Source organism: Aquidulcibacter paucihalophilus (assembly GCF_002105465.1).
GTDB lineage: Bacteria > Pseudomonadota > Alphaproteobacteria > Caulobacterales > Aquidulcibacteraceae > Aquidulcibacter > Aquidulcibacter paucihalophilus.
The window spans coordinates 1-57671 of sequence record NZ_NCSQ01000058.1 but is presented as its reverse complement, the minus strand read 5'-3'; the positions used below and the strand labels follow the sequence as shown (position 1 = coordinate 57671).

Below are 57671 nucleotides of genomic sequence, written 5' to 3'. Positions count from 1 at the left end.
GTCGTGGGCAAAAACCTATCGCTTCTGCCTTAGGCAGGGTAGGCACATCAAAGGCCCCATTTGGGGGATTTGGGAATTGTGATGTCTAAGGTGCGCTCCAGAAATTCAATTTCAGAGCGTGTGATCTTGGTCTGATCGCCATAATTCTCGATTGACGCGAAAGTTTTGTTCTCTGAATTGAAGAGGAAGCGCACGGGCTTGTCTGCGCCAGTTTCATCCACCAGTGAGCCGGGAAGCAGTCTCTCGCTGCATCCCATTTGGATGAAGAGGGCGATGACGTCTGCCCAGGTCGGAAGATGGCCACTCCCAAATGGATGGGCCGCCATCTAGGCAACTTTGGCGAATGTAATATCCAAAGGAGGGGCAGTTTTGCCAATAAGCACAGGGTCCTTCGCTTGGACAGGGATTGAGGCGCGCAGCATAGCCTTGAATTTATCTGGCGCAGGCTTGATTCCGTCCAAAGGTGCGCGATCCAAGGCTGCACCGATTGCGATGGTTTTGGCCACAGCGTCTGAAAAAGCTTGCGGCAGCAGATCAAAAGAGTCTGCACGTGCGAGAATATCATATTCAACCCCTTGGGCCAGCCATACGTCTGCCTCTTGGTAGGCGATAACATGAAGTTTAATCTCGTCGCTCATGAGACGTTTCTCAAATCCTTGGCTCTGCACCAACCTCAACCGCTTTCACGCTTTTTTAGTCTGCGCTTTGCAGCCGAAAGGTCAAGGCTAATTTGATCAAACATACAAGATGCGTGGTTTTGTGGGATACATATCTTAAATAAGCATGAAATTTGTTCGTCTGTAAACCGAAAATGTACCGCACTGGTGCCGACATACCTTAATCAACAGCCTTGTGATGATGCGCTGGCCCTTGGCTAGTTGACGTGGGCGCTTCAAGCCTTAGGAAGGGCCAAAATCGGCCATTTACCGCAACTGGCCGGCGCACCTGCCGCCTTTCGGCGAGCCAAAAATTTGGGAGAAAATTATGCTCGGTTTAATGCAAAATTGGCCACTGACCGTCGATAAGATTATGGATCATGCCGCGATCAATCATGGCCGCCGTGAGGTTGTGACGCGCTCAGTCGAGGGGCCAATCGTTCGCACGACTTATGGAGAGATTAATACCCGCGCAAAAAAAGTCTCCAATGCATTGCTGGCTGAAGGGATTAAGTTGGGCGACCGGGTTGCGACTTTGGCGTGGAACTCTGGCCGCCACATGGAAATTTGGTATGGCGCCATGGGCTTGGGCGTTGTGCTGCACACTTTGAACCCACGCCTATTCCCGGAGCAATTGGTCTATATCGTCAATCACGCCGAAGATAAGATCATCTTCACCGACTTGACCTTCCTGCCCATTCTCGAGGCCCTGAAGGATAAGTTGAGCCCTGTGACGCGCTATGTCGTCCTGACCGATAAGGATCATATGCCTGCCTGCACTCTAAAGGGTGCAATCGACTATGAAACCTGGATTGAAGGCCATAGCGTGGAAGCCAAATGGGGCGGGTTTGACGAAAATACTGCTGCCGGCCTCTGCTACACTTCGGGTACGACGGGCAATCCAAAGGGCGTCCTCTATTCGCACCGCTCCAATGTATTGCACACGCTTTTAACCATGCAGAAGGACGTGATGGGCCTGGGTGCCCGCGACGTGATCTTGCCCGTGGTGCCGATGTTCCACGCCAATGCGTGGGGTGTGGCGTTGTCGGCTCCGGCTGCGGGCGCCAAGATGGTGATGCCAGGCGCTAAAATGGACGGTGCGTCCATTTATGAATTGCTGGAAACCGAAAGCGTGACTTTCTCGGCAGCCGTCCCAACCGTTTGGATGATGTTGCTGCAACATTTGGAAGCCACTAATTCCAAACTCACGACCTTAAAGAAAGTCGCCATCGGCGGTTCGGCCGTGCCAGAGCGCATCATGCGTCTGTTTGAAGAAAAATATGGTGTCGAAGTGTTGCATGCTTGGGGCATGACCGAGACCTCGCCACTCGGCACATTGGGCTCGCTCGGCCCCGATTCCGACGGTATGACCCATGATGAAAAGATCAAGACCAAGCTGAAGCAAGGCCGTCCGCCATTTGGTGTTGAAATCAAGATCATGCGTGATGGTGTTGAGGCCCCGCGCGATGGAGAGACCTTCGGCAATCTGGTGGTGCGCGGTGCTGCCATTGCGGCAGGCTATTTCAAAGGCGAGGGCGGCAATATCCTCGATCAGGATGGGTTCTTTGATACCGGCGATGTGGCCACAATTGATCAAGCGGGTTTCATGCAGATTACCGACCGCGCGAAAGACGTGATCAAGTCGGGCGGCGAATGGATCAGCTCCATCGATGTTGAAAACGTTGCCGTTGGGGCCCCTGGCGTTGCGGTTGCTGCCGTCATCGGCAAGTATCACCCCAAGTGGGATGAGCGTCCGCTTTTGATTATCGAGCCAGCCAAAGGGGCGTCCCCCAGCAAGGAAGAGGTCCTCGCCTATCTTGATGGCAAAATCGCCAAATGGTGGATGCCCGACGACGTCCAATTTGTGGAGGCCATCCCATTGGGCGCAACCGGCAAGATCAACAAATTGGCTTTGCGCGAAACCTTCGCCAATTACGATCTGCCCACCGCAAAGGCTTCCTAAGCACAGCCAGAAGGGTCAGAACCACGGGGGTTCTGGCCCTTCCTACCTTTACCTCGGATCAGGGGCACTCTAACGTGGGTGGGATAGGTCGCCGTCTCGGCGGCCCCGCTGCCTGTAGGAGGATAAAATGGCTGAGGCGCAATCCCGTTTTGCAAAAGCCCGCAACATCGTTTTGATGATTGGCGTGGCCTTGGCCATTTTCGTGCCCATCTGGTTTATGGTGGCAGCCCTTGGCACCAAATTTGGTCTCTGGCCTTGGACCATTGGCCTAGTGAAGATGATTGGCGGCATGGGCGTGCCGCTGATTGGCATTCTGATCGTCTTGACCTTTATCACCAGCCTCTTGGTTGTCTTCATTAAACCCCGTGCCGGCTTTGCCGCTTTAGGCTTTATGTGGGTGGTTGCGCTGGGTGCCGCGGGCATGGCGTTTTCTGCAATTTCTGCGGCGCGCGCCGTGCCGCCTATTCATGACATCTCAACCAACACCGCCAATCCCTTGACTTTTTCTGACAAAGTGATGGCAGCACGCGGGCCAAAATCCAATCCGATTATGGCCCCCAAGGATGCAACCGTGCCTTTCAATAAGGCCCGTCTTTCGCCTTGGTCTGGCCGGTCCTTGGATCAGATTCAGGCCGAAGCCTATCCCGCGGTCCAAACGCTTAAACTTGCCACCACCCCATCCGCAGAAGCCTATAAAAAGGCAGAGGCTGCCATGAAGGCCAAGGGTTGGACACTGGTGACACAAGATCCCGCCAAGCTCCGGCTTGAGGCAAGCGTCGAGAGCTTTTGGTTCGGCTTTAAGGATGATGTGGTTCTGGTCGTGACCCCCGATGGTGCCGGCTCTTCTATCGATATGCGCTCTGTCAGCCGGGTTGGCATTTCCGATTTAGGTGCCAATGCTAAACGCATTCAGGCTTTGTTGGCGGCCGTGAAGGGGTAATTCGGGTGCAGTTTGTCTCCAAATTACACATCGGTAATTGACTCCTTTTCCGCTTGGTGAGATCACCGAAACTATGAAACTCACTTCTGTTCTTTGTGCATCTTTGATTGCTGCGGCAGCCTGTGGCGCAGCGACAACCAGCTTTGCAGCGACAGCGAGCAAAGCGACCACTGCAGCCGCTAAGGCAGGCGAAGCATCCGAAGTACCTGTAGCGGGTGCATCTGCCAGCGCATCGGCATCAGACCGTCCCGTGGATGTCGTCGTTGTATGGGGATTTAGAGTGCGGGCGCAGAGCTTTGATGAGCGTAGCCCGCCCTTGGTCGCTGGCTATAGCGAATTAATTAAAAAGCCAGAATGCGAAACCAAGGTTTGCGGCTATGTGGTCTTCCACGACGGTGTAAAATGGCGCTATACCAACATCTTGGCGGGTGAAGAAGACCATTTGCGCGAACTTCAGGCCAATTTGGAATATGACCGCCAAACCTTGGTGATTGTCCATCCCAACGGCGAAAAGCGCACGATTCCCAATTTCTAGGCCAATCAGGCTAAATGGAAGCTGGACTCCATCGAGGGGGCACCGTCGCAGGTGACGCGGCCGATTTTGACCAAACGGCTTATATGCGCCATGACCGAGTGGCAGGCCGCTGGCCAGAGTCTTTGGTCGACTGCAGCATACATGACCGGCACCATATCTTTGACCTTGTTTTGGCCAGAAGCTAAGCAGGCCAGGATTTGATCTTCCCGATCAAGACGGTGGTCGCGATAGGCCGCGACAAATGGGCCAGGATCCGTGATTGGCGGCCCGTGCGTGGGCCAAATGGTGGCAAATTGACGTGCCGCAATTTTTTCGAGGCTCGTCAGATAGGCATCCATATCGCCATCGGGTGGGCTGATGACCGTCGTCGACCAACCCATAATATGGTCGCCAGAGAAGAGGCAATTTTCTTCAAGCAAGGCATAGCACATATGGCCTGAGGTATGCCCTGGTGTCGCAATCGCCTCAATCGTCCAGCCATCGCCTTCGATCAAGGTGCCGTCATGCAGCGCGGAATCGGGCCGGAAGCGCGTATCGTCGCCCGCCTCAAGTCGAACTTCAGACTCGGTCGGCAAGGGGACCTCCCCTGATGCCAGGACCGAACATCCTGCCCATCGTGCTAAGGGGTGAGCTAAAGGGCTGTGATCCATATGCGAATGCGTGACAAGGACATGGCTGATCGTCTCGCCTTCCAACGCTTGTTTCAATGCTTCAAAATGGTCGGCTAAATCGGGACCTGGATCAAGGACACAAACATCACCATGGCCGATGATATAAACGCCTGTCCCCGTAAACGTGAAAGGTCCCGGATTATTGGCAATCACCCGCCGGATAAGCGGGCTCACCTGTTCGACACGTCCATACTCAAATTTGAAGTCGCGGACAAAAGGAATCGCAACAGCCATTATATGCCTCCACCAGCACGCAACCGGACCTTCTCGCAGCTTAGTTTCAAGGCGGACGCCAGAATACAAGTGCTCTTTAGTTTATCTGATAGGGGTAGCGCGATTGGCGGGCCCATGTCGGTGCGATTCGCATCCACGATATAGATCAAGCCACTGGTTCGGTCGCGCAAAATGTCCAGCCCGCCCCAATCCAAGCGCAAAAGCTTACAAAAGTGCTTGATGGACGCGATCTCATCGGGTGAGAAAATCTCATCCACGCTGCGTAACCAGCACTGGCTATTGTCATTGGAGAAGCGGACCTGTTCGGGCCGGCGCTTGATATAGACCAAAGCGGGTTGGCCATTGACGGTAGGGGTCCGTAAATCCTCCATCAAGCCGTCGTCGCCGCGATTATCAATCAGCTTCTGATAGACTTTGCCGGGCTTTGGCTCGCACGGTAGCGTGACGATACGCCCATCATGAACGCCATTTGCTTCACCCTTTTCAACGGCAAATCCCTCGTGCTGGCGCGGGTCTAGCGCTAAGCTGTAGCCAAAAGCTTCTTCAAAGGCCGCCGCCACGCGTGATTTGCTTAGATCATGGGCATCGAAGTTCCAGCGCGCGACACCATCATTGGGCAAAGCGACGGGTTCGCTGTGGGTTTTGTCTTCAAAATGCATCCAGACATGAGGCGTCTCCCCGGGCTGAGCGGCCCGACCGCCTGTTAAATACAGGCTCGGCCAAATCAAATACCAGGGTCGCGCGGGATCAGGAGCAAATCCAATCAGCGGGCCGTCCTTTGGCCGCGGACTGAGCACAACGCGAACGAAATAAACACACCAGTGGAAAATCTCACTCAAATGTGCGGCATCAAATGGCACACGCGCACCAGTTTTGCGCACGGTGACGCCGGTCCAACTCCACTCAAAATCACGCAAGAGATTTGTCAAGATAAACAGGCCTTTGGCAGACAGAGACGGTGCAGAGACTGAACACGCTTCAGCCTTAAGCGATTCGACTTCATACACGTAACCATCCGCTCAAATTGTGACAGGGTCTTGGCATCAGGATACGCCCCTCTTGTTACAGCGGTTACACCGCTGTCGAATGAGGCTGCAGCTGACCTGAAAAACGTCTAGCGGGTTTGTGACAGAGATCGCAGGAGGGGCATTAAGCCCCTTAAATCATAGCCACCGCGTGCCCCGGCCTCGACGAGTTCTTCCGGCGTCCGCCCTGCACTGGCTTCCGCTAACGCCCACAGATTGGTCGAGCGCGTCCCGCTGCGACAATAGGCGAGGACGGGCCCAGAGCTAGCTGCCAAAGCTTCCCGCATCAGCGGTACGGCTTCTTCCGGGATGCCGCCGGAGATGGGGATATGGGTGAAGGATAGGCCGTGTTCTGCGCAGGCCTTTGCAATTTGGGCCGCCTCAATCTGGCCGCCATCCTCATGATCGGGCCGATTACAAATAATTGCGGTAAAGCCATCGCGAGCGGCTTGAGCAACGTCAGCCACGCTGATTTGCGGGGAAGCTGAGAAATCTGGGGTGATTGTGCGGAACGGGCTCATGACGCTCTCCTTTGTCATTGGCCATAGCCGATGCCTTTGGCGCGGTCTAGCGCCGATAGTCTGAAATCAGATCATGGGGCAGGGGGCCTTAGTTTCCTTCTCAATCAAGCTCTTGTCAGAATGGATGCTGGCATCCTCCGTTGACAATCTGGCAACCATCATCAATTGCTGTTTGGCGGACCCCACGCCACTACTGGCTGGTCCATACAAGCTTCAAAAGGACCAAAAACGCCATGTTAGCCTATACGATGCGACGCCTGATGGTGGCTATTCCCACCATGCTGGTCATCATAGCGGTGGCTTTTTTTATGATGCGTTTGGCCCCTGGCAGCCCCTTTGATACCGAGCGCGCGCTATCGCCTGAAATTCGGGCGCAACTCATGTCGTTTTACGGCTTTGACAAGCCGCTCTACATACAGTTTTTTGACTATCTGAAGGGGCTGGCGACCTTCGACTTGGGTCCTTCGCTGATTTACAAGGACCAGACGGTTAGCGAGATCATTGGTTCGGGCTTCCCCGTTTCGATGACCATTGGTTTGGCTGCCTTATTGTTGGCGACCTTTGTTGGCGTGCCGATGGGCCTGTTTGCTGCTTTGAAGCAGAATAGCCTGCCTGATTATTCCATCATGGCGATCGCCATGGCCGGCATTTGTATTCCTTCACTGGTAACCGGGCCCATTCTGTCCTTGGTGTTTGGGGTCTATCTCGGCTGGCTCCCAACTGCAGGCCTAGATCTCGGCAAAATGACTTTTGAAACCTTGCTCTTGCCGGTTGTCACCCTGTCGTTGGCGCAAATCGCCATTATTTCGCGCTTGGTGCGTTCCAGTGCGGTTGAAGTGTTGCGGTCCAATTTCGTTCGCACTGCCCGCGCAAAGGGCCTGCCGGAATCACAAGTCCTCGCCAAACACGCGCTGCGCGCCGCATTATTACCACTTGTCTCCTATTTGGGCCCTGCATGCGCAGGCTTGATTACGGGTTCTGTCGTCGTGGAGACGGTGTTTCAACTGCCCGGCATTGGCAAAAACTTCGTCACCAGCGCTTTGCAACGCGATTACCCTGTGGTGATGGCAGTTGTCGTGCTCTATGCTGGCCTCATCATTCTGCTTAATCTTCTGGCCGATCTCGCATATGGCCTCTTGGACCCGAAAGTTAAATACGAGTGACACTTCTGACCACACCCCAAGAAAAGGCTGAGCTTTTAGAAGCCGCTGTCAAAGGACGCTCGTTGTGGGATGATGCGCGTCGTCGCTTGTTCCGTAACAAGGCCGCTGTCGGCAGCATGATTGTCTTGGGCTTTTTGACCTTGATGGCAATCTTTGGTCCATTCTTCTGGCCGCATGATTACGAGACCATCTATAATGATCGCGTACTTGAGGCCCCAACGTGGGAGAATTTGCACATTTTCGGGACTGACCCGCAGGGCCGAGATTTATTTGTACGCTTGTTATACGGGCTGCGCATGTCGTTGGCGGTTGGCTTAGTCGCAACCGGGGTTTCGCTGTTGATCGGGGTGATTTGGGGGGCTACGGCTGGCTATATTGGGGGGCGCGTGGATCAGATCATGATGCGCATCGTTGATGTGCTCTATGCGCTGCCGTTCATCTTCTTTGTCATCATCTTGATGGTGGTGTTTGGCCGCAATCTGATTTTGATTTTCGTCGCGATTGGCGCGGTGGAATGGCTGACGATGGCGCGGATTGTGCGCGGCCAAACGATCTCGTTGCGTAAGAAGGAATTTGTTGAAGCCGCTGAGGCTGCTGGGGTGACCAGTGCCAATATCGTAACCCGCCACATCGTGCCTAATGTTCTTGGCCCTGTCGTGGTTTATGTAACTTTGACCATTCCTGCCGTCATCCTGACCGAAAGCTTTTTGAGCTTCTTGGGTCTTGGCGTGCAAGAGCCGATGACCAGCCTTGGTAACTTGATCTCAATCGGCGCGCGCGAAATGGAAATCGCGCCGTGGCTGTTGATCTTCCCTGCCACGACTATGATGATCACGTTGTTCTGCTTCAACTTCATTGGTGATGGTCTGCGCGACGCGATTGATCCGCGCGACCGCTAATCCAGGCCCCGCCGCTCGGCCAGGCCCACCTTATTCAACGCGGCGAACGCGATAGCCTTTATTGCGACCTTCAACGGTCAGGATGAAGGAGCCCATCGCAGCGGTGCGGATCTTGACGTTATAGGGCGGCCGTTTGGGTGCGTTGAGCTCGCCGGCCTCTACCAAACGCCAAACTTGTCCATTCTCTAACGTAATGACCACACGGCCCGCGGACTCTCGGGTACTGACGACCGTAAAGCTCTGCTCTTCAATCTCTTCAGTAGCTGCAGCGGTTGGGCCGTTTTGCTCTTTGCCTTCTCCCTTCGATCCGCCGCCAAAGGCGGGGAAGCCCAGTTTTGGGAGCGAGGGGAGGGAGAAGCCAAAGGCTTCGCGGCGAACCTTTTCGACCCGTTGTTTGTCAAACGTCACAATTTCGGACTTTGCCTCTTTGGCACGAACGCTTGCCACGGCAGCATCATAGCAGGCCAGACGCTCCGTGGGGTCGGTTTTGTTGGCGCAAGCATAGATGGGTTCCAGCGGTGAAACACCTGCATTTGCGGGAGTCTGGTTGGATTGAGCCAAAGCAGCTGCACTAAATGTGATGAAACCTACTGCAATGAGCGTGGTACTGATTTTGTTCATTTCACGTTACCTTCACAAATCGTAACAAGGGCGATGTCCGACTGCCTGTTTGCATAGTATATGCGAGCGCGCGCGCTATAGAAGTCCCACACTAACCCGATCGGGAGAGACAACGAAATGAAAATCACACGCCGTTCTTTGGCCGCTGCAACAACTGCTTTGGTGCTGAGTTTAGGTTTGGTTTCTTGTGGTGGCGGCGGGGGCGACGCGGCCGCAGACAAGGCCCGAACCCTGCATATTGGTAATGGTGCGGAACCCTTGTCTCTCGATCCCCATCAGGCTTCAGGCACGTGGGAAAACCGGATCATTGGTGACATGCTGCAGGGCCTCACCACCGAAGATCCCCAAGGCCGCCCAATTCCTGGTATGGCGACTGAATGGTCAACCAGCCCCGATGGCTTAGTCTGGACCTTTAAACTGCGTGATGCCAAATGGTCAGACGGCCAGCCCGTCACGGCAGATGACTTTGTATTTGCCTGGCAGCGGATCATGACCACCACCCCGCCAGCCAAATATGCCTCGATCCTTTATGTCATCAAAAATGCCGAGAAAATCTATGATGGCCGCATCAAAGATGTAACCCAATTGGGCGTGCGGGCGATTGATGCAAAAACCTTGGAAGTCACGCTTGAGCATCCGGCGCCCTATCTGCCCGGACTTCTGACCCATTACACGTCATTCCCCATTCCCAAACATGTCGTGGAAAAGGTCGGGAAGGACTGGATTAAGGCGGAAAACTTCGTTGGTAATGGTCCCTATAAGTTGCAGCAGTGGAAGCCCAACGATTTTGTGCATCTCGTGCGCAACACCAATTATTACGACAATGCCAATGTCTGCTTAGATCAGCTCTTCTTCTATCCAACCCCGGATGACAATGCGGCCGAACGCAAAGTCCGCACAGGTGACCTTGATATCAACACCAATTTCTCGGGCTCTCGCTTGGAAGAGATCAATAAGAATTTGCCCGGCTATGCCCGCATTCATGGCTATACGGGCCTGACCTATTATATCTTCAATATGCGCAAGGCACCCTTTAATGATGCCCGCGTCCGAGCCGCTATCTCGATGACGGCCGACCGCGAATTCATCACGAAGGAAATCCTGAAGGCCGGCCAACAGCCCGCTTATAGCCTCGTGCCACCGGGAATTGCCGACTATCAGACCGGTGCCATGACGACGGACTTTAAAGGCCAAAGCATGGAGACCCGCTTGGCCCGCGCTAAGAAGTTGTTGGAAGAGGCCGGCTATGGGCCCAATAAGCCATTGAAGTTCACATTCAGCTTCCGCAACTCTGGCGATAATCCGCGCGTGGCACCTGTTGTGCAACAAAATTGGGCAAAGATTGCCCCCTGGGTACAGGTTGAGATTTTGGGTGCCGAAACCCAGATCAATTATGAAAAGCTACGCACTGGTGATTTTGAATTGGGCGATGCCGGTTGGATCTCTGACTTCAATGATGCCAAAAACTTCGTCTATCTGTTCCAAACCAGCACCGATCAGCTCAATTATGGCAAATATAGCAATCCAGAGTTCGACCGACTTATGGATGCTGCCGATGTCGAGAAAGACACGCAAAAGCGTGCGGCTCTGATGAAGCAGGCTGAAGCCATTGTGTTGAAAGAAAATGGCTTTATGCCAATGTGGTTCTTGACTAACCGCAATCTGGTCAGCCCTCGGGTCACAGGCTGGGTCGATAATGCGGTCGATATCCACCGCGCCCGCTATCTGTGCACCACCGATGCACAAAAGTCCGGTACCGCGCCAAAGTCCTAACGCGCCTCACGCGTTTCAAGCATAAAAAAGCCCGGCAGGTGATCCTGCCGGGCTTTGTTCTTGGCCATTCAATGCCGCTATTTTGAGGCCCGCTTAGTCAGCGTCGTCTTCAAGCCCGGCTCCTTGAAGGTTTGGGAGATATTGCCGCAATTCGTGCTCATCCATTCAAGGATCAGGCTGAGGAATTGGGTGCGATGTTGCGGTGTCATTTCACCCAAAGTATGGGCCATTCGGGGGATTTCCACGTAGCGGAAATTCGCATTTGGGTTGACTTGACGCATGCGCGCAGCGGTTGTGCGCGAATGGATGGTGTCGGCCTGTCGATCATAATCGCCATGGAAAATCAGCCAGGGAATTTTAACCTGGTCGAGGTGATCCATGGGGTCAAAGCCTGCGACCGTGACGCCTTGGAGTGTTCGCGCAAGCCTGTTTTCACCCCAGTCGTTGGATATACGTTCAAGATCGATGGCGGGCGCCCCGGAAATCGCGCATTGCCATAAGCCCGCTGATCGGCCCCCAGAGCGTGTCGCTGCGGCCGCGGCTGCAAACCCGCCATAGGAATAGCCGTACATCATCATGCGGTTTGGATCAGCGATGCCTTGGTCGACAAGCCATTTAGCGCCATCGTCCTTGTCATCCTGCATCAAGGCACCCCATTGCTTGTCGCCGCCCTTCCACAACGCTTTGCCCAAATCGGTTGAGCCGCGATATTGGGGGAGCAGTACGGCAAAGCCGCGGGTCGCAAACATCTGACTCCAATAACTTATGTCAAAGTCCATGTCGTCGCGGGCCCATGGACCACCGTGCGGCATGACCACCAGGGGAAGGCGGCCATCACGCTCCTTCTTGTAGCCGGGTGGCAAGTACAAGATACCGGGGATTTGGAAGCCATCGCGGGCGGGGTAAGTTACCCATTCCGCAGGGCCTAAATTCTTGCGATCCCACCCTTCTAGCAACGAACCAATTTTGATCAGTTGTCGCTCGTTTTTCAGCAGATAATAGGTATCGGGCACATTTGGTGCCGTGGCTCGGACGAGAACATTTGCCCCGCCGTTGCGGGAATTAAAGGAGATGATGGTGTCAGGGAGCGCGCGCTCCAGCAAGGCGTGAATCCGCGTGTCGATGGGATCGAGATAATTGCATTCTGTCGACGGCCCAGCCCAGCAAAAGCTGCGCAAGGGGTCTTGGGTCAGTGCATCTTCGTCCGAAGCGGTACCGAAACTTGCCGACGATATGTCAAACTCTGTGTTTTGGACAATTGGAGGTCCTAAGGTGTTGGTTTCAAGATCATATTTCGCAAGCACGCTGAAGTTCGAATCTCTATTGGTGATAACATATATGGATTTGTTATCGTTGGAGATATGCACCGGGCGTAAATCAAATCGGGCATTCAGATTATAGCGAATACCGGTTAGCTCGCGCCAAGGTGCTTGATTATTTTCGCGAAAGAAGAAGTGATAGGTGTAGACACCATTGGCGGCCTTAAGCTCGCCTTTAAGTTTGATGTTGCCATCGCTATCAGACCACAGGAATTCCTCATTATCGCCTGTTCGCGCGAAGCGGTCCTTGCGACCGGTATTCAGATTAAGCCGAACAATTTCGGAGCCGGAAATCCTTTGGATTTCCATCAAGACAACATTTTCTTCTTTCGGCAGCCGATTAAACAGCGAGTATCCGATAATGAAATCGTCATCGCGCGTAGTTGCGGCTTCTTCATTCGAAATGTCTAAAAAGGAAGAACCATCGAGATTGGCAATAGCTGCCCGACTATACCAATCCGAATTGGCCCCAGCGGCGACCGGTTGATTGGCAAATACCAAGAGCTTCGAATTGTTCATGAATTGAAAGCCCGTGAACCGCATGGTTTTGGAACCAAATTGGGTTGGGGTTTTGCTCATGTCGTCGGTCGACCAGACGCGAATTACAGGATTTTGCCCGGGAATCCCGGCTAATGCGGCAATGTGCTTTCCGTCTGGGCTGATTCGAGCACTCCAAACACCCCAGTCCCGAGACATCACGTCAACGGGGAGAGCAGGGCCAGTAGGCTTAAAGTTTTGCGCTTGCACCGTGCTAGTGGCGGCAGCAGCGACGCAGATCGCAGTTGATACAAGAAGTGCAAGTCGTTTTGCGAACATATGTGATGACCCCATGGAAAGTCGTGCTTTCGAGACATGATTGCGGCGGCAACAGGAGCGCAGCCTTGGCAGGTATTTATACGCTCCGGTGTAAAGGGCAACCTGAGTAACAGCGAACACCTGCAATGCACAAGAGTGTGGCAAACATGTTACAAATTTTTCACAAGTGATGAACATGTGGTGTTTGGGCAGGAAGAGTCCTTGCAACCTTTTTTCGTTCGCGCTCTACAGCCCTCAATGCAGAATCCGCAATTTTTCTCCTCGGATTACCTGAGGGTTGCGTAGTGGATTTTGGTTACTTAAGGGGGAATACCTTGAAAATATCCGTTCGTGCTTCCTTGATCGGCGCAACCGCGTTGACCGCACTGACCTTCATCCCAGCCGTTGCCAGCGCTCAAACCGCGCCAGCTGCCGCACCAGCTCCTGCTGCGACACCTGCCAAAGCAGCTGAAACCATCGTGGTAACTGGTTCGCGCATCCGTCGCGATACGTTTAATACAGCGTCGCCTTTGACGGTGATTACAAACGATAACGCCGTGTTGTCGGGTACCATTGATGCAGCTGAAATCCTGCAAGGGTCTACCGCTGCTGCGGGTTCGGGTCAGATCAACAACTTCTTCTCGGGTTTCATCGTGGAAGGTGGCCCAGGGATCCAAACCGTTGGTTTGAACAGCTTGGGCGCTCAGCGCACCCTCGTTTTGTTGAACGGCCGCCGTTTGCCCCCATCAGGTGTGCGCGGTCAGGTGGGTGCAGTCGACCTGCAAACCATTCCTAACTTGGCAATCAGCCGCTATGAAATTCTCAACGAGGGCGCTTCGCCAATTTACGGTTCGGACGCTGTGGGCGGTGTTGTCAACGCCATCGTTCGTCGCAACGTCAACGGCTTTGAAGCAACCGCTTCGGGCAACTTGACCGAAGCAGGCGCTGGTGAGCAATTCACCGTTGGCGCTTTGTGGGGCAAGACCGCCGACCGCTGGAACGTGATGGTCAGCGGCAGCTACTTTGAGCAAAAGGCCTTGAAGTACGGCGACCGTGATTATTGCCAACAAGACTATGTGTTCGATGCAGCAACCGGCCAACGCGCCGACTTTATCGACCCCGCAACTGGCCAGCCTAAGTGCTATGGGATTGGTCAACAATATAATTGGCTCTCACCAATAGGAAACAGTTCGACAGTTGTTAATGGTGTGCAATTGATGGGTGGCACGTGGAAAGCTGACTCCAGTGTTGTCGCCCGTACGGTTGGTCTCAACCCGTCCGTGCGCCCAATTCCCGGTAGCTCGACCCTATGTTTGACGTCAGCTGGGGCGACCGTCACCTGTGCGAGCCAGCAAGTTATCTTGACGCTCCCGGGTTTCCGTCGCCTGTTCAATCCCCAATTCGGGGCGATTGGTGCACCGGTCGGCAACCAGCTTGATTTTGAACACCCCTTCCAAACCGATACCGACATTATCTCGCCATCCAAGCGCACCAATTTCTACGCCACTGCGGCACGGGACTTGGACATTCTGGGCGGCGTGGAGGTTTATGGTGAAGCGCTCTATGCCAAGCGTGAGTCGAGCCAGAAGTTTGCAGCACAATTGTTCTTCACCATCCCAGCCACCAATGCCTTTAACCCATTTGGGGTGAATGTTCAGCCGGTTATCGCCCGCCCCGCCAATAGCGAGCAAACCGTGGAGACTTGGCAAATCATCGGTGGCATCAAGGGGCAAACGGGGAATGGCTTGGCCGGTTTCTTCAAGAATGGCAACTGGGAGGTTTACGCACAAACCAGCAGCGGTGAAGGGCTATATTCCGGCACAACGATTCTTTCGGATCGCTTGACCGCAAGCAGCAACGCAACGCGTAACCCGGCCACAGGTGCTGTCAGTTGCCCCACGCCAGCTTTGTCGGGCGGCACCTGTTTGCCGATCAATTTCTTCGACCCACGGGTTTTGCGCGGCGAGTATACGGCCGAAGAATTCAATTACCTCTTCAACAATGCAAACACTGGGAAAACTGTCTACGAACAAACGGTGGTTGAAGCCAATGTTTCTGGTGATGTGTTCCAAGTTCCAGGTGCCTCTGACGCCGTAAAGCTTGTTCTTGGGGCCCACTATCGAACTTATAGTATCAATGACGTCCCTGGGGCTGAAACCCTGCGCGGCAATGTGGCGCTGACGACAAGTGCCGGTATCACCAAGGGCGAAGACACCGTAACGGAAGTCTATACGGAGCTTTCGGCACCTCTCATGTCGAAGAAGCCATTGGTAGAAGATCTTGAAGTCAATTTGGCCTATCGCTTCACCAATTATGACTCCTATGATTCAAATACGACCTGGAAAGCCACGGCCAACTGGAAAATCACGCCAGAATTTGCGTTGGTAGCAATTTCAGGTACCTCCTACCGCGCACCTGCTTTGTTCGAACTCTTCTTGGGCGATCAAACTGGCTTCTTGGGTCAGACCTCGATTGATCCCTGTATCAACCACGACAACAGTAACAATTTGATCTTGAAGGCACGTTGCTTGGCCGCCGGCATCCCCGGTGATTACAATGGTGCCACCAACGGCAGCAGCCAGTCGGCAACCATCTTCACGGGTGGTGGGGCAGGTACGCTGAAGGAAGAAGAATCCCGCTCGGACATCTTCAGTTTTGTCTATACCCCGTCGAAGATCGATTTGAATTTGCGTGTGGACTATTGGCAAATTGAGGTAACCGATCAGGTTGCCCAGTTCGGTGCCGGGAACATTGTTCGCTCTTGCTTTGCCGCGGTTGACCAATCTCGGGCTGACCAATTCTGCCGGTTGTTCACGCGCGACACCAACCCAAACTCGTCTCGCTTCCGGCAGATTTTGACGGTCTCGAACGATTATGTGAACATCAACGTGACGCAAGTTGAAGGTATCGACTTGAAGGCAGTGTATCGTAAGGACTTTGCCTTCGGCGATCTGGTGATCGACACCGCGCACCGCTGGACCTTGTCCAACAAGACCGGTCTGTTCTCAGACACGGAATTGCTGGAGCAAGCTGGCGACATCGGTGAACCCATCTATGTCGGTCAAGCTCAAATCCGCTTTGAGCGCAAAGACTGGACCTATAGCTGGAATATCGATGCTATCGGTCAGTCGAACGAAACCCGCTTTAACAACGGTGTAAACCCAGTCGTGGCTGCACCAGGGTCGCGTTTTTCGTTCAATGGGATCGGTTCGGTTCTCTACAAGACCAAGACCGAAACCACTATCACCCATGGTCTCAGCGTCCGTTATCGTTCGGACAATTGGACCATTGTTGGCGGTGTGCGCAACATATTCGACGAAGCGCCACCAGCAATTTCGACGGCTGTGTTCTTCGCGCGTTTGGGCAACTCGGCCTTGACCTCGCAGTACGACCAGTTCGGCCGTTCGTACAACGCAACCATCATCCGTCGCTTCTAATCGTCGGATTGATTGTCAGAATGAGAGAAGGCGGCCTTTCGGGGCCGCCTTTTTTCGTTAATGAGCCCGATGTTTCCCGGGGTTTTATGACAGTTTTCCCGAGTTTGAGGTAAATAATTTCGTGTGACTGGCTGTGCTTTAGGCATTCTTGCCCGAGCCCTCGGCGAAGTGAGACACTTTAGCAACAATTTGCGGACACACCGTCATTTACCTGTCATTGAAGCGTTGACGACTTGTAATGTGCTGGTTAACTCTCGTCCTATTGCCTGAAAAAGCTGAGTCATAAAGCAACCGGGCAGGGGACAAATGGAGGTTCCAATATGAAAATTTCGATGACCCGCGAGCTCTTGCTCGCGAGCACTATTGTTGCAGGCCTCGGCTTCGCAGCGCCAGCATTCGCTCAAACGGCGGCTGCTACTGAGGAGAAGGCGGCTGAAGTTGTGGTCGTCACCGGTACTCGGATTTCGACACCCGGCGTGCAATCGGCCAGCCCGATTACGTCGATTGGTGGTGCTGAGCTCCAGCTGAACCAGGTCGCAGAAGCTGAAAAGCTGCTTCGTTCGCTGCCTTCGACGATCCCAGGCGACGGTGAAAACGTCAACAACGGTACCGCTGGTGTGACCTCGGTCAACATGCGTGGCCTCGGCGCTGAACGCAACCTCGTCCTGATGGACGGTAAGCGTATGACCCCCTACAACATCGATGGTATCGTTGACATTTCAACCGTGCCACAAGCGATGTTGGAGCGCGTGGACATTCTGACCGGTGGTGCTTCGACTGTGTATGGTTCGGACGCTATGTCGGGCGTTGTGAACTTCGTGTTGAAGAAGGATTTCGAAGGTATTGAAGTCGATTTGAAGCGTTCGATCACCGGCGACAATGACGGCCAAATCGTAACCGCTTCGGTTGCTATGGGTGCCAATCTGGACGATGGTCGCGGCAACGTGGCTTTGTCCTTGAACTGGACTCAACGTGACGCTGTTACCTTGGCTATGCGTCCATTCGGCTTGGTGGGTGTTTCATCCTCGACCGGCGCAGGCCGCGCAGGCTCCTTGCCAGCCGCAGCTGCTGGTTGCGGTGGTCCAAACGTTTATGCCGACTCCGCCGGCGGTGGTTCGACCACGGGTATTCCAACCCGCATCACCTACATGGGTGGCGGCGGCCAGTTCTTGGACAATGGTACTTTGGGTGCGAACTGCTCGCGCTTCAACTTCAACCCCTATAACTACTACCAAACTCCACAAGAGCGTTATTCGGCGACCGCAATTGCGCGCTATGACATCAACGATCACGTTGAAGCCTATGGCCGTGCAACCTTTGCTGCCACCAACGTTCGTCAGCAGATCGCACCATCGGGCGTGTTCGGTAACCTGTTTATGGTTCCTCTGAACAACCCATTCTTGTCGGCACAGGCCCGCGCCAAAATCATCGCAGAAGCCAACTTGTTCCGTACCGGTTCGCCTGCTGTTGGCACCACGCCAGCGGTGGCACCTGGCGTCACAACCGGCCGCTGGATCGATGTCAACAACAACGGCGTGGTTGACGAGGCTGACCAGCTGCAGCTCTCTATCCGTCGCCGTACCGTTGAATTTGGCGAGCGTTCGACCACCTATGACAACAACACCTTCCAATTCCTCTTGGGCTTGAAGGGTGACCTCGGCGAGTATTTGCCTGACTGGACTTGGGATGCGTCGGTCCAAATGGGTCAAGCAGACCGTACCAACGTGTCGGCTGGCTACACCAACGTTGCCAACATTCAGAATGCTCTGAATGCAACCAGCACCACGTTGTGCGCCAATGGCGATTCGACCTGCGTCCCCATCAACCTGTTCGGTGGCTTCGGCTCAATCACCCCAGCCATGGCAGCCTATTCTTCGGGTACAGCTCTTGAGCAACAAAACTACACGCAGAGCATTGCAAACGTGTCGGTTGGTGGTCCGCTGCATGGCTTCCAAAGCCCAATGGCAGAATCTCCAGTTAGCTTTGTTCTCGGCTACGAATATCGCAACGAAACCGGTAAGACGACCCCAGACGAGTGCTTGAAGCTCGCGCCAACCAGCTGCTTGGGTGGTGCTGGTGGAAACACCTTGCCAGTCGCTGGTGGTTACAACGTCAACGAAGTCTTCACCGAAATTGGTGTGCCTTTGGTTTCGGACAAGCCATTGTTTGAGTCGTTGAACCTCGAACTCGGCTATCGTTTGGCAGAGTACTCGCTGACCGGTCAGAACACGACCTGGAAAGCCGGTTTGGATTGGGCTCTGAACGATCGGTTCCGTTTCCGCGCCATGAAGCAAAAGGCCGCTCGTGCGCCTAACGTTGGTGAGTTGTTCTCGCCATTCGTCACCGGTCTGCAAAACTCTGGTCGCGATCCCTGCTCGATCGCTCAACCAGTTGCAGAACGTACTGCAGCTTTGCGCGCCTTGTGCGAAGCCACCGGCCAAGCACCAAGCGCAGTTTGGACCGTTCAAGACATCGTGGCCGGCCAGATCGGTACCTTTGAAGGTTCTGATCCAACCCGTCCACCGAAACCAGAAGAAGGTGACACGCTGACCGTCGGTTTCGTTTGGCGTCCTGACCTCGGTGGCTTCTTGAAGAACACCGCTGTGACCCTTGACTATTATGACATCAAGATCACGGACACGATTGGTCTCGGCCAACCTCAAGAAGTGCTCGATGGCTGCTATAAGAATGGTCAGCAATCGTTCTGTTCGTTGATCGTCCGTATCAACGGCGACTTGGCAACGCCAGGTGCAGGTATCAAATTGCTAACAACTAACTTGGATTATCGCCAAGCCTCTGGTTATGAATTGGGTATCAACACCGGCTTCGACCTCGAGTCCTTGGGTCTCGACAGCAAGTGGGGTTCGATCCGCATTTCCTACAATGCGAACTACTACACCAAGAACGAATCCCGCACGACGCCAACTTCGGACATCATTGATTGCAATGGTTTCTATGGCTCGAGCTGCGATCCAACCCACCAGTTCCGTTCGGTACAGCGTACCACATGGTCTGTTGGTGACTTCCAATTGTCCTACAACTGGCGTCATTCCAGCGAAATCAAGCTTGAAGAAGCTTTGAAAGCTGGCATTTTCGACGAATTCGAAAAAATCAAAGCTTACAACTACATCGACCTGTCAGCGTCTTGGGACGTGAACAGCGCGATTTCGTTGACCGCTTCGGTTGCTAACGTGTTCGACGAAGATCCACCAATCATCGGTAACGAAACCGGTACGACTTCGTACAACTCGGGGAACACCTTCCCATCGAACTACGACACTTTGGGCCGCGTGTATGCGCTTGGCGTCAATGTGAAGTTCTGATCTGATTTTTCAGATTGAAACATGGCGGCGGGTCCCTCGGGGCCCGCCGTTTTTGTTTGCATTGCCTGAGCTTGCTTCGCCTCTGTGATGGTTTCATAAAGCGGGGAGGGGAATGTAGATGACCGCACAAATTGATGCTTGGGTGGCGCAAGCCGAAAAGGCCGCTGGCGATGGGCACTGGGCGGAGGCAGAACGTTTGTGGGGCGAGGTCGCCAAAGCGGCCCCAGACCATGGTTTAGCGCTGCATCGTTTGGGTATTCATGCTTTTCAACGCGGTGCATTTCTCGAAGCAGAACATGCGTTGGCGCGGGCTTGCACCCTAATCCCACAAGATCCGATGATTGCCTTGATGTTGGCCAACGCCCGCCGCGAGCTCGGCCAGGTTGAGGGAGAGTTTGCAGCGCTACAGCTTGCCTTGGCGGCAGACGCTTATTTCTATCCTGCTCTTTTGGCAAAAGGGGCATTATATGAGCGCCAAGGCCGCTTAAAGCTGGCCGCTGTTACCTATCGCAATGTCTTGAAGATTGCGCCGCCTGAAGCACATTGGCCATCCAGCCTGGCACCAAGCTTAGCCCGGGCAGCCAAACTGGTGCGGGACTATCAAGAAGCCTATGCCATCACCTTGCTAGAGGCTGTTGGCGGGGCAGGGCGGCTCTCTGGACAATGGCAGGAGGCCATTTCGATTATGTCGGGCCAAACCAAGCCCTATCACTCAGATTGCAACCAGCTTCATGTTCCACGCCTTCCCGCAATTCCCTTCTATGATCCCAAGGATTTTAAGTGGGTTGCTGTCTTGGAAGCGCAAACGGAGGCCATCACTGAGGAGCTAAAGGCCGCGTTGCAGAGCCAACAAGAGGCCTTCCAGCCCTATATCGCTTATCAACCCGGCGACCCTGTGAACCAGTGGGCGGAACTCAATCACTCGCAACGTTGGAGCAGTCTTTCGCTGTGGCGCGGTGGCGTCCGCGATGAGGCTAATCTCGCAGCCTGCCCCAAGACGGCAGCGGCCTTGGAACATGTGGAGATGGCTGAGATTGGCGGGCTTTGCCCGAATGCGATGTTCTCAGCCCTTGCACCCCATACTGAGATTCCGCCCCACCATGGTGAAACAAATGCCCGTCTCGTGGTGCATTTGCCCTTGGTCGTCCCAGACAAGTGCGTCTATCGCGTCGGCTTTGAGCAAAGACGCTGGGAAGTGGGCAAAGTGCTGATCTTTGACGATACGCTCGAACATATGGCGCGCAATGACAGCGATGAATTGCGCGTTGTATTGATCTTCGACGTCTGGAACCCGCTTCTCTCGAAAGAAGAGCGGGCTCTCGTTCAGACTTTGACCGAAGCCGCGCGGCAATTCGCTGTGGAATAGCTGACTGAGGTGTCAATGTACCCGAACTGGCTCATGCATGCTGGGGCCTCTGGCTTGAGAGGCCTCATTCAAAATCTGCGATAGACGTTCATCACCAGCTAACGTGCCAATCACTGTGGCGGCGCGGGCCATAACCTTGGCATTTTCGGCACTTGCACCAAAGGCCCGACTAAAGGCTGTTAGAGGATCTTCGACGCTGGGATAGGTCCTCAAGGTGATGCTTTCTTTCGCTTCAATCTGCGCCAAGGCCTTGGCTTTCAAGATCGCGGTACGTAAGCCCCCAATTTGATCGACAAGGCCAAGGTCTTTGGCTTCATTCCCGGTCCAAACCCGTCCTTTTGCAATCTCTTGTACGCGCGACAGAGGAAGTTTCCGACCGGCTGCAACTTTGCCCGTAAAGTCGTCATAGATGCGTGTCACCGCAGCATTCATGGCAGCTTTCTGGCTATTGGTATAGGGTGTCGCGGACGAATAGGCGTTTGCGAAATCACCCCCAGCCTGAATGGATGCGATATTGGCACCGGTATAACGATTGAGCGCCTCATTGATGACAAACTTGCCATTAAACACGCCAATTGAGCCCGTAATGGTCGATGGCATCGCCAGAATCGCATCAGCCCCCGTGGAAACATAATAGCCGCCTGAGGCTGCATAGGCCCCCATCGACACCACCACCGGCTTGCCGGCCTGCTTTGCCCGCTCAATGGCTGCCCAAATTTGGTCTGATGCGCTGGGGGAACCACCGGGCGAGGACACGCGGAATACAATAGCCTTTACCGAGGCATCATCGGTTGCGTCGCGAATGGCAGCGGCGAAATCGTCGCTGGTGATGCTGCTTTCCTGTGCAAACGGATCGCCGCTTCGTTCCCCAGTCACAATGGCGCCTTCACCACCAACCAAGGCGATTACAGGACCCGATTCGAGGGGCAATTGATAACTGGCGAGGTCAACAAACTCAGCCCTGTTGCGGCCACCAGCACGAGCAAGGGCGGCCTCCATCGCGTCTTCGGGTTGACCGATTTTGTCTATCAACTTGGCTTGCAAAGCGGCCTCTGCGGATAAGGGGGCCTGATCGAGTGCCGCCTTCATTCCTTCTACAGGGATTTTGCGATCAAAGGCGGTTGAGGCCAAGAATGCGTTATAAATGCTGCCCAACATCGCCGTTGTGGCTTCGCGATGTGGCGCATTAAAGGTCTTTTCGGTGTAGGTATTGACCGCATTCTTATATTCTTTGAATTGCTCAAACTGCGGCAGTATCCCGAACTTCTCCATGAATCCGCCCAAAAACATGGTTTCGGCAACAATGCCTGTGGCTGCAAAATCGGTGGTGCCTTGCATCCACATCTCGCTGGCAGCGGATACGGCGACATAGTTGGAAAGCGTCGGATTTTCGAAGCCCTGAGCGTGTACGACCACAAATTTGCCGGTTGCTTTAAAGTCGAGCATGGCTTGGCGAATTTCTTCAGCATGGGCAGGGGCCAATCCACCTTCGCTCGCGCGCACGAATAAGCCTTTGACGTTATTATCTGTTTCAGCCGCCTGCAGCTTCCGGACGATTTCAACAACCGAATTACCGCCGGCAAACCCTGCAAACGGGCTGGTGGCTGGCACGTCTCTTATGGGCTCGCGCAGATCAAGGCTTAAAACCGTATGAGATGGCGTAACCGGGGCACTAGAGCCGACGGCTGAGGCGATCAGCATGATTGGGATCAGGATAAAGAATAAGACGAGGCCCAAAAAGACGCCTGCGATCGTAATAAAAAATTGCTTCACCCTGTCCTCCATCGCGCCTGCGACTTCTCGATTAAGAGATAGGTCTGGTAGGCACGCTTATCACCCGTTGTGATATAGGAAATTACAGGTGTCGCCTAGCGGCAGTTACAAGCCGACCGTGCCGCTCATCGCCGCTTTGTCGATAGCTGACGGGCAATGGTCTGAGCAGCCTTTTGCCCCTGACGCCAGGCTCCGCCTACGGTCACGGCTAAAGGGTCGTCGCCGCCATCACCAGCAAAAAACAATCGATCTTCAACTGGTTGGGAGTAGATCTTTCGTGCATTGGCATGGCCAATTGTTTGGTGAGGGTAGGAGCCCAAGGCAAGCGGGTCACCCTGCCAATTGGTAGAGCTTCGCGCTAGGACCTGTGCCTGTGAGCCGATCACATTTTTGAGTAATTCAAGCGCGAAGGCTTCGATCGCATTAGCGCCTTCGGCGTGTAGGGCGCGCGACATGGGTCCCGGGATCAAAGCGGTCATCAGCCTCTTGTTGGGCGAGCTCACCAGCGCATGATACTGGCCTTGCTGGATATGGCTATTGGATAGGGCATATTCGGGCAAATCTGGCACGGGTGAGGGCAAGACCATAGCGACCTTCTCCAAGGCACCCATGGGCAGGTTTGCAAGGGCTGTCTGTTTTGCAATTGGCAACGCTGGGTCAAACCGGATGCTGCCTGAGGCCAAAACGCCTGTCGGCACGGTGATGATGACCTTTCGCGCGGTCACTTGCCCAAAGCTTCCGATGGCGGTGACGCCGTGCGCGCCATCCCAACGCAGTGTCGAGACCGGACTATTGAGGCGAATATTTAATCCGCCAGCCAAGCCTTGGACGAAGGGGCCCATGCCGGTCGCGGGGATCAAATCTGCACCCGCCTCGAGATTATAATAGCCTTGCAGCGAGACAAGGCTGGGGTCTTCACCCATTTCGACGGCAAAGATATTGGCCACGTGGCGTTGCGCTGGCGTCGGATTGGGCAAGGTCGCCCCCAAGGCCCGGTCATTCAGTCGGGCGAGAGGAAGAAGTTGGCGCATTTCCCACGCCACGACTGCCTCATTTGCGTCCTTCCAGGATGGATTGGTACTGGGAATGCCCTTATCGAAAATACCTCCATTCTCGTAGCTACTCTCAATAAGGCCGATGCCAGCTTGCCGTGCTAAGGGAACCAGAGGATTGGTTGCTTTATTGTGCAGCCAATAAGGCCCACGGTCGAACGCATGGCCGAGCGTTTCAGTGTCCGTCAGAACGCGCCCGCCGATCCGGTCTCGCGCCTCTAAGATGAGAGTTCGAATGCCAGCGGCCTTTAGCTGACGCGCCGCCGATATGCCCGCCACGCCCGCGCCTATAATGATTACATCGGTATCGGTGATCGTTCCGGCAGAGACATTTGTTACCAAGCTCGATGCAGCAAGGCCACCGAGCAGGGCACGACGGTTAAGGATTGTCATCACCATTTCTCCAAAATGTGAGATTAATGTCGTGTTTGCAAATATGAGAATAATCTCGTATTGTCAAGCGACTTTCAAGTACGGGGTAAAGTGATGACGGTCAGCGCGGCTCCCAAAGCCAAAGCACCAAGCCAAGACCGCGGCCAACGCCGCGTCGATCTTCTTTTGGACGCAGCGGCAGAGTTGATCCTGGTGCATGGGGCTGAGGGCTTGAAAATGGATATGGTTGCCAAACAGGCGGCGACCTCGCCGGGCTCGCTCTATCAATTTTTCCCCAACCGAGCAGCGCTTTTGACTGCGCTCATGGAACGCTTTGGCGCGCAATTATCGGCTCTAGCTCAGCAAATTGTAGAGCAACAAAGTCAAGAAAGGCCCGCAGATTTAGCGGTAGCAGCCCGTAGCTTTTTGGCACCATTTCTTGATTTTTATGCGCGCAATCAAGCCTATGTCATTTTGGCTGAAGCCTCCGAACGCCTCTTCGCCGGTCAAGGCTACACGTTCTTTGAAGATGATGTTGTCGCCCAGTCCATGGTTCAAGTCCTAACGCCCTTTACCGCCGCAGCCCAAAAACCACGTTTAGCGCGTGTTGCGAAGATGTTGACGATCCAAGCGCACGCCGCAATTGCAGCTGCCTTTGACGTGCCAGAAGATGAGCGCGCCGATTGGCTAGGTGAACTTGATCGTCTCATCCAAAGCTACATTGCAACCCTACAGGAAAGCTGAGACGACTTGCTGCAGCTGATCGCCTCGGATGGCAGTGCTTATGTGATCAAAAGTCTTGCACCGCGGCCCAAGCGCGTCTATCTGCCTGCCTCTCTTGGGGTGTCGCCAAGCGGTAAGGCATCGGTTTTTGGTACCGACATTCCTAGGTTCGATCCCTAGCACCCCAGCCACTCTTTCCGCCAATCAACAAACGCGATGAGCCTTTAGGGCTTGGCCGGTGCGGCTAGGGCGAGCCATACTTCGTGTCGGCGCAGAAACGGCGCCGTCCAAGGTGGATCATAGGATGCATAAATTGGGGTCCCAACTGGGGTCAGTTTTTTGCCGATTAGCCACGCGCGCAATTCTTCACTTTTTTCCGCCATGGTTGCCTGGCTGCCAAGTCCTGAAAAGCGGATCACGCCATAGCGCCTAGCGGGTTCCTCCAAGAGGCGGACATTGGGGTCATTGGGTACGGGCATGGTCGCCAAAGTCGAGCCTTCGGGCATAATGAAACGCACTTTCCACTCCGCACCTGCATCCTGACGGGTGACGGGAGCTGTCATGGCGATGGATTGCCCCTCTTGCTGGCGGGTGACCGGGGCGGTCATGGCAATGGAAGCCCGCGGCTTGTTTCCCCCAAAGATATAGCGCGCTAACGGCCTAAAGCCGGCGTTTGCGGGATCGCCACGCCCCTCTGGCACGCGCACTTCGGCAACGACTTGGCTGTCATAATCACGTATCTCAAAGGCACCTTCGCGCATTATGCGTTTAAAGCTGGGCTCGGGCGTGTCCGCCTGACTGGGGCTTGTGACCCCGGCGACCATTAGCATCGGCAGAACAAGGGCGAGGGCGGGGTGCAGTTTAAAGGTTGTCATGCATCCTTTACGTTCGGCATCGGACTTTGGTTCAAACAGGGTTGGATGAAATTTTGCCCGTGTGAGGATGGGCGCGAATCCAGAGGTGTGATTTGCGACTTTCACCCGGCCCGCATGTCCTCTAAAGCATCGCACGCGTGCCTGTCGCGCGCCGACCCCTCCGTCTTCACTAAAAAAGTGATCTTGAAATTGCCTGCGAAGTTTGACCTTCTGCCCGATGCCGCAAGCTATGATGCGGCCGTTGAGGCACTTTATGCTTTAGCCTTTGGACCCGGGCGCCATGCGAAGGCAGCCGCACGCCTGCGGGAAGGGCATCAAAGTCGACGAGACGTATCCTTTGTGGCTATGTCTGGTGGCCATCTCATCGGTGCATGTCGCTTATGGCCGCTTGTGACCGACCAAGGTCAAGAGATTCTCTTTTTAGGCCCTATCGCCGTTGCGCCGGACCACCAAGGTCAAGGCTTGGGCGGCGAATTGGTTGAAGCCTGCCTGACAGCCAGCGATCGATTAACAGGCCTGCCGGTGATTTTGGTTGGAGATTTGGCCTTCTTTGAACCGTTTGGCTTTAGCCAAGCGCCAAAGGGGCAAGTGACCTTACCTGGCCCGGCTGATCCTAAGCGCATTCTTTGGCGGCCAGCGCAGGGGGCGGACATAATCGCGCCAGCAGGCAAGCTTCTGAAAAACGCATAGGCGTCACGATTTGCGGCTGGAAACCACCAGCCTGCCCTCACGCCACCACGCCAACAGGGCAAGGCTTGCGAGGATCATCGCATAGGCCCAAGGCGGCAGGATCGCGTCGCGGCTGGTCGCCGTGACGCTTGTCGCACCAGCACGCCGCAGGCTTAAGCCTTCCGTACCCGCTTTTTGGCGACTGCCAAGGCGCATGATCTCCGGGAGGGGGTCAGTGCCGGCCTTGCCAACCCACGTCACACTGCCGCCCCCCTGTTTGGCTTGTGGTCCAGACAGGGCGCTCGGGTCGGCTGACAAAAGACGCGCCTCATTTGGATTGCCAATCCCCGCGACAATGAAAGCGCTCTTGTCACCGGACTGCACATAGACCAAGCCGGGTTTGGCCATTTGGGTCTCACCTCGCCAAACGCCAGTCTCGGTGGGCAAAAGCGGTACTGGGAAGATTTGCCCCGAAACATTGACTTGTGCCGGCCCTGGGTCCGCGCCACTTTGCCGTTCCATCAAAAGGCGACCAGGTTGGCTGCGCAAAACCAAGCGATCGGCTTCTAGATCTGCTTCTTTCATCAGCCAATGTGCCGTGCGGCGGAACAATTCATCAAACGGGCCGCCTCCATCATAGCCACGCCGCCATAACCACGCCTGATCGCTCATCACCGCGGCTACCCGTCCACGCCCAACTTGGCCCAGAACAAGCAAGGGCTCGCCTGCGCCTTGCAACAAGATGTCCCCTGTGGCGGTGGAAGGCTGCACGCGTAACCATTTGCCCCATGAATCGGATTGCTCAGCCAAACTTGCGGAAACCGGATGCGTGCGGCCGCGCTCGGTAAGGGCTGGGCGGAAGGCTGTCTCAATTGGCTCACCGCGTGATTGGACGGGGAGAATGCGGCCAAGGGGTGTGGATTGCACCCCTTCATCCAGCCCTTCAGAAGGGCCTGCCAACATCAGGAAGGCACCCCCCCCTTCCACCCATTGAGCAACGGAATCGAGATAGGCATCTGGCAAAACTGACAGGCGCGAGAAGCGGTCAAAGACCACTAGGTCGAAGCTATCAATCTTTTCGAGGAAAAGTTCTCGTGTCGGGAAGGGGATCAGCGACAATTCCTCTGTTGGCGTAAAATCCTGCTTTTCGGGGGGACGCAGAATAGTAAATTGGACCAGATCAACACTCGGGTCGGACTTTAAGAGGTTTCGCCACGCTCGCGACCCGGCATAGGGCTGCCCGGTCACCAGCATGACGCGCAATCGGTCTCGCACACCGGTAATGGAAAGTGCAAGGCCATTATTCGCCGTTGAGACTTCCCCCGATACGCCCGGTGTCTCAATTGCAATGGGTACAAGGCCGCGCTGCACGATGGGCACTTCAATGACGATATCTTCGCCGGTTGGCACAGTCAGCGTTTGTGGTGTGTCCGTGCCAACCCGCACCGTTAGAGGAACTGAGTCGTCGCGATCCTCGACCCGCACAATCACCTTGGCAATTTCACCAATGGGTGCTTGCCGCGGTGCCGACCTCAGATCGATCCAGCGATCCCGTTCTTGCGGGGCACCGACAAGGACTTGATGCACGGGGAAGGGGCGGGCAGCATCCTCCCCATCGATAAACCGGCCATCACTGATCACAATCGCCCCTGCAACCCGGTCTGGCGGAATATCGGCAAAGGCTTGATCGAGGCCTGCGGCAAGGGCTGTACCTGCGCCACCACCATCAAAATAAGTGACACGGACTTCAAGGTTTTCGACTTGGCCGAGTTTGGCTTTAAGGGCCCTTAAAGCAGCCTCAGCACCTGTTACGCGGTCGCTCAAGGACATGCTCTCGGATCGGTCCACCAGAACTGCGACAATGTCGGTTAGGGCCACACGCTCTTCGCGGACTTGGCTAGGCCCGGATAAGCCGATGAACGCAACCAGCACTAAGCCGAAGCGGGTCAGGGGGGCTTTGCCACCCAAGCGGACATAAAGTGCCAGTAGCCCAATGCCCACAAGTGCCAAGCCGAAAAGGAAATAGGGTGGCAGCCATGGGTCAAGACCCAGTTTGACGAGGTCAATCTCAGTCATCGCGGCGGCACCTGCGGGCGTCCTAGCCGTTCCAGCAAGGCGGGCGCATGCACTTGGTCGGCCTTATAATTGCCGGTCAGCGCATAAAGCACGATATTTATACCAACCCGGATGGCGAGTTCATTCGTGGTCGGACCCACGCCTTCAAAGCCCTGCAACACGCCCGTGGATGGACCCTTCGGCGCTCTCGCCCAAACAGAAGCCCAGTCTCCATCGCCCAGAATGAGAGGGGAAACGCCGTCATTAGCGCTGGCAGCAGCCGAAGCTTCGGTCTCGACCCAGAGCTTTGCGTCGGGATATCGGCCCGGAAATCGTTGGAGGATGTAAAAGGCTTTTGTTAGGACATGGCCATCAGGAACCGGGGCCAGAGGTGGCGCTTCAATTCCCCTTAAGGCTGCACGGGTGATTTGGCGCGCCATGGCGGGGGTCCGTCCGCCGCCGCGGGAGTCTACAAACAACACGCCGCCATTTTTCATATAGCGATCTAGAGCACTGGCCACTTCGGGGCGGGTTTCGGTGGCAGCCTCCCCCAAAGTCCAAAATAGGATGGGATAGAGGGCCAAGTCATCACGGCTCGGATCTAAGCCAATGACTGGACCGGGTTCAACCGAAGTCCGGTCCCGTAGCGCCCGCGATAACCCTTCAAGGCCGCGCTGGGTTTGGGCGTCAAGTGCCCCGTCCCCAGTTTTGATATAGGCGAGCGAGAGGTCTCCCTGCCGTGGTTTGGCCTTTGTGGTTTGCGCACTTGCGTCTGGCGCCCCACCAAGAAATATCAAGCCGAAGACGAGCAGGCCTGCCATGGATACTCCTGCTTTGGCCCGACCCCGCCATCTGGCCAGCCGCTTAAGCTCCGCAAGCTTGCCTGCGAGCCAGAGGCTCACAATCATGTCGATGAGCAGAAGGACCATGCCCAAGCCCAGGAAAGGTCCCGCCAGAGATTGAGGTTGCCTTTCGGCTTCGGCCACACGTTCGACTTTGGCCAAGTCGGGCAAGGGGTCCAAGCGCAGATTGGGTGCAGCAGCTTGCAAAATCCACCGGACACCCCCGCCTTCATAAATGCCGGGGGGGCGATCAAGGCTGGGTTGGACCGTTTGCACTTCTTCGGGTCGGATCGGTCGAATTTGCGGATCTGGCGCGCGAAACGTCCCAAATCCATCCAACACCAAGACGGGCCTCAACGGCGCTGTACCCACAACAAAATTAGCGGGAATGGCACGAGAGGCTGCTTGCGCCAGAACGCGGCGTAGCATGGCAACTTGCACGCCCGAGAAGGCAACATCGCTCCAGGCTGGACCTGCGGTTGTGTGAAACAGCACGACTTTGCCTTTGCCTAATTCACGTGCAGTGACCAAAGGCGTTCCGTCGGCGAGGCGTGCCCAAATCTGTAAAGCTTGCTGATCGCGTGCCGAGGCAGTGCCGCCCGCGTTTGCTTCTGGTGCCAAAACCGCGATTTGGGTAACGCGGGCATCATCGGGAACAGTCAAGCCCGCAAAAGGGCTGGTCGGGTCAAACACGCCGATCTTGCCCGCATTATCCCATGTCATACTGCCCCGGACCGTGCGCGGTTCGGGGGCAAGGGCTGCTGGGATAAGTGGGCTTGGCCCAGCTGCCAGAAGTTTCGGACCGGCTGTCCGGATCAACAGGCCGCCATTTCTTACAAAGCGTTCTAAGGCTTGGCTGTCTTGCGCTCCAAGTTCGCCCGCGTCGGGCAGGATTAATGCGTCCAGACCCGCATCGATCAGGCGGGTCAGATTCGCGCGCGTCAAATCCGTATAGGGCTTAAGCGCCCCTTCCAAATAATGGGCGTCTGACAATAACGGTTGATCATCTTGGCGCTCGGCAATCAGGCCCGTGCGGACACGACGATCAAAGGCATCGAGTAAGAAGACGCCACCAGCCGAACGGGCGTCGGCGGTCCGAAGGGCGGCGACATCGCGCATCACAACCGATTCCAAAGCAAAGCTGACCCCTGTTGGTACGGGGGCTACACGCGTTTCCCGTAAGCTTTGGCCGCGACTATTGACCGCCTCCAGCCTTTGGGTTCGGCTGGTCGCGGGACCGGTGACGAGGCCCAGACTATAGCCTTCAGACGTGGCTGCAGCCCGGTTAATGGCAACCGCGCCTTCGGCCACACTGCGCAAACGTACCGAGCCGATTTGTGTCAATCTTTCTGCAAACGCTTGGCTATTGGCGTGGGCTATTCCATCAGAGATCCAAAGGATGCGCTGACCGGTTGGAAGATCCTTCAGCGCGCCTAAAGCGCCAGATGGATCGGGCAAGACTGGCTTAGGCTGGGCGGCTAGAATGCGGGCTGCTGCTTGGTTGGGGCTTAAGACTTCCAGCGGGCTCGCGCTATTGCCTCCCTGCGCGGTCCACAACAAACGTACGGGCCCACTCGATGCCCGCGCGACTTGGGCGGCCTCATCTGTAACCGCGCGCCAAGCAGGGGCCGAGGTCCACCCATCATCTATAACGATTAACAGCGGTCTTGTATCGGGTTTGGTGACTGGATTGAGTACTGGACCAGAAAATCCGAGCACAAATAGGCCTAAAGCCAACATCCGAAACCAAGCGAGCCAGGGCGGGGTTTTTTTCGGGGTTTCTTCTGTATTGGGCAATGTTGCCAAAAGGGCAGTGGGCGGAAACACCTGTTCGCGCGGGGCCGGCGGCAAGGCCCGAATAACCAGCCAAATCAGAGGCAAAGCCGCCAAAGCTAGCAAGGCCAAAGGGGTCGTGATTCCAAGAGGACCAAAGGTCAACATGGCTAGCCCGCCCCTTGGCTGGAAGCGCCGCGTCCATCCAATAGCGCCGCAGCTTGCAACGTCAAAGGCAAGGCTGATTGATCTGTCGCATGGCTGAGCAAACTGCCTTGTGTTCGGCTAAGTGCCGCACGAAGCATTTCAAAATGCAGATGGTAGGCGCGCTGATACGCCTCGCGCGCAGCACCGGCTTGGCCAATAATCACCGGCGTAGCGCTACCGGGCTCAGTGAAAGCCACGCGACCTTCAAAGGGGAAAGTTTCTTCGTCTGGGTCGCGGATCAGAACAAACAAGACCGGCTGGGCTGCAGAAGACAATCTGCGAAGACGTTCTGCCCAGATTTCGATGGGTTCTAATCCGTCGCTCACGATCAGGATTTGCGCCTGTCCGTCGCGGTTGAGGGCTGCTTGGGCGTCAAACTGGCCCCCGCTGACCATAAGGGCCTGAAGAAAGGTTTCCTCTTGGCCAAACATTTGGCCACCAAATAATGTGCTAACCCGTTCACCGCCCGCCTTGGCTGCCATGGCAAGTGCCAGAGCAATAATCAGCGCGCGCTCTGCTTTCGTGGGGCGACTGGTTTGATTACGCCACAACATAGATGGGCGTGTGTCGACCCAAATGTGCAAAGAGGCTGGGCTTTCGCGTTCCATTTCGCGCACAAAGAGCCGGTCAGACCGTGCAGACCGTCGCCAATCCACGTGGCGCAAGGTTTCGCCTTCAAGAAGTTCCCGGTGCTGCCAAAAAGCTTCACCCATGCCTGCGCGCCGTCGTCCATGCGCGCCAAGGATTAGGCTGGCGGCGGTTTTGCGCGCATCCATCAAAAGGGCAGGCAGACTATTTGCCAAATCTTGGGCATCGCCAGCCAGTTTGGCAGGGATAAGCGCCTGTTGGCTCGCCATCATGCGGGTCGCAGTGCCTCTAGAACCAAGCGATCAATCAAGTTTGCGAGGTCTAGCCCATCCGCGCGAGCGCGCCAGGTTAAAGCCATACGGTGGGCTAGGGCTGCGCGGGCAATCGCGGTTACATCATCCAAGCTGGGGCTAACCCGGCCGCGTAGAAAAGCGCGTGCCTTGGCGGCCTTAATCAGTGCTTGACCCGCGCGTGGGCCAGGTCCCCATGCCACAAGATTGCGTATTTCAGGATCAGTCGCACTTTCAGGTCGAGCAGACCGCACGAGGTCGAGCACGCTATCCAAGATTTTTTCGCCCACTGGCATGCTACGCACAAAGCTTTGCAAATTGGCCAATTCGCCGGGCTTTATGGCTGCCTTTGCACTCAAATCACCCTCGCCTGTGGTCGCCAACAGAACTTGCCGCTCGGTCTCGCGATCCGGGAAGGGCACATCAATTTGCAGGAGGAAACGATCCAACTGCGCTTCCGGCAAGGGATAGGTGCCTTCTTGTTCGATCGGGTTTTGTGTGGCCAAAACAAAGAAGGGCTCTGGCAGGCTGTAGGTTACGCCAGAGACAGTCACTTGGCCTTCTTGCATGGCTTGGAGAAGGGCCGATTGGGTGCGTGGACTTGCCCGGTTGATTTCATCTGCCATCAAAAGGCTTGTGAAGACTGGGCCACGTACAAAGCGGAAACTACGTTTGCCCTCACTGTCTTGATCAAGGATTTCCGACCCTATGATGTCTGACGGCATAAGGTCTGGTGTGAATTGTACCCGGCCCCAATCTAGCCCCGTGGCGACGGCAACAGCTTCTACCAGTCGGGTTTTGGCCAACCCCGGTGCGCCAACCAACAAGCCATGACCACCGGCTAAGATGGTCGCCAGTGTCAGATCAATCACCCGCTCTTGCCCAAGGATGGCACCCCCAACGCCGGCACGGACCGCTGCAATGGTTTCAAGTGCGCGATCAATGCGCCCTGAGGTCTGATCGGCAGCGTCTTCGGAAGGGGTTTGGTGGGAAATATCACTCATGGATTTAGCCTAGCCTGACTCAAGGGTGTTGTGCGAGTGTCTTTTCAGAGAGGTTTCTTCTGTCGATCAGTGCACCCTCATCTGGTCATCCCCCTAGAACGAACCTAAATTGATCACATGAGTGATCCACGTCCCCTTGCAGATTTGTTGGCAGAATTAATGCGGTTGCAAGGCCAGCCTAGGCGCGAGCGGGCATTGCCGCCGGTGGAACAGTGGAATCCCGCCCATTGCGGCGACATCGGCATGGAAATTCGGGCGGACGGCACGTGGTGGCACGAAAAAGTTCGCCTCACTCGCCAGCCGATGATCGATCTGTTTTCCACCATTTTGCGCAAGGATGAGGATGGGCAGACCTATCTGGTGACGCCGGGCGAGAAAGTGATTGTCCATGTTGCTGACGCCCATTTTCTAGGTACGCGCGTCGACCGGATTGAGACCAGCCTGGGACCCAGCATCATTGTGACAACCAATGTCGGCGATCAAATTGTGGTTGGGCCGAGCAATCCCTTGTGGGTCGATCATGATGCCAAAACGGGTGAACCTCGGCCCTATGTACGGGTGCGCGGGCGGTTAGACGCCCGCATCCTGCGCGCCCCTTTCTATGAATTAGTTGAATGGGCTGATCTGGAAGGCGAACGCCTGACCTTGACCAGTCAAGGCGTAGATTTCGATCTGGGGCTGGTGGAAGGCATCGAGGGATGAGCGAAGCCGAATTGATTGCCCTGCTTGAACAGCGCTTAGCGCCGCCAGAGGCCTTGGTCGGCCGGCCACCTTATTCGGACTTTGATTTGTCAGACGAGCGTCCTGCCCAGCCAAGTTTGCGTGATGCTTCGGTGCTGGTGCCGCTGGTTACGCGTCAGGCAGGCTTGTCGGTCCTTTTAACGCGCCGTTCGGTCGATATGCCAACCCATTCCGGCCAAATCGCTTTCCCTGGTGGCAGGCGGCAAGCGGAAGATGCCGACGCAATTGCCACAGCCTTGCGCGAAGCCCGCGAAGAAGTGGGCCTCGACCCAAGTCACGTGCGGGTGCTAGGGGCTTCTGACTCCTATGAAACCGTGACGCAATTTCGGGTTACACCAATCGTGGGTCTTGTTTCCCATCAAGCAGACTTTGTCGCCGATCCGCGCGAAGTCGATGCCATTTTTGAAATACCCTTTGCCTTTTTTATGAATCCCGCCAACCACCAACGCCATTCGCGCGACTATAATGGCCAGACCCGGCATTATTACGCCATGCCCTACGGCGATCATTATGTCTGGGGCGCGACCGCCGGCATGCTGCGCGCCCTATATTTACGGCTGTTTGGAGAGCGGTAAGACCGCGATTTGTGAGCCGAACTAAGCCCACTGAAATTTCAGTCAAAATCCCGAATCATTTCTGCACCTATGTGCGTGGGCTTTAACTTACCATTCACCTCAATCCTTCATGTCTCATCAATCATTGCGTTGGGTGCCGATCAGTGCCTCAACTTATAAGGGATTAGCGCAGCATGAAGGGCGTGCGGGTAGGGGTGTTAATGGGTGGCTGGTCTGCCGAGCGACCTGTATCGCTTGTCTCCGGCAAAGCCTGCGCCGATGCCGCGCGCGCGCTGGGTGCTGACGTTGTGGAAATCGATGTCGACCGCGACATTGCTTCGGTCCTGAAATCTGTCTCGCCAGATATTGCGCTAAATGCTTTGCACGGACCTTGGGGCGAGGATGGGCGGATCCAGTCTGTGCTGGAAATCGCGAACATTCCTTATACGCACTCTGGCGTTCTGGCTTCGGCTCTGGCGATGGACAAGGAAAAGGCCAAGGCTGTGTTCGCCGGTGCGGGTCTTGATGTGCCATCCGGCAAACTGATGTCACGCCAAGACGCAGCCCGCGAACATCCCCTTGAGCCACCCTATGTCGTGAAGCCCAATGCGGACGGTTCCTCCTTTGGCGTATTCATTGTGCGCAAGGGCGAAAATAGGCCGCCCGAAAAGTTGCTCGACCCGGATTGGCGTTCTGGCGATGAAGTGCTGGTTGAAGAGTTTATCGCGGGTCGTGAACTTACTGTCGCCGTTATGGGCGACCGGGCTTTGGCGGTTACCGAAATCCGCACGGGTCATGAGTTTTACGATTATGACGCCAAATATGCCGCAGGTGGCTCGGTCCACCATGTCAATCCGTCAGATCTGCCTTCTGCAATCCATGAGAAGGCGATGAGAGATGCGGTTCGCGCCCATCAATTATTGGGCTGTCGTGGGGTGACACGGACGGACTTTCGCTATGATCCTGCCACCAACCGCTTGGTGGTGTTGGAAATCAATACCCAGCCCGGGATGACGCCAACCTCTCTGGCCCCTGAGCAGGCAGCCTATATCGGTTTGTCGTTTAGTGATCTTGTGAAATGGATGTTGGAGGACGCGTCATGCCCGCGATGAGACAAACGCGCCGTGCGGCCCCCAAGCGCGCCCCAATTCCACGTGGTCGCCCGCGGTCGCCGCGACGCACCGATAGCCACGCTTGGACCATGAAGCTGGGCGCTTGGGCCCATGCCCGTATGCGGGCTGCCCAGTATGACGGCCCCACACGTCGTATCTTGGTTGGCTTTACCATCGTTTCGGTTTTTTCGATTTTTGTTCTGTTGGCGGCGGGCCTTGGTATCTTGGATGATATGGGGCGGGGCATTCAAACAAGTGCTGGCAATGCGGCCCGTGGTGCCGGTCTTGCTGTGCGCGTGGTCAATGTCCAAGCGCCCAATGGCTTGCATTTGAGTGAGTATCAGCGCGCTGAGGCTGAAGTGAAATCCGGCGTGATGGCCGATGATGTTATGTTTGGGGTCGACCCCTCTGAAGTCCGGATGCGCGTGGCGGAATTGCCCTGGGTTGAGAGCGTGGTGGTCCGTCGCCTCTGGCCGGATCAAATCCAAATCCTGATTACGCCGCGTGCAGCCACGGCGCTATGGCAGGATCAGGGCAAATTGTCGTTTATGGACGGCACAGGCCGCAAACTGGGTGAAGCTAAAAACACCAAATCGGCCAAGGGCTATGCTTTGGTTGTTGGTGCCAATGCAGGGCCACAAGCGCCCGCTCTGTTTGAAGCCCTGCGTGCATATCCAACCATTGCTGAGCGCACATCTGCAGCCATGTGGATCGGCGATCGCCGTTGGACCCTGCGCTTGAAATCAGGTGCTGACATTTTGTTACCGGAGACGGGGATGGTTGAGGCCTTAGCCCAATTGCACGCGCTGCAGGCCAGCCATCAAATCCTAGACCGTGAATTCTCCCGCTTGGACCTTAGAACGTCCGGCACCCTTATTCTCCGCCCGACTCCAGAACGTTTGTCGGTGACGAAACCTCAAGATGCGGCGAAGTCCGCGCAGAGGGTTTGATACACACCAAAATGAGACAAACATGTCCTCTCTAACCAAACGTGCTGCTGTTGAAAGTCGTACACCCGCACCCCGTGCGGCCATGCTGGCTGCCTTGGATATTGGTGCGTCAAAAATCACCTGCTTCATTGGAAGTACGGGCCAAGGCACAGGCCCGCTGCGGGTAGCTGGGGTCGGTACGCAGCCCGCGCGCGGGGTTCGTAATGGGGCGATTGTTGATTTGGAAGCCGCAACCAAGGCGGTTAAGGCGGCGATTGCGCAAGCAGAGCGCATGTCAGGTGTGACGGTCAGTGAAGTTGTGGTCTCGGTTTCAGGCTTTGGCGTGCGGGCCGAGCAAGCCCATGGTGAGATCACCTTTGCCAATGCCGAAATTGGTCCGAAAGAGCGCCGCCGCGTGGTGGGCTCAGCACTAGAGCATGTGCGTCTCGATGGCCGGTCCATCCTGCATGCGACACCGAGCTTCTTTGTTGTTGACGGTCAAAAGGTCCGCGATCCACGCGGTATGTTAGGGCGTCGATTGGGCGTGGCGGTAACGGTCGTGACAGCGCCAACGCCGCAATGGCGCAATATTGTGCTGTGTGTAGAGCGGGCAACCTACACGATTTCAGGTTCTGTCGCAGCACCCTACGCCGCCGCTCTGGGAGCGTTGGCGGAAGATGATTTGGAGCTGGGCGCTTTGGTTGTCGATATGGGCGCGCGTTCGACAACGGCTGCCTTGTTCCATGCTGGTGCGCTTATTCACGTAGATGCTGTTCCCATCGGATCAGACCATGTCACCCACGACATTGCCCATTGCCTTGGCACAACGGCAGCGGCGGCTGAGCGGCTGAAAATTGTGCATGGCAGTGCGATTGCTAGCTTAAACGAAGATAATTTGATGATTGATGCGCCGCGCATGGGCGAGGATGGTCAACTCATCTCGGACCAAGCGCCCCGCTCTATCCTGACGGGCGTTGTTCGACCCCGCGTGGAAGAGACGTTGGAATTGTTGCGCGACCGCTTGCGGGCGGGCGGGCTCGATAAGCTTAATGCTGGAAGGCGGATCGTGTTGACCGGTGGCGGCAGTCAGTTGAACGGCGTACGTGAATTGGCCGCACGCGTGTTTGAAGGCCATGTCCGTATCGGTCGTCCGCAACGCTTTACAGGGCTGGGTGATGCGGTCGCAGGTCCTGGCTATTCGGTGGCTGCAGGTCTATTGCGTTGGGGTGTAGAGCGACCAACCGATATGGCAAGCAGTGCGTCTCAAATGGTAGAGCCCTCGAGCCATCCTGTCGCACGGGCCCTGCAATGGCTCAAGGATAATTTCTAGAACGCTTCAGCCTTCGATGCCAACGCGCTTGATTTCCCAATGCAGATCGACGCCTTGGGTCGCTTTGACGCGTTGAATCACATGTTCGCCCAAGGCCTCTAGGTCTTTTGCGGTGGCAGCGCCTGTATTGATCATGAAGTTACAATGCTTCTCGCTCATTTGCGCACCACCAATTTGATAGCCGCGCAGGCCAGCTGCATCGATCACCTGCCAAGACTTGCGCCCGCCAGATTGGACGGGATCAGGGTTTTTGAAGGTGCTGCCGCCGGTTTTGTCGCGGATTGGCTGACTTTGCTCGCGCTTTTGGGTGATGGCCTCCATGCGGGCGAGGATGGCGGCAGGCTCATCTCTTTTCCCTTTGAATGTGGCGGACACAAAAATCAAATCATGGGGGGCAGCGGTATGTCGATAGGTGAAGCCCATGTCAGCACAGCTAATCTCATGGCGCTGACCTGCGCGATCATAAGCCACACATGAGACTAAAACGTCCTTAGTCTCGCTCTCATAACAACCCGCATTCATCCGCAGCGCGCCGCCGATTGTGCCAGGGACACCGCGATAAAATTCAAGGCCCGCAATGCCGGCTTCCGCCGCCTTTTTAGCAACGCTTGCATCAAGGCAGGCAGCCCCCGCCGTGACGGTTAGGCCGTCGGTAGAAATTTGGCCGAAGCCACGCGCTGATAAGCGGATCACCACCCCCGGAACGCCACCATCACGCACAATCAAATTTGAGCCAACACCAACAGCTAGAATGGGGATATCGACTGGGCAGGCGCGCAGAAAATCTGCCAGATCCGCCTCATCGGCGGGCTGAAATAGCACTTCGGCGGGTCCCCCGACCCGAAACCAGGTAAAGGGGGCCAATGTGACATTGGCTTCGAGTTTGCCCCGAACAGGGGGAAGGCGGTCCAAAAGGGTCATAGATCAGGCTTAACGCCAGCTTCGGCCCTCGAAAAGGGGCTAGAGCTGAGACTTAACACTCAAGACCTGCGTTGATTGAAAGCCAAAGTCTGACAGGACCCGGCGAGTTGCTTCATCCTTCCCCCCCGTTGTCAGCCCTGTCCGAAGCACGGGGGCATCGGCATCTAGTTGGCCTTCCAGTAAAAAGGCTGTGCGCCGGGCAATCGCCTCGCCGGAATCCACCCATGTGACCGGGCGAGGAGCCCAGGCTTCAAGTTCAGCTTGAACCAAGGGATAATGGGTGCAGGCCAAAACGATTACATCCACCGTTTCACCGCCTTCTTGGTTGAAAATCCCTGCCATAGATGCCTTGAAGATGCTCGGATCAGGCGTTTCTCCAGCCAATTTGGCTTCTGCTGCGCCCGCAAGACCAACCGCGCCATGACGAAGAACCGTATTGCCCTTGGCAAACTGAGTAATCAGCTGATCGGTATAGGGGCGGGTGACAGTCTTGGGGGTTGCCAATAGGCCTATCGTGCCCGTCTGGGTCTTGGCCGCGGCTGGCTTGATTGCAGGGACGACCCCAACCACTGGAATATCGACTTGGCCGCGCACAACATCGAGGGCAAGCGTACTTGCCGTATTGCAGGCGATGATGACCAAATCGGCCGAAACCGCCTCAATGCCGGCACGAATCACCCTTGGGACACGGATGATCAAGTCCCCATCAGCCTTCTCGCCATAGGGGAAGAAGGCCGTATCCGCCAAATGGAAAAGGTCGACCCCCAAACGTGCGTTAACAATCGCATTAACGACTGACAAGCCGCCTAGACCAGAATCGAAAACAAGCACATGAGGTCTATTTTTCAGGGGTTTCATCCGCACCATGTGCCTTTCAGAGACGCGTGAATCATGCTGAATTTTTTCTTAAGATTCATCATTTGCATGAATCAAATTAACTCCTGCTTAAACATGTCGGGGGCATCCTCAGACATCGATTCTTTCACCAATCCCGCACGAAGCCTTCGAGGAGCCTAGAATGGCTATCCGCCTAAACGTCCCCACCCAAACTGAACTCAGCCCACGGATTGTCGTATTCGGCGTTGGTGGCGCGGGCGGCAATGCCGTCAATAATATGATTGATGCAGACTTGCAGGGTGTGGAGTTTGTCGTTGCAAACACCGATGCGCAGGCCTTGGCCCGTTCAAAGGCCGAGCGTCGCATTCAAATCGGTTTGAACACCACCCAAGGCTTGGGTGCAGGCGCGACGCCACAAGTTGGCATGGCAGCGGCCGAAGAAAGCCAAAGTGAAATCCTCGATCATTTGGCCGATGCCAATATGGTCTTTATCACAGCTGGCATGGGCGGTGGCACGGGGACAGGGGCGGCCCCGGTGATCGCGCGGACGGCGAAAGAGCAGGGCATTTTGACGGTCGCCGTGGTGACCCGTCCATTCCAGTTCGAAGGGCCGCGCCGTATGCGCATGGCCGATGCAGGCATTGCTGAGCTTCAAAAATATGTCGACACGCTGATTATCATTCCAAACCAGAATCTGTTCCGCGTTGCCAATGACAAAACGACTTTCCATCAAGCCTTCCAATTGGCCGACCAAGTGCTGCATTCAGGTGTGCGTGGGATCACCGATCTGATGGTTATGCCCGGCCTGATCAATCTCGACTTTGCTGACGTGCGCTCGGTGATGGGCGAAATGGGCAAAGCAATGATGGGCACCGGTGAGGCCTCTGGTGAGCGTCGGGCGTTGGAGGCTGCCACCAAAGCGATCAATAATCCTTTGTTGGAAGATATGTCGCTTAAAGGCGCGCGTGGGGTGTTGATTAACATCACCGGCGGCTATGACATGACCTTGTTTGAGTTGGACGAAGCCGCCAATCATATCCGCCAAGAAGTGGATCCAGATGCGAATATCATTGTTGGTTCCACTTTCGACGAGACTTTGGAAGGCGTGATGCGCGTGTCCGTTGTCGCAACCGGTATTGAAGCGGCCGCCATGACCGAAGGCCGTCCACAAGCCACCGGCTATTTCAATGCGGCACCAGCCCAACAGCCCGCAGCCCCCGCGCCAACGGTTGTGCGTGTTAATAATGGTCGCGAGCCGATGGTGCATCAGCCCATCGTGCAGCGTCAGCCAGAGCCGCAAGCCGCTCCAGTGGCGCAAGAGCCTAGCTATCAGCAGCCCGCGCAGGCCGTGATGCAACAGCCTGCACCTCAACCTGTGCAGCAACCTTTGTTCCAGCAGCCTCAAGCTGCAGCAGAGCCAATGGCTCCACGCCAAGACTTCCAGCCGTCTGCACCTCAAGCGCAGCCAAACTACGCCGCAGCTGCCGCTCAACAGGCGCGTCCTATCTATCAGGCCGCTCAACCGCGCCCACCAATGCATGGGGCAGCTGCGCAGCAGCGCCCTGAACAGCCAAGCTATCAGGCTCGTTCTGCAGCGCCTCAATACCAAGAAGAGCCACGCCAACAGCGTAGCTCTGGCTTCAACGGTTTCAATATCTTCGGGCGTCCAAAACCCGCCGCCCGTGAGGAACAATGGGAAGAGCGTGCTGAGCCCAGCGCAAAATCGATCACACAAACGCAGCCCTTATTTGGCGATGAGTTTGACGACGAGATCGAAATCCCAACCTTCCTGCGCAAGCAAGCCAACTAACGCCCTCTTTTTTCGAGAGTTTACCAAGAAAAGCGCCGCCGTACAGAAATGTGCGGCGGCGTTCACGTTCTATTGTCACATATCGAAATATTGTTTGGTTTGTCAGGTGACAGCGTCTGCGGCAAAGAGGAAGCGCAGACAGGTGTCCCTTGGGGCAAGACGTTTAAATTGAGATGAAGGTCCGTAGCGCGTGCAATACCAAACTGTGACAGCCCTCCAACATACGCTCGCGGGCCATGCGTCCTGCGTGGGCGTTGGTTTGCATACGGGAAAGCCTGTCCGAGTGACGTTGAAGCCTGCCGGCGTTGACCATGGTATTGTGTTTGTGCGCTTGGATGCACCTGAATTTGCGCGCCGCATTGCTGCTTTGGTCGATAAGGTTACCACAACCGAATTAGGCACCACCTTGGCCAATTCGGCGGGTGTATCCGTTGCCACGGTTGAGCATTTGATGGCCGCGCTGTTTGGCATGGGCATCGACAATGCCATTGTCGAAATTGATGGCCCTGAAGTGCCCATCCTTGATGGTTCGTCGGAACCCTTCATCGAGATGATTGAGATGACTGGGACGCGTGCCTTGGGGGCGCCGCGTCGCATGCTAGAAGTTGTAAAGCCTGTGGAAGTTCGCTTGGGTGACAAACTTGCGCGCCTCGAACCTTTTGATGGGTTTGAATTGGACGTCACGGTTGAATTCACCACGCGCGCCATTGGCCGCCAGCGGGTGGTGTTTGACTGCACCCCACAAAGCTTTGCCAATGAGTTGGGTGCTGCGCGCACCTTTGGTTTTATGCATCAGGTTGAGGCAATGCAGGCCAAGGGCTTAGCCCTCGGTGGTTCTCTCGAGAATGCGGTCGTGATTGATGGCGATACAATCGTCAATCAAGAAGGCTTGCGCTTTGCCGATGAATTTGTGCGCCATAAGGCCCTGGATGCGGTTGGTGATCTGGCTTTGGCTGGCGCGCCGATCAAGGGCCGCTATGTGGCAGAGCGTTCGGGCCATGAGATGAACGTGGCATTGGTTCGTGCACTTTTGGCGGATGAAACGGCTTGGCGGTGGAATTTCGCACCTCTGGCCGCCGAGCTGTTACCTGCGGCCGGGGCATAAACGCCGAACATTTCGCTTGGCGAACCTGTGTGAGGGTGGCACGCTAACATCCAAACTTAACCTTATACCCCTAGCCTTTAGACTGACATAAGAGGAAGTACACGATGGCTCGTCGCTATTTTGGGACCGATGGCATTCGCGGTGAAACCAACAAATGGCCGATGACAGCCGAAGTGGCCATGACCCTCGGCATGGCGGCCGGCACTGTGTTCAAAAAGGGCGAGCATCGCCACAATGTCATTATCGGTAAAGATACGCGTCGCTCGGGCTATTTGGTTGAATTTGCACTGGTTGCGGGTTTTGCTGCGGTCGGGATGGACGTGAAGATCCTAGGCCCTATCCCAACCCCTGCAATTGGCCTGTTGACTCGTTCGTTGCGTGCCGACCTTGGCGTGATGATTTCAGCCTCTCACAATGGCTTTGCTGACAATGGCATTAAGCTGTTTGGTGCCGATGGCTTTAAGCTGAGCGACGCGCAAGAGCAGGAAATTGAAAAGCTGTTGGACGAGCCCGATCGGATCGTGCGCGCTGCCCCCCATGAAATTGGCTTGGTCAAAAGCTTTGAGGATAGCCGTGGTCGGTATGTTGAGTTTGCCAAGGGGGCTTTCCCGCGTGGCATGAGCCTTGAGGGACTCCGTGTTGTCGTGGATTGCGCCAATGGTGCTGCCTATAAAACGGCACCCTGGGCCTTATATGAATTGGGTGCTGAAGTTGTTGAAATCGGCGTCAATCCCAATGGCAGCAATATCAATGCTGGTTGTGGGTCCACCGATACGCGCCTTCTTAAGCAGACCGTGCTGGAACGGCGCGCCGATATTGGCATTGCTTTGGATGGCGATGCCGACCGGATTATCATTATCGACGAGAAGGGTCGTGAGATTGATGGCGACCAGATTATCGCGGCAATCGCCCGCGACATGATTGCAGACAAGAGTCTGCGGGGGTCTGGTGTGGTGACGACGGTCATGTCCAATCTGGGCCTAGAGCGCTATCTGGCAGACCAAGGCTCCCAGCTGATCCGGACTGGCGTGGGTGATCGCCATGTCGTAGCGCGGATGCGGGCGGATGAGTGTAACCTTGGCGGCGAACAATCCGGCCATATCGTCCTATTGGACTATGCAACCACCGGCGATGGTCTGGTTTCGGCTCTCCGCGTTCTGTCCTCGATGGTGACGCATGATAAGTCGGCGAGCGAGACCTTATCGGTTTTCACCCCATCGCCACAGGTCTTAAAAAATATCCGCTATAGTGGATCGTCACCTTTGGCAGACCCTGACTTGCAGGCCCATGTCAAAAAGGCTGAAGACGCTTTGACGGCGTCTGGTGGCCGCTTGGTGGTACGCACTTCGGGCACAGAGCCCTTGGTGCGCCTCATGGCTGAAGGAGATGATCTGAAGAAGATCACCCACTTGGTCGACGAATTGGCCTCTACCCTGCAAAGCCGCCGTTTAGCGGGCTGATCGCTCAGCCCGCCAGCTTTACCATCAAATGCCGCTTCTTGCCGAGTGAGAGCTTGACCTCTTGGCCGTCGCGAAGTGCCTCAGGGATTGGCCCGGTGACGTCTTGCACCACGGCGTCATTGACCCGCAAGCCACCGCCTTTGGCTTGGCGCTTGGCCTCGCCATTAGAATCGACGAGGCCTGCTGCCACGAACAAAGCTGCCAGCGAGGTGGGGGCTTCTGATAGGTCTATGGATGGCAAGCCGCCCTCGGCCCCGCCACCACCAAACTGCGCTGCCGCTGTGGCTTTGGCCGCTTCAGCCGCTCCCCGGCCATGCAGCATGGCGGTGGTTTCAGTGGCCAGCACGATCTTGGCCAGATTGATCTCAGACCCGCCCAAAGCCGCATAGCGGGCGATTTCGTCCAACGGCAGATCCGTCATACGCTTCATCAGCGGCTCAACATCGGCGTCATCGACATTGCGCCAATACTGCCAATAATCGAAGGGCGAGAGCATGTCGGCATTCAGCCAGACCGCACCATTGGCCGTCTTGCCCATCTTCTGCCCAGCCGCATTCATCAACAAGGGCTGGGTGACGCCCAGAACGTGGCGCTCATCCACGCGGCGACACAACTCGACCCCTTGGACAATATTGCCCCATTGGTCAGAGCCACCCATTTGCAGATTGCAGTCATAACGCCGCGAGAGCTCGAGGAAATCATAGGCCTGCAACAGCATATAGTTGAATTCAAGAAAGGTGATCGGCACTTCTTGGTCGAGCCGCCGTTTGACGATGTCGAGTGCAATCATCTTATTGATGGTGAAATGCTTGCCAATTTCGCGCAGCATATCGAGCCATTTGACCTCATCCAGCCATTGGGCATTGTCCACCATAATGGCATCGCGCGGGCCGTCGCCAAAGGTCAAGAATTTCGAAAATACCGTCTGGATCGAAGCCTTATTGGCGTCAATCACCTCTTGGGTTAGAACCGGACGGGCCTCATTCTTGTCAGACGGATCGCCCACCTTCGTGGTGCCACCGCCCATTAGGGTGATGGGCTTGCCACCGCATTGTTGCAGGCGGCGCATCAACATGATTTGCGTTAAGCTGCCGACATGCAGGCTGGGTGCCGTACAATCATAGCCAATATAGCCGGTCAAAGCCCGGCCACCGCGCTCACTTTCAAGGGCTGCGGCATCCAAAGCTTCCAGATCGGTTGCTTGATAATAATGGCCGCGCTCCATAAGCGTTTGAACGAACGCTGATTTATGGGTCATGGCCGTCATCCTCTGATTTGGTGGTTGCATGGAAGAGAAAAGCGCGTTTAGCACGGTCTGATCCAAAAGTTCAAAGCCCGGAAGCCCACAAGATGCAGAGTCAGCAAAATTCAGGTCCAGAACAATCTGTCTGGTCCATTGGCCTGATGACGGGCACCGCGCTGGATGGCTTTGTCGATACCGCGTTGATCCGTACCGATGGGGTCAGCGTGGCAGAGTTTGGGCCGTTTGAGTTGTTTGCCTATTCCGACGCCGATCGCACGCTGTTGGCCGAGGCCATCACCCAAGCCCGCGCGTGGGACTTTCAGGGGCCAGAGCCTTTGATATTCGCCGAGGCCGAAGACTTGATCACACGCATTTATGCGGGCGCGGTCTTGAAACTCGTGGAAAAAGCCAAGATGCGGCCTGAAGACATTGCTTTTGTTGGGGGCCATGGGCTCACCGTTTTGCATCGCCCGCAAATTGGGGGAGGCGGCCGGACACGGCAATTGCTGGATGGGGCAAAGCTTGCTGAGTTGACGGGGATGGATACCGTCTGGGATTTTCGCAGTCATGATGTCGCCTCGGGCGGGCAGGGGGCACCCCTCGCCCCTATCTACCACACCGCCATCCTACGCCATGCTGGTTTGGGAGGGGATACATCCATTCTCAATCTGGGCGGTGTGGCCAATATCACGTGGTGGGACGGCGGGGATAGTTTGGCCGCCTTTGACACCGGCCCCGCCAATGGCCCGTTGAATGAATGGGTCGAGGCCCATGGCCAGGGCGTTTATGACAAGGATGGTCGCTTGGCTGCCTCGGGCCGCGTCCATGAGGGCCGCCTGTTGGAGATTTTGGACAATCCTTGGTTTGACGCGCCTTACCCCAAATCGCTTGACCGCTATGATTTTGATGCAGGCCTTGTGCGCGGCCTATCGCTGGAAGATGGGGCTGCGACCTTGACGGCCTTGGTGGCGGCCAGTCTGGACCTTGGGTTGCGCCTATTGCCCACACGGCCCAAGCGCTTGGTGGTGGCAGGGGGGGGGCGTAAGAACCCGGTGCTGATGGCTGAAATTGCCGCCCGCTGTGGCGTTCAAGTCTTAGATGCCGACACAATTGGCCTTCGTGGCGATGCGATTGAAGCCGAATGCTTCGCCCTCCTCGCCGTCCGCTCCGCGCGCGGTCTGCCGTTGAGTTTTCCGGGTACAACGGGGGTGGATAGGCCCACGGCGGGCGGAGTGATGTCACGGGCGGGCTAGCTGACGCAGCTTCAGGTCGCCATAAAGTTAGCCTTTGAAATCCATTTGCCAAACTATCAAATTTTGATACTTTAAAGCTTAGTATTTGGAGCGCGATATGTCATCCAGCTATTCCCTCGGGCCCCACTTCGACGCCTTTATCCAAGAGCAATTGGCAAGCGCGCGCTATGCCAGTGCTAGTGAAGTGGTGCGCGCAGGTCTTCGTTTGTTGGAAGAACATGAAGCAAATCGGCATGTGAATGCGCTTAGCCGCGCTGAGCAGCTTGAAGTGCTCAAGGCCGAAATTCAAAGAGGTGTCGATAGTCCCAAAGTTGACGGTGAAACCGCCATGAAGGGCCTTAAAGGTCGCATTGCGAAGCGTAATGTTGATCTTGCCGCACATGACACGGCTTGATTTTCAGCTTTCTGAAGTGGCGATCGAAGAACTAAGCGCCATCCAAGATCAGCTTTGGCAAGTTCGTCCAGGGCGTGATGTGCTTTTCACAGAGCAGCTTGCAAGTGTTATTGATCGACTTCGTTTGTTTCCTGAAAGTGGGGAGGCAAGGCCAGATCTGATGGCTGGAATTCGGGTGGTGCCACTTTGGCAATACATGATTTTTTACCGAGTGGCTGAGGATTTCTTGATCATTGAGCATGTTATCCATGGCGCGCGCGATATTGAGGCGCTGATTTAACGGGGTATTGTAGGGGCTTTCCCACCGCTTCGCCCCCTATCCAATCGCGCCCAGATGGGGTATGGGCCCTCAACAACTGCTGTTTAACATCGTGAAGAGAGCCCCCTATGAGCGTCGTCAGTCCGCTTCTGACCGTTATGATCGCCGCCGCCCGCAAAGCTGGCAAAGCCATCAGCCGAGATTTTGGTGAAGTTGAAAACCTGCAATTGGCAAAAAAGGGCCCTTCCGATTTTGTTACCGCTGCTGACCTCAAGACCGAAAAAATCCTGTTTGAAGAGCTGAGCAAGGCGCGCCCTGGCTATGGCTTTCTGGGCGAAGAGCGCGGCATGGTTGAGGGCACCGACAAGACCAATCGCTGGATTGTCGACCCAATTGATGGCACCACCAATTTCGTCCACGCCATTCCACATTTGGCGATCTCCATCGCCCTTGAACGCGAAGGCCGCTTGGTGGCTGGCGTGGTCTATAATCCCATTACCGATGACCTCTATTGGGCCGAAACCGGCCGCGGGGCTTTCCACAATGACAAGCGGTTGCGGGTTGCGGCGCGCAAGAGCTTGAGTGAGTGCGTTCTGGCGACCGGTATCCCGTTTCAGGGCAAGCCCGGGCACGCGCAAATGTTCAAGGAATTGCACCAGTTCACCCAGCGCGTGGCCGGCATTCGCCGGTTTGGGGCCGCCTCGCTCGATCTCGCATGGGTGGCAGCGGGCCGATTTGATGGGTTTTGGGAACATGATTTGAAGCTGTGGGATATTGCGGCTGGCGTAGTGCTGGTGCGCGAGGCCGGTGGGGTTTGCGCTGAAATCTATGGCGGCGACTTTATGGAGACAGGCTCCATCGTTGCGGCCAATGAGAAGATCTTGTCTTTGATGAATGAACGCCTGTTGGCGGCGAAGAGCTAGCCCCTTGCAAGCCAGCTCCATCAGGCATACCTAAGCCTGTGGTGGTTCTGTGGTTCGCGTGGGAAGTCTACGTCCCGCCGACCTAACTCACTCGTCGGGAGCTGGCGCTGGTTGGAACCGTGGTTCCTGTCATCTGGCACCCACCTGGTTATCCAGGTCGCACGGGGACGAGTTACCTTCTCACGGTCCTTGCGGATCCACCAACCTTCTTCTTTTTCCTCGGCCTTTTGATGGGTTTGGCAGCGATGATTGAAGTCAAATCTGAACTTCGATCGGCCTTGATTGCCGCCCGTATCAAAGCCCAGTCTCAAGAGCTCGAGGCAGGGGCTGGGCTTGTCACGCAAGCTTCTGCCTTGCTTGCGGACGTGAAGGACCGCTTGGTTGCCGGCTATATCCCCTTCAAAACCGAAATTGATCCCCGTCCGTTGATGCGGGCTTGGGCTGCTAAAGGCGCACAACTTTGTTTGCCACGCACGCCGCCAAAGGGCGGTGAGGGGGCGGGTTTGACGTTTCATCTGTGCGATCCCGATGATCCAAGCGACCTTGAAAAAAGCGCATGGGGCGTGATGGAGCCCAAAGCCCATCTGCCACAGGTTCGGCCCGATGTGGTTCTGGTCCCCCTTTTGGGCTTTGATCGTTTGGGAAATCGTTTGGGGCAAGGGCAGGGCCATTATGATCGTACCTTAGAGGCCTTACGCGCTGAAGGTGTCGTGCTTGCGGTAGGCTTGGCTTTTGCCGCCCAAGAAGTTGCGTACATGCCTGTGGAACCCCATGATCAGCGTTTGGATTGGATTATTACGCCGATTAAGGCATACCCCATCGCAGCATAGAGTGGGATAGAATGAGACTTGCTTTTTTTGGCGATGTGGTGGGCCGTGCTGGCAGAGTGGCGCTTTGCGAGCGCTTGCCGGACTTAAAGCGGCGCTTACGCCTCGATTTTGTTGGCGTGAATGCGGAGAATGCTGCCGGCGGCTTTGGTCTGACTGAATCTATCGCCAATGAATTGTTTGAGGCCGGTGCCGATTGTTTGACCCTGGGCAATCATGCTTGGGACCAGCGTGAGGCGATTGCCTATATTGATCGCGAGCCACGCCTCTTGCGGGCAGCCAATTATCCACCTTTGACACGGGCTCCCGGTCGCGGGGCTAATCTGTTTCAAATGGGCGACCGCAATGTGCTGGTCGTGACCGTTATGGGCCGCGTCTTCATGGATGCGCTCGACTGCCCGTTCAGCGCGGTGGAGCGTGAAGTGCAGGCAAGCCCCTTGGGTCTGGTTGCCGATGCAGTGATCGTGGAAGTGCATGGCGAAGCCACGAGCGAGAAGCAGGGCATGGGCCATTTCCTCGATGGCCGCGCCAGCCTTGTCTTTGGCACCCACACCCATGTGCCCACCGCCGACACCCGCATCCTGCCAGCCGGAACGGCGTTTCAGACAGAGCTTGGCATGTGCGGGGATTATGACAGCGTGATCGGCATGAATAAGCATATCGCGGTGCGCAAGCTTTCCTCTCGCATGCCCTATCAGCGCCACGAGCCTGCCGAAGGTCAGGGCTTAGCATCCGGCATCTTTGTTGAGACCGATGATAAGACAGGACTTGCCTTGCGGGCTGAGCCCATACGTGTCGGGGTTGGGCTTAAGCAAACCGTGCCACTGGTGGATGCCTAGTCACGCGTCCAACAGCACCATCTTGTGGCAACTTCCACCACACCCTGCTACATCGCAGCCCGCAACCCACCTACCAAACTCAAGAGATAGATCCGACCATGGCCGGCCATTCGAAATATAAGAACACCATGCACCGTAAAGGGCGTCAGGATGCCCTGCGCGCCAAAGCCTTTACCAAGATCGCCCGCGAAATCACCACCGCCGCGAAACTGGGTGCTCCAGACCCTGCCATGAACCCCCGTCTGCGTTTGGCGGTTACCAATGCACGCGCTGTATCCATGCCCAAAGACCGCATTGAACGCGCTATCAGCCAAGCTTCTGCAGCGGGTGGCGAAGATTACAAGATGGTGCGCTATGAGGGCTATGCCCCCGGCGGCATTGGCCTGATCATCGAGACTTTGACCGATAATTTGAACCGTACCGGCGGCAATATCCGTAGCTATCTGAGCAAAGCGGGCGGCAATCTCGGCACAACCAACTCGGTCATCTCGGGCTTTGATCGCGTGGGCGAGATCTTTTATCCTGCCTCTGCTGCCAGCGAAGACGATATGATGGAAGCCGCCCTTGAGGCTGGCGCCGATGACGTGGAAAGCGATGCGGACGGCCATACCATCACCTGTACGTTTGAAACAGTGAGCGAAGTCTCCACCGCCTTGGCCGAACGCTTTGGCGATGCAGAGGCGGCCAATGTCGTCTGGCGGCCCCATGCCCGCATAGAGGTAACGGGCGATGCCGCCACCAGCCTGCGCAAACTGATCGACATCTTGGAAGATGATGACGACGTGCAAAACGTCTTTGGCAATTATGAGATGGAAGAAGACGAGGGGGAGTAATTCTCGTCTCTCCCAAGGTCCTTGTCGATCCGGGCGGAATGGGTCAGTGTAGCCCTATGACCGACCTACTTGCCCAAGCCCATGCCCTGAAAGCCACAGTCGCCGCACGTGCCGATGAGATTGAGTCTGCGCGTCGTTTACCCGCTGACCTTGCCAGAACTCTGGCCGACGCAGGCTTTTTCCGCATGGCGTTGCCCGCAGATTATGGCGGTCTCGAATTAGCGCCAGCGCGGATGATCGAGATCATTGAGGTGATGGGCAATGCCCAAGCTTCAGTCGGTTGGTGTATCATGATTGGCGCAACCACGGCCATCAATGCAGCCTATCTGCCAGATCATCATGCGCGCACAATCTGGGCAGATCCCACGATCATTACCGGCGGTGTGTTTGCACCTAAGGGCAAGGCGGTGCGCGAGGGCGATCAGTACCGTGTGACGGGGCGGTGGAATTGGGGCTCAGGCAGCGCCAATTGTGCATGGCTTGTCGGTGGAGCTTTGACCGTGGGTGATGGGCCACCCCAAGCGCGCATGATGTGGTTTGAGCGCGATCAAGTTGAACTCATCGATACTTGGCATGCGTTTGGCATGAAGGGCTCGGGTAGTGGCGACTTGGCGGTGACCGACGTCCTGATCCCAGCAGACCGCTCGGTTTCCCTGAGCGACGATAAGGCGCGAATTGAGCGGCCTCTTTATGCGTTCCCGGCGTTTGGGCTACTCGCCATGTCGATTGCGGCCGTCGCACTTGGCAATGCCCGTGGCGCGATTGATGAGTTAGTCGGGCTTGCCGGTGGCAAAGTGCCAACAGGTGCCCGTCGCCCCTTGGCAGAGCGGGCCTCTACCCAAGTCGAAGTCGCCAAGGCCGAGGGCCTATTGCGGGCCGCGCGGACCTATCTGCTCGATAGCGCCGAGACCGCTTATGAAGGGGCCAGCCGCACGGGGGCCTTGACGCTGGAAGACCGCGCGAACCTGCGCATTGCGGCTACCCACGCGGTACGCACCAGTGCCGACATCACCCGCATGATGCATGATTTGGGCGGCGGCACTTCTGTCTATGAGAGCTGCACCCTGCAACGCCGTTTCCGCGACGCCCATGTCGCCACCCAGCACATCATGGTCGCCCCCGGCAGCCTCGAACTCGCAGGCCGCGCCCTACTCGGCATCGAGGGTGATTATGGCCAGCTTTAATTGGCTGAGTTAACGGGCTTGGCTCGATAAAGTTGTCTGAGCTAGGTCTATTGGAACTTGAAATCTGTTCGCTAATTGATCGGTCAATTGGGTCAAATGCTGTTTCCAATAGGATTCAAAATCCAGAACAGTCATGCCCACAAGGCGACCATCCGCACTCAAATATCGCCAAACAATTCCATCGTCTCCCTCTGTCGCCAAACTGGGCCCATTCGACCCAGTCGTGACATAAAGGACATCGGCCCGCTGATCGTAGGTGACTTTGAACTCAGTCATTCGCTTCTGGCTCCGAGGGGGACTGGCTTGAATAAAGCAGACTTCCCGGTACTTGCCAAAGTAGTTTTGCTGAAATCCACGGCCCCAATCAAAAATTGACTGGCGGTATTGATATATCTTAAATTTAAGGTAGCCTTTAGTTTATGCAAAGCAATGATCTACGATACCGTCTAAGTGAGCTTTTAATTGGCCCCATAGAAACCCTTGAAATTGAATTGAAGGGTTGGTTGGATTTACGAGACAACGCTGAGGATAAAGCGAATTTTGCAAAAGCAGCACTAGCTCTCGCCAACCACGGTGGCGGCTACATAATAATCGGGCTAGATGAGCGAGAAGAGGGAGCAGTGGAATCCCTAAATCGGCCTGAAAGTTTAGCCGGATACCGGCAGGATATACTAAATGGTATAATTCAATCGTTTGCTGACCCGCCGTTTCACGTATCATCACGGCTTGTGAAGGCAACTAGTGGGCCATTCAGTGGAAGTTTGTTTCCTATTGTTTCGATACCCGGTGGGCACGGAGTACCCATAAGGGCAAAGCGATCTGGTCCAAATGGACAGAAAGTTGAGAACAATGCGATTTATATACGAAAGGCTGGTCCAAAAAGTGAGGTGCCATTAACCTCTGTTGAATGGGATCAACTCTTGGGCAGATGCATTAGTAATCGCCGCGACGAGTTGCTTGATCAAATTCGGCGTGTAATCTCGGGCTCGGTTAGTACTTCAACAGCGAGTTCAGGGGTAGCGGAATTAGACGCGTGGGCAGCTGATTGCTTGAAGAACTGGCAATCCTTGGTGGATACGTTGCCGGCCGATGCGCCCGCCAGATGTCCAAACGGATACTATTGGGTTGCCTATCGGATCAACGGTGACTTGAAATCATTTCCGCCGGCTCAGTTTCTCGAAGTTCTTAAACGCAGTGTCGTCCGTCATACCGGCTGGCCACCATTTTGGTTGCCAAACCCAACTGAGATTGCGCCCTATCAAAGTGATGGAGCGGTCGAGTGTTGGCTTGGCCGAAAAAGACAGGAGCGTGAGCAGTCTGATCCGGCCCATTCTGATTTTTGGCGTATTTCACCGAGGGGATTTGCCTTCTTGTTGCGAGGATATCTAGAAGATAGTTTAAGTCCGGAGCGACATGGTGCATTAGGGCGCTCAATTGTGCCAGGCCAAGTATTTGATCTAACCTTACCAGTTTGGCGAATGGGAGAGGTCATGCTGCATGCCGCACAGCTTTCTAGCAATCTGTCTACTGAAACGGTGTCGATAGACTTTTTGGCACGCTTTGAAGGCCTATCTGATCGCTCGTTAATGAGCCTGGAAGGCAGTCGAGACATTTGGTATGAACGCATTGCTCGGCAGAACAGCATTGAACTGAAAACCACTGTGGAGCCTGGCTTTGTCAGATCCAATTTGCCAGAGATTATCCACCAGTGGCTATCTCCACTCTACGATTTGTTCGCCTTTTATGAATTACCAAAGTCCTTGGTTTCCGAAGAGATTGAAAAAATGAAGAAGTACTAACAATCAAACAGTCGCTTTGACGAAGATTTGGATGGCCTAGGTCTTTTCAATCTATCTATTTTCATAGTCAATTCGCTGAACCGGCGTGACCCATCGGACCTACAGGGCCCGGGGCGTATAATTGTTCGGTGAGTTGCTCGGTCAATTGGGCGAGGCGGCTCTGCCAGCGTGCGTTAAAATTCAGCACCGTCATACTCACCAAACGGCCATCGGCGACCTGATGGCTCCATACAATGCCATCCTCGCCTTCCGACGTGTAGCTCGGCCCCGTCAGCTTGGTTGAGATGTACAAGACATCCGCGTTTTTGTCATAAGCGACATCAAAGTCGGACATGTTACTTTCTGGCCCTGCGAGGTTCTTGGCTAGCCTTATCTCAGAATATGCAACAGATTCCCAGCAAATTTGACCGTTTTTGCGAGGAATCCCCTTACTTTACTAAGATTGCGTCATAGTCTCTGGCCCTTAGCTTCGCAGGTGAAGATAGGGCAGGGCAGCCCTACCTGCACCCCTTGGTTGACCCGCGCGCCAGCTTGGCCCAAAAGCGCCAGCGGAACGCGGTCGTGGCGGAACTGGCAGACGCACTGGATTTAGGTTCCAGCGCCGCAAGGCGTGGGGGTTCGACTCCCCCCGACCGCACCAGCCTTCGACGTGACTGGCTTTCGAGCTGAAAAACCTTGGGTTATTGCGCACGAGATAATCTGGGGTTGCCGCTTTCAGCCACCTAAGTCGTCCGCCCCATACAATCGCGCCTCACCGCCCAAAACGACTAGAAGGGGGTGAATTTTTTTCCGCGATTGAAATAATAGTCTTCAATAGGTGTCTGGGGGGGAATTTCGTCTGGCCCCCGAAATACCACAGTTCCCGCCGGTGTACTCACAACCTTGGTGATCCAACTAGGCCGGGAGGCGCTGGCCATGATGCATTGAAACACCAGATTGGACAGGCCAGCAAGACTTCTCCAAGGTGCATCAACGCCTTGCCAATAATCGCCTTGCCAATGGCTCCATCCCCAGTCCTCAATGATATAGAGGCCATTTGGCTTTAGCTTTGGAAACAAGGTTTCAAAGGTTGCAAGGCTGGGCTCATAAAGATGGCTTGCATCGTCGATAACGAGGTCCAGTTTCTCGTCTTGAAACTCGCTCTTTATCACCTGTTCCAAGCGGGTCTTATTGCTTTGATCCACATTTAAAAAGCAACGAATGTTCTTGCCGGATTCAGTTTTCAGATAGTTTTTAAAGTTTGGCGTCGTATGGTCCTCGATGTCGATAAGGCAGAGCGTTTCAGGATGGAACCACTCCATCAACAAGGCTGCAGCACCCCCACCGGCGACGCCCACTTCAACAACTTTCTTGGGCGCTAAAGGCACCACCCAATCATAATACAAGGCTAATAAATCTGGATTTTTCATGATCCAGAAGGCTCCGATTGCCTCGGCGTCTTTGCGCTCTGCTCCGAAGTGAGATGATTGGAAGAGATAGTCTTTGACCTTGAATGTATCATTGCTGATCCACTGCAATGGGTCAGATTTTGCAAAGCCCTGCGGTGGGGAAAGGTCACTGATTGACATGATCCATATCCTTGAAACTCAAGATTTAAAAACATCCCTCTAACAACGCACCGCCTTTAGGGTCAACGTAAAATACTATTCAGCCTTAGATAATTTACCGCCACATGCGGCACTGGGGACAGTTGGAATGAAGTCGCCCTGCATGCTGGCCAAAAGATCCCCTAAACGGTTGACGTTCGGATTGGACAGCTTCTCGGTCCAAAGGCCCGACCGCACCAGTTACTGCACCTCCCATAGACACGGGCTCCACATCGTGGCATAGGCGCGCACCATGCGGGCAGCCGCCCCCACATCATTCCATCAACCCGCGTAATCCGCTTCCTGTTTAGGACATCATCATGCAAATCGTCGAAAAATCTGCAGAAGGCCTCAGCCGCGTCTATGGCGTCACCTTTGCCGCCAGTCTGATTGCCACGCGTACCGATGCCAAAATCGCAGAATTGGCCCCTCAATTGAACATCAAGGGCTTCCGGAAAGGCAAAGTCCCTGTCGTTCATGTGAAGCGCATGTATGGCAAGTCCATCCTGGGTGAATTGCTGAATGAACTGGTGCAAGAAGGCATTGAGGGCACCGTTTCTTCCAATGGCATCCGCGCAGCGAGCCAGCCCGATGTGAAGAATTTGGGCAATCTGGCTGATGTGATGGACGGCAAAGCCGACCTGACCTTCGACGTCGAACTCGACATTATGCCAGACTTCACCCCAGCCGATCTGCAAAGCCTGTCAGTCACTCGCCCAGTTGCTGAAGCCACCGAAGCGGAAATCGACGAAGCCTTGGCCGAGATCGCCAAGCAGTCGCAATCCTTTGAAGTGAAAAAGGGCAAGGCCGCCAATGGGGATGCGGTTGTCTGCAACTTCGTTGGCAAGATTGATGGCGTTGAGTTTGACGGCGGCAAGGCCGATGGCTCGACCGTTGTTCTGGGCTCCAACACCTATATTCCAGGCTTTGAAGAGCAATTGGTTGGCGTGAAGGCAGGCGATGAGAAGGTCTTGAACGTAACCTTCCCAGCCGAATATGGCGTCGCCACTTTGGCCGGAAAAGCTGCTACCTTTGACGTCACCGTGGTTGAAGTCAAAAAGCCTGTGGAGACCAAGATTGACGATGAGTTGGCCAAGACTATCGGCCTGTCGGATCTTGCGACCCTGAAGGACGCGATCAAGAAGAATATCGAAGATCAATTGGCGCAATTGTCGCGTCAAAAGGCTAAACGCTCGTTGCTTGACGCATTGGACGCAACCCACAGCTTCGACTTGCCACCCAAAATGTTGGCAGCTGAATTTGAAGCTATTTGGGCTCAAGTGACGCAAGATAAGGCCGCCGGCAATGAAGATCCCGAAGATGCAGGCAAGTCGGAAGACGAGTTGAAAGCCGAATACACCAAGATTGCTGAGCGTCGTGTCCGTTTGGGCCTCGTCTTGGCAGAGCTCGGCCGCGTCAATGGCGTGGAAGTCAAGGACGAAGAAGTGGCCCGCGCCATCCAAGCCGAAGCTTCGCGTTATCCCGGCCAAGAGCGCCAAGTATATGAGTTCTTCCAAAAGAACCCCAATGCGGTCGCAAGCCTGCGCGCGCCTTTGTATGAAGAAAAGGTCGTCGACTTCGTGCTGCAAATGGCCAAGGTCACCGACGTGACGGTAACCCGCGCTGAACTTGAAAGCGAAGATGAAGTGGCCCCGGCAGCAGAGGCTAAGCCTGCCAAAAAGGCACCTGCCAAGGCGAAGGCCAAAAAGGAAGCCGCCCCTGCCGAGGAAGCACCTGCTGAAGCCGCTGCCGAAGAAAAGCCAGCGCCAAAGAAGAAGGCGCCCGCCAAGAAAAAAGCCGACTAAACCTGTTTTCTATCTCTCCCGTGCAAGGCCTCGGTCAAACGACCGGGGCCTTTTGCTTTGCCTATCACCCTCGGCATGCGATGTCATGGCTGCCAGCGCGTGCGTTGCGAGCGGGAGCCTTGTGGGACTCTCCGGCACGAGGTCTAGGCCTGGACTGCCCCATCGGGGATGGCATCGCGGATAGCTGTTTTGTTCTAGAAGGCTTTGGTGCAGGCGCTGCCTGCCCCAAAGGCCAAATTCGATTGTTCGCGGGCGGTTTGGTGGACCAGAGGGATCACCAAAGCGCGTCCAGATAAAAAACCTAACCAAAACCACCGTCGTCCCCGCCGGAGCGAAGCGCAGAGCGGGGACCCCGTTACGCAGATGCACACATGGAGAAAATGATCCCGGATCGGCTTCGCCGTCCGGGATGACAGCGTTAAGGGGGGGCCTCACCCCACCCCCAACACCTTTTGCCCCGCGA

The 57671-nt window shown here is 55.5% G+C and carries 50 protein-coding genes, 2 tRNA genes and 1 other RNA gene (1 of these 53 running past the window's edge); 33 read left to right on the top strand and 20 right to left on the bottom strand.

Annotated features, from left to right (window positions below):
- A protein-coding gene (locus B7364_RS04810) for an SDR family NAD(P)-dependent oxidoreductase (protein ID WP_198534039.1) crosses the window boundary here: on the top strand, positions 1 to 33 show its 3' end. 828 nt of this gene lie to the left of the window's left edge; the window shows 33 of its 861 coding nt (coding positions 829–861); the start codon falls outside the window, past its left edge; its stop codon occupies positions 31 to 33.
- 14 nt (positions 34 to 47) lie between these two features.
- Here the strand turns inward: B7364_RS04810 and B7364_RS04805 are convergent, their stop codons facing one another.
- The gene (locus B7364_RS04805; protein ID WP_085338795.1) at positions 48 to 326 is read right to left on the bottom strand and encodes a hypothetical protein; all 279 of its coding nucleotides are present in this window, start codon (positions 324 to 326) and stop codon (positions 48 to 50) included.
- The gene (locus tag B7364_RS04800) at positions 327 to 638 is read right to left on the bottom strand and encodes a hypothetical protein (protein WP_085338794.1); all 312 of its coding nucleotides are present in this window, start codon (positions 636 to 638) and stop codon (positions 327 to 329) included.
- A 346-nt stretch (positions 639 to 984) separates the two neighbouring features.
- Here B7364_RS04800 and B7364_RS04795 point away from each other — a divergent pair, with 346 nt between their 5' ends.
- The 3 genes from B7364_RS04795 to B7364_RS04785 all read left to right on the top strand — a co-directional run bounded on the left by B7364_RS04795 (position 985) and on the right by B7364_RS04785 (position 4094).
- Complete coding sequence (locus B7364_RS04795) at positions 985 to 2619, top strand: long-chain-fatty-acid--CoA ligase (protein ID WP_085338793.1); 1635 nt, start codon at positions 985 to 987, stop codon at positions 2617 to 2619.
- A gap of 127 nt (positions 2620 to 2746) precedes the next feature.
- Positions 2747 to 3559, top strand: coding sequence for a DUF1499 domain-containing protein (locus B7364_RS04790; RefSeq protein ID WP_085338792.1), 813 nt, complete (start codon positions 2747 to 2749; stop codon positions 3557 to 3559).
- 73 nt (positions 3560 to 3632) lie between these two features.
- Positions 3633 to 4094, top strand: coding sequence for a hypothetical protein (locus B7364_RS04785; RefSeq protein ID WP_085338791.1), 462 nt, complete (start codon positions 3633 to 3635; stop codon positions 4092 to 4094).
- A 5-nt stretch (positions 4095 to 4099) separates the two neighbouring features.
- On the opposite strand, the gene B7364_RS04780 is transcribed toward B7364_RS04785, so the two are convergent.
- The 3 genes from B7364_RS04780 to B7364_RS04770 form a co-directional block, all read right to left on the bottom strand.
- A complete protein-coding gene (locus B7364_RS04780) occupies positions 4100 to 4999 on the bottom strand; it encodes an MBL fold metallo-hydrolase (protein ID WP_085338790.1) in 900 nt (299 codons plus the stop codon).
- The gene (locus B7364_RS04775) at positions 4999 to 6006 is read right to left on the bottom strand and encodes a hypothetical protein (RefSeq protein ID WP_198534038.1); all 1008 of its coding nucleotides are present in this window, start codon (positions 6004 to 6006) and stop codon (positions 4999 to 5001) included. The genes B7364_RS04780 and B7364_RS04775 overlap by 1 nt, the downstream gene beginning before the upstream one ends.
- A 107-nt stretch (positions 6007 to 6113) precedes the next feature.
- The gene (locus B7364_RS04770) at positions 6114 to 6545 is read right to left on the bottom strand and encodes a TIGR01244 family sulfur transferase (protein ID WP_085338789.1); all 432 of its coding nucleotides are present in this window, start codon (positions 6543 to 6545) and stop codon (positions 6114 to 6116) included.
- A 233-nt stretch (positions 6546 to 6778) separates the two neighbouring features.
- Between B7364_RS04770 and B7364_RS04765 the strand changes: the two genes are divergently transcribed.
- The gene (locus B7364_RS04765) at positions 6779 to 7708 is read left to right on the top strand and encodes an ABC transporter permease (RefSeq protein WP_085338788.1); all 930 of its coding nucleotides are present in this window, start codon (positions 6779 to 6781) and stop codon (positions 7706 to 7708) included.
- Positions 7705 to 8607: an ABC transporter permease gene (locus B7364_RS04760; protein ID WP_085338787.1), complete on the top strand. Its 903-nt coding sequence runs from the start codon at positions 7705 to 7707 to the stop codon at positions 8605 to 8607. The genes B7364_RS04765 and B7364_RS04760 overlap by 4 nt, the downstream gene beginning before the upstream one ends.
- A gap of 30 nt (positions 8608 to 8637) precedes the next feature.
- On the opposite strand, the gene B7364_RS04755 is transcribed toward B7364_RS04760, so the two are convergent.
- On the bottom strand, positions 8638 to 9228 hold the full coding sequence (locus B7364_RS04755) for a hypothetical protein (RefSeq protein WP_085338786.1): 591 nt from the start codon (positions 9226 to 9228) through the stop codon (positions 8638 to 8640).
- A 117-nt stretch (positions 9229 to 9345) separates the two neighbouring features.
- Here B7364_RS04755 and B7364_RS04750 point away from each other — a divergent pair, with 117 nt between their 5' ends.
- Positions 9346 to 11001, top strand: a complete 1656-nt coding sequence (locus B7364_RS04750; protein ID WP_085338785.1) for a peptide ABC transporter substrate-binding protein — start codon at positions 9346 to 9348, stop codon at positions 10999 to 11001.
- A gap of 77 nt (positions 11002 to 11078) precedes the next feature.
- Here the strand turns inward: B7364_RS04750 and B7364_RS04745 are convergent, their stop codons facing one another.
- Positions 11079 to 13136: an alpha/beta hydrolase family protein gene (locus B7364_RS04745; RefSeq protein WP_157893497.1), complete on the bottom strand. Its 2058-nt coding sequence runs from the start codon at positions 13134 to 13136 to the stop codon at positions 11079 to 11081.
- A gap of 314 nt (positions 13137 to 13450) precedes the next feature.
- Here B7364_RS04745 and B7364_RS04740 point away from each other — a divergent pair, with 314 nt between their 5' ends.
- The 3 genes from B7364_RS04740 (at position 13451) to B7364_RS04730 (ending at position 21241) form a co-directional block, all read left to right on the top strand.
- On the top strand, positions 13451 to 16552 hold the full coding sequence (locus B7364_RS04740; RefSeq protein ID WP_157893496.1) for a TonB-dependent receptor domain-containing protein: 3102 nt from the start codon (positions 13451 to 13453) through the stop codon (positions 16550 to 16552).
- Between the two features lie 320 nt (positions 16553 to 16872).
- On the top strand, positions 16873 to 19875 hold the full coding sequence (locus tag B7364_RS04735) for a TonB-dependent receptor domain-containing protein (protein WP_198534037.1): 3003 nt from the start codon (positions 16873 to 16875) through the stop codon (positions 19873 to 19875).
- A gap of 118 nt (positions 19876 to 19993) precedes the next feature.
- Complete coding sequence (locus B7364_RS04730) at positions 19994 to 21241, top strand: aspartyl/asparaginyl beta-hydroxylase domain-containing protein (RefSeq protein ID WP_085338782.1); 1248 nt, start codon at positions 19994 to 19996, stop codon at positions 21239 to 21241.
- A 12-nt stretch (positions 21242 to 21253) separates the two neighbouring features.
- Here B7364_RS04730 and sppA read toward each other — a convergent pair whose 3' ends face one another.
- Both sppA and B7364_RS04720 read right to left on the bottom strand, forming a co-directional pair.
- Positions 21254 to 23014 carry a signal peptide peptidase SppA gene (gene sppA, locus B7364_RS04725; RefSeq protein WP_085338835.1) on the bottom strand — a complete coding sequence of 587 codons (1761 nt, stop codon included), beginning with the start codon at positions 23012 to 23014 and terminating at the stop codon, positions 21254 to 21256.
- Positions 23015 to 23139: 125 nt separating this feature from the next.
- The gene (locus B7364_RS04720) at positions 23140 to 24459 is read right to left on the bottom strand and encodes a flavin monoamine oxidase family protein (protein WP_198534036.1); all 1320 of its coding nucleotides are present in this window, start codon (positions 24457 to 24459) and stop codon (positions 23140 to 23142) included.
- A gap of 93 nt (positions 24460 to 24552) precedes the next feature.
- Here B7364_RS04720 and B7364_RS04715 point away from each other — a divergent pair, with 93 nt between their 5' ends.
- Together B7364_RS04715 and B7364_RS04710 are read left to right on the top strand one after the other, a co-directional pair.
- On the top strand, positions 24553 to 25182 hold the full coding sequence (locus B7364_RS04715) for a TetR/AcrR family transcriptional regulator (RefSeq protein WP_085338780.1): 630 nt from the start codon (positions 24553 to 24555) through the stop codon (positions 25180 to 25182).
- Between the two features lie 95 nt (positions 25183 to 25277).
- A tRNA-Gln gene (locus B7364_RS04710) sits at positions 25278 to 25352 on the top strand.
- 33 nt (positions 25353 to 25385) lie between these two features.
- Here the strand turns inward: B7364_RS04710 and B7364_RS04705 are convergent.
- A complete protein-coding gene (locus B7364_RS04705) occupies positions 25386 to 26036 on the bottom strand; it encodes an SOUL family heme-binding protein (RefSeq protein ID WP_085338779.1) in 651 nt (216 codons plus the stop codon).
- A 183-nt stretch (positions 26037 to 26219) separates the two neighbouring features.
- Here B7364_RS04705 and B7364_RS04700 point away from each other — a divergent pair, with 183 nt between their 5' ends.
- Positions 26220 to 26726 (top strand): GNAT family N-acetyltransferase, encoded by a 507-nt coding sequence (locus B7364_RS04700; RefSeq protein WP_157893495.1) that lies wholly within the window; start codon positions 26220 to 26222, stop codon positions 26724 to 26726.
- Positions 26727 to 26729: 3 nt separating this feature from the next.
- Here B7364_RS04700 and B7364_RS04695 read toward each other — a convergent pair whose 3' ends face one another.
- The 4 genes from B7364_RS04695 to B7364_RS04680 are packed head-to-tail and all read right to left on the bottom strand — an operon-like array spanning position 26730 to position 33464.
- Positions 26730 to 28781, bottom strand: a complete 2052-nt coding sequence (locus B7364_RS04695; RefSeq protein WP_085338777.1) for a hypothetical protein — start codon at positions 28779 to 28781, stop codon at positions 26730 to 26732.
- The gene (locus tag B7364_RS04690; RefSeq protein WP_085338776.1) at positions 28778 to 31543 is read right to left on the bottom strand and encodes a DUF4159 domain-containing protein; all 2766 of its coding nucleotides are present in this window, start codon (positions 31541 to 31543) and stop codon (positions 28778 to 28780) included. The genes B7364_RS04695 and B7364_RS04690 overlap by 4 nt, the downstream gene beginning before the upstream one ends.
- A 2-nt stretch (positions 31544 to 31545) precedes the next feature.
- Positions 31546 to 32442 (bottom strand): DUF58 domain-containing protein, encoded by an 897-nt coding sequence (locus B7364_RS04685; protein WP_085338775.1) that lies wholly within the window; start codon positions 32440 to 32442, stop codon positions 31546 to 31548.
- Positions 32439 to 33464 (bottom strand): AAA family ATPase, encoded by a 1026-nt coding sequence (locus B7364_RS04680; RefSeq protein ID WP_085338774.1) that lies wholly within the window; start codon positions 33462 to 33464, stop codon positions 32439 to 32441. The genes B7364_RS04685 and B7364_RS04680 overlap by 4 nt, the downstream gene beginning before the upstream one ends.
- 117 nt (positions 33465 to 33581) lie before the next feature.
- Here B7364_RS04680 and B7364_RS04675 point away from each other — a divergent pair, with 117 nt between their 5' ends.
- The 5 genes from B7364_RS04675 (at position 33582) to ftsA (ending at position 38130) form a co-directional block, all read left to right on the top strand.
- The gene (locus B7364_RS04675) at positions 33582 to 34166 is read left to right on the top strand and encodes a DUF1285 domain-containing protein (RefSeq protein ID WP_085338773.1); all 585 of its coding nucleotides are present in this window, start codon (positions 33582 to 33584) and stop codon (positions 34164 to 34166) included.
- On the top strand, positions 34163 to 34780 hold the full coding sequence (locus B7364_RS04670) for a CoA pyrophosphatase (RefSeq protein WP_085338772.1): 618 nt from the start codon (positions 34163 to 34165) through the stop codon (positions 34778 to 34780). The genes B7364_RS04675 and B7364_RS04670 overlap by 4 nt, the downstream gene beginning before the upstream one ends.
- A gap of 173 nt (positions 34781 to 34953) precedes the next feature.
- Positions 34954 to 35871: a D-alanine--D-alanine ligase gene (locus tag B7364_RS04665; protein ID WP_085338771.1), complete on the top strand. Its 918-nt coding sequence runs from the start codon at positions 34954 to 34956 to the stop codon at positions 35869 to 35871.
- The gene (locus tag B7364_RS04660; protein ID WP_198534035.1) at positions 35859 to 36821 is read left to right on the top strand and encodes a cell division protein FtsQ/DivIB; all 963 of its coding nucleotides are present in this window, start codon (positions 35859 to 35861) and stop codon (positions 36819 to 36821) included. Before B7364_RS04665 ends, B7364_RS04660 begins: the two co-directional genes overlap by 13 nt.
- 22 nt (positions 36822 to 36843) lie before the next feature.
- Entirely contained in the window at positions 36844 to 38130 is a 1287-nt protein-coding gene (ftsA, locus tag B7364_RS04655; RefSeq protein WP_157893494.1) for a cell division protein FtsA, read from the top strand.
- A 6-nt stretch (positions 38131 to 38136) separates the two neighbouring features.
- Here ftsA and murB read toward each other — a convergent pair whose 3' ends face one another.
- A complete protein-coding gene (murB, locus tag B7364_RS04650) occupies positions 38137 to 39051 on the bottom strand; it encodes a UDP-N-acetylmuramate dehydrogenase (RefSeq protein WP_085338768.1) in 915 nt (304 codons plus the stop codon).
- A gap of 39 nt (positions 39052 to 39090) precedes the next feature.
- Positions 39091 to 39909: a glutamate racemase gene (gene murI / locus B7364_RS04645; protein WP_269798761.1), complete on the bottom strand. Its 819-nt coding sequence runs from the start codon at positions 39907 to 39909 to the stop codon at positions 39091 to 39093.
- Between the two features lie 160 nt (positions 39910 to 40069).
- Here murI and ftsZ point away from each other — a divergent pair, with 160 nt between their 5' ends.
- From ftsZ to glmM, 3 genes are all read left to right on the top strand, one after another.
- The gene (ftsZ, locus tag B7364_RS04640; RefSeq protein ID WP_085338766.1) at positions 40070 to 41698 is read left to right on the top strand and encodes a cell division protein FtsZ; all 1629 of its coding nucleotides are present in this window, start codon (positions 40070 to 40072) and stop codon (positions 41696 to 41698) included.
- Positions 41699 to 41888: 190 nt separating this feature from the next.
- Positions 41889 to 42803 (top strand): UDP-3-O-acyl-N-acetylglucosamine deacetylase, encoded by a 915-nt coding sequence (gene lpxC, locus B7364_RS04635; protein ID WP_232780809.1) that lies wholly within the window; start codon positions 41889 to 41891, stop codon positions 42801 to 42803.
- A 104-nt stretch (positions 42804 to 42907) separates the two neighbouring features.
- Entirely contained in the window at positions 42908 to 44263 is a 1356-nt protein-coding gene (gene glmM / locus B7364_RS04630; protein WP_085338764.1) for a phosphoglucosamine mutase, read from the top strand.
- Positions 44264 to 44267: 4 nt separating this feature from the next.
- On the opposite strand, the gene tyrS is transcribed toward glmM, so the two are convergent.
- Positions 44268 to 45530, bottom strand: coding sequence for a tyrosine--tRNA ligase (gene tyrS / locus B7364_RS04625; protein ID WP_198534042.1), 1263 nt, complete (start codon positions 45528 to 45530; stop codon positions 44268 to 44270).
- An 83-nt stretch (positions 45531 to 45613) separates the two neighbouring features.
- Between tyrS and B7364_RS04620 the strand changes: the two genes are divergently transcribed.
- The 9 genes from B7364_RS04620 to B7364_RS04585 all read left to right on the top strand — a co-directional run bounded on the left by B7364_RS04620 (position 45614) and on the right by B7364_RS04585 (position 52018).
- Complete coding sequence (locus B7364_RS04620; protein WP_085338763.1) at positions 45614 to 46759, top strand: anhydro-N-acetylmuramic acid kinase; 1146 nt, start codon at positions 45614 to 45616, stop codon at positions 46757 to 46759.
- 97 nt (positions 46760 to 46856) lie between these two features.
- The gene (locus B7364_RS04615; RefSeq protein ID WP_085338762.1) at positions 46857 to 47153 is read left to right on the top strand and encodes a type II toxin-antitoxin system ParD family antitoxin; all 297 of its coding nucleotides are present in this window, start codon (positions 46857 to 46859) and stop codon (positions 47151 to 47153) included.
- Positions 47140 to 47433 carry a type II toxin-antitoxin system RelE/ParE family toxin gene (locus B7364_RS04610; RefSeq protein WP_157893492.1) on the top strand — a complete coding sequence of 98 codons (294 nt, stop codon included), beginning with the start codon at positions 47140 to 47142 and terminating at the stop codon, positions 47431 to 47433. Before B7364_RS04615 ends, B7364_RS04610 begins: the two co-directional genes overlap by 14 nt.
- 107 nt (positions 47434 to 47540) lie before the next feature.
- Positions 47541 to 48335 (top strand): inositol monophosphatase family protein, encoded by a 795-nt coding sequence (locus tag B7364_RS04605; RefSeq protein ID WP_085338760.1) that lies wholly within the window; start codon positions 47541 to 47543, stop codon positions 48333 to 48335.
- Between the two features lie 41 nt (positions 48336 to 48376).
- A non-coding RNA gene (gene ssrS / locus B7364_RS18450) (6S RNA) lies at positions 48377 to 48537 on the top strand.
- 43 nt (positions 48538 to 48580) lie between these two features.
- On the top strand, positions 48581 to 49165 hold the full coding sequence (locus B7364_RS04600; RefSeq protein ID WP_456297783.1) for a 5-formyltetrahydrofolate cyclo-ligase: 585 nt from the start codon (positions 48581 to 48583) through the stop codon (positions 49163 to 49165).
- Positions 49166 to 49176: 11 nt separating this feature from the next.
- Positions 49177 to 50001: a TIGR00282 family metallophosphoesterase gene (locus tag B7364_RS04595; RefSeq protein WP_085338758.1), complete on the top strand. Its 825-nt coding sequence runs from the start codon at positions 49177 to 49179 to the stop codon at positions 49999 to 50001.
- Positions 50002 to 50099: 98 nt separating this feature from the next.
- On the top strand, positions 50100 to 50834 hold the full coding sequence (locus B7364_RS04590) for a YebC/PmpR family DNA-binding transcriptional regulator (protein WP_085338757.1): 735 nt from the start codon (positions 50100 to 50102) through the stop codon (positions 50832 to 50834).
- A gap of 56 nt (positions 50835 to 50890) precedes the next feature.
- Positions 50891 to 52018 (top strand): acyl-CoA dehydrogenase family protein, encoded by a 1128-nt coding sequence (locus tag B7364_RS04585; RefSeq protein ID WP_085338756.1) that lies wholly within the window; start codon positions 50891 to 50893, stop codon positions 52016 to 52018.
- Positions 52019 to 52027: 9 nt separating this feature from the next.
- Here B7364_RS04585 and B7364_RS04580 read toward each other — a convergent pair whose 3' ends face one another.
- Positions 52028 to 52294 (bottom strand): DUF2283 domain-containing protein, encoded by a 267-nt coding sequence (locus B7364_RS04580; protein ID WP_085338755.1) that lies wholly within the window; start codon positions 52292 to 52294, stop codon positions 52028 to 52030.
- Positions 52295 to 52437: 143 nt separating this feature from the next.
- Between B7364_RS04580 and B7364_RS17810 the strand changes: the two genes are divergently transcribed.
- Positions 52438 to 53817, top strand: coding sequence for an AlbA family DNA-binding domain-containing protein (locus B7364_RS17810; protein ID WP_157893490.1), 1380 nt, complete (start codon positions 52438 to 52440; stop codon positions 53815 to 53817).
- A 67-nt stretch (positions 53818 to 53884) separates the two neighbouring features.
- On the opposite strand, the gene B7364_RS04570 is transcribed toward B7364_RS17810, so the two are convergent.
- A complete protein-coding gene (locus B7364_RS04570) occupies positions 53885 to 54151 on the bottom strand; it encodes a DUF2283 domain-containing protein (RefSeq protein WP_085338753.1) in 267 nt (88 codons plus the stop codon).
- Positions 54152 to 54372: 221 nt separating this feature from the next.
- Here B7364_RS04570 and B7364_RS04565 point away from each other — a divergent pair.
- Positions 54373 to 54457 (top strand) — tRNA-Leu (locus B7364_RS04565).
- 127 nt (positions 54458 to 54584) lie between these two features.
- On the opposite strand, the gene B7364_RS04560 is transcribed toward B7364_RS04565, so the two are convergent.
- Complete coding sequence (locus tag B7364_RS04560; protein WP_085338752.1) at positions 54585 to 55385, bottom strand: class I SAM-dependent methyltransferase; 801 nt, start codon at positions 55383 to 55385, stop codon at positions 54585 to 54587.
- A gap of 338 nt (positions 55386 to 55723) precedes the next feature.
- Here B7364_RS04560 and tig point away from each other — a divergent pair, with 338 nt between their 5' ends.
- Entirely contained in the window at positions 55724 to 57208 is a 1485-nt protein-coding gene (tig, locus tag B7364_RS04555; RefSeq protein ID WP_085338751.1) for a trigger factor, read from the top strand.
- Positions 57209 to 57671 lie beyond the last annotated feature (463 nt).

Coding starts and splice junctions, on each gene's coding strand:
- B7364_RS04805 (WP_085338795.1), bottom strand. CDS start 326: ATGGCGGCCCATCCATTTGGGAGTGGCCATCTTCCGACCTGGGCAGAC.
- B7364_RS04800 (WP_085338794.1), bottom strand. CDS start 638: ATGAGCGACGAGATTAAACTTCATGTTATCGCCTACCAAGAGGCAGAC.
- B7364_RS04795 (WP_085338793.1), top strand. CDS start 985: ATGCTCGGTTTAATGCAAAATTGGCCACTGACCGTCGATAAGATTATG.
- B7364_RS04790 (WP_085338792.1), top strand. CDS start 2,747: ATGGCTGAGGCGCAATCCCGTTTTGCAAAAGCCCGCAACATCGTTTTG.
- B7364_RS04785 (WP_085338791.1), top strand. CDS start 3,633: ATGAAACTCACTTCTGTTCTTTGTGCATCTTTGATTGCTGCGGCAGCC.
- B7364_RS04780 (WP_085338790.1), bottom strand. CDS start 4,999: ATGGCTGTTGCGATTCCTTTTGTCCGCGACTTCAAATTTGAGTATGGA.
- B7364_RS04770 (WP_085338789.1), bottom strand. CDS start 6,545: ATGAGCCCGTTCCGCACAATCACCCCAGATTTCTCAGCTTCCCCGCAA.
- B7364_RS04765 (WP_085338788.1), top strand. CDS start 6,779: ATGTTAGCCTATACGATGCGACGCCTGATGGTGGCTATTCCCACCATG.
- B7364_RS04755 (WP_085338786.1), bottom strand. CDS start 9,228: ATGAACAAAATCAGTACCACGCTCATTGCAGTAGGTTTCATCACATTT.
- B7364_RS04750 (WP_085338785.1), top strand. CDS start 9,346: ATGAAAATCACACGCCGTTCTTTGGCCGCTGCAACAACTGCTTTGGTG.
- B7364_RS04745 (WP_157893497.1), bottom strand. CDS start 13,136: ATGTTCGCAAAACGACTTGCACTTCTTGTATCAACTGCGATCTGCGTC.
- B7364_RS04735 (WP_198534037.1), top strand. CDS start 16,873: ATGAAAATTTCGATGACCCGCGAGCTCTTGCTCGCGAGCACTATTGTT.
- B7364_RS04730 (WP_085338782.1), top strand. CDS start 19,994: ATGACCGCACAAATTGATGCTTGGGTGGCGCAAGCCGAAAAGGCCGCT.
- B7364_RS04720 (WP_198534036.1), bottom strand. CDS start 24,459: ATGACAATCCTTAACCGTCGTGCCCTGCTCGGTGGCCTTGCTGCATCG.
- B7364_RS04715 (WP_085338780.1), top strand. CDS start 24,553: ATGACGGTCAGCGCGGCTCCCAAAGCCAAAGCACCAAGCCAAGACCGC.
- B7364_RS04705 (WP_085338779.1), bottom strand. CDS start 26,036: ATGACAACCTTTAAACTGCACCCCGCCCTCGCCCTTGTTCTGCCGATG.
- B7364_RS04695 (WP_085338777.1), bottom strand. CDS start 28,781: ATGACTGAGATTGACCTCGTCAAACTGGGTCTTGACCCATGGCTGCCA.
- B7364_RS04690 (WP_085338776.1), bottom strand. CDS start 31,543: ATGTTGACCTTTGGTCCTCTTGGAATCACGACCCCTTTGGCCTTGCTA.
- B7364_RS04685 (WP_085338775.1), bottom strand. CDS start 32,442: ATGATGGCGAGCCAACAGGCGCTTATCCCTGCCAAACTGGCTGGCGAT.
- B7364_RS04680 (WP_085338774.1), bottom strand. CDS start 33,464: ATGAGTGATATTTCCCACCAAACCCCTTCCGAAGACGCTGCCGATCAG.
- B7364_RS04675 (WP_085338773.1), top strand. CDS start 33,582: ATGAGTGATCCACGTCCCCTTGCAGATTTGTTGGCAGAATTAATGCGG.
- B7364_RS04670 (WP_085338772.1), top strand. CDS start 34,163: ATGAGCGAAGCCGAATTGATTGCCCTGCTTGAACAGCGCTTAGCGCCG.
- B7364_RS04665 (WP_085338771.1), top strand. CDS start 34,954: ATGAAGGGCGTGCGGGTAGGGGTGTTAATGGGTGGCTGGTCTGCCGAG.
- B7364_RS04660 (WP_198534035.1), top strand. CDS start 35,859: ATGCCCGCGATGAGACAAACGCGCCGTGCGGCCCCCAAGCGCGCCCCA.
- ftsA (WP_157893494.1), top strand. CDS start 36,844: ATGTCCTCTCTAACCAAACGTGCTGCTGTTGAAAGTCGTACACCCGCA.
- murB (WP_085338768.1), bottom strand. CDS start 39,051: ATGACCCTTTTGGACCGCCTTCCCCCTGTTCGGGGCAAACTCGAAGCC.
- murI (WP_269798761.1), bottom strand. CDS start 39,909: ATGAAACCCCTGAAAAATAGACCTCATGTGCTTGTTTTCGATTCTGGT.
- ftsZ (WP_085338766.1), top strand. CDS start 40,070: ATGGCTATCCGCCTAAACGTCCCCACCCAAACTGAACTCAGCCCACGG.
- glmM (WP_085338764.1), top strand. CDS start 42,908: ATGGCTCGTCGCTATTTTGGGACCGATGGCATTCGCGGTGAAACCAAC.
- tyrS (WP_198534042.1), bottom strand. CDS start 45,530: ATGACGGCCATGACCCATAAATCAGCGTTCGTTCAAACGCTTATGGAG.
- B7364_RS04620 (WP_085338763.1), top strand. CDS start 45,614: ATGCAGAGTCAGCAAAATTCAGGTCCAGAACAATCTGTCTGGTCCATT.
- B7364_RS04615 (WP_085338762.1), top strand. CDS start 46,857: ATGTCATCCAGCTATTCCCTCGGGCCCCACTTCGACGCCTTTATCCAA.
- B7364_RS04610 (WP_157893492.1), top strand. CDS start 47,140: ATGACACGGCTTGATTTTCAGCTTTCTGAAGTGGCGATCGAAGAACTA.
- B7364_RS04605 (WP_085338760.1), top strand. CDS start 47,541: ATGAGCGTCGTCAGTCCGCTTCTGACCGTTATGATCGCCGCCGCCCGC.
- B7364_RS04600 (WP_456297783.1), top strand. CDS start 48,581: ATGATTGAAGTCAAATCTGAACTTCGATCGGCCTTGATTGCCGCCCGT.
- B7364_RS04595 (WP_085338758.1), top strand. CDS start 49,177: ATGAGACTTGCTTTTTTTGGCGATGTGGTGGGCCGTGCTGGCAGAGTG.
- B7364_RS04590 (WP_085338757.1), top strand. CDS start 50,100: ATGGCCGGCCATTCGAAATATAAGAACACCATGCACCGTAAAGGGCGT.
- B7364_RS04585 (WP_085338756.1), top strand. CDS start 50,891: ATGACCGACCTACTTGCCCAAGCCCATGCCCTGAAAGCCACAGTCGCC.
- B7364_RS04580 (WP_085338755.1), bottom strand. CDS start 52,294: ATGACTGAGTTCAAAGTCACCTACGATCAGCGGGCCGATGTCCTTTAT.
- B7364_RS17810 (WP_157893490.1), top strand. CDS start 52,438: ATGCAAAGCAATGATCTACGATACCGTCTAAGTGAGCTTTTAATTGGC.
- B7364_RS04570 (WP_085338753.1), bottom strand. CDS start 54,151: ATGTCCGACTTTGATGTCGCTTATGACAAAAACGCGGATGTCTTGTAC.
- B7364_RS04560 (WP_085338752.1), bottom strand. CDS start 55,385: ATGTCAATCAGTGACCTTTCCCCACCGCAGGGCTTTGCAAAATCTGAC.
- tig (WP_085338751.1), top strand. CDS start 55,724: ATGCAAATCGTCGAAAAATCTGCAGAAGGCCTCAGCCGCGTCTATGGC.